This is a genomic window from Acetobacter okinawensis JCM 25146, assembly GCF_000613865.1.
GTDB classification, from domain to species: domain Bacteria; phylum Pseudomonadota; class Alphaproteobacteria; order Acetobacterales; family Acetobacteraceae; genus Acetobacter; species Acetobacter okinawensis.
Map to the genome: position 1 here is coordinate 228,636 of NZ_BAJU01000001.1, position 57,184 is coordinate 285,819.

General features: G+C 53.8%; 49 protein-coding genes, 1 tRNA gene and 6 pseudogenes (2 of these 56 only partly in view). 19 read left to right on the plus strand and 37 right to left on the minus strand.

Annotation, left to right across the window (positions count from 1 at the left end; translation table 11 throughout):
• The 4 genes from dnaN to mutM form a co-directional block, all read right to left on the minus strand.
• Positions 1-935, minus strand: the 5' portion of a protein-coding gene (dnaN, locus tag JCM25146_RS01160; RefSeq protein WP_025825255.1) for a DNA polymerase III subunit beta. 190 nt of this gene lie to the left of the window's left edge; the window shows 935 of its 1,125 coding nt (coding positions 1-935); its start codon is at positions 933-935; its stop codon lies off the left edge, out of view.
• 118 nt (positions 936-1,053) lie between these two features.
• A complete protein-coding gene (gene dnaA / locus JCM25146_RS01165) occupies positions 1,054-2,490 on the minus strand; it encodes a chromosomal replication initiator protein DnaA (RefSeq protein ID WP_025825257.1) in 1,437 nt (478 codons plus the stop codon).
• A gap of 342 nt (positions 2,491-2,832) precedes the next feature.
• Positions 2,833-3,102: a 30S ribosomal protein S20 gene (rpsT, locus tag JCM25146_RS01170; protein ID WP_025825259.1), complete on the minus strand. Its 270-nt coding sequence runs from the start codon at positions 3,100-3,102 to the stop codon at positions 2,833-2,835.
• A 107-nt stretch (positions 3,103-3,209) separates the two neighbouring features.
• Complete coding sequence (gene mutM / locus JCM25146_RS01175) at positions 3,210-4,079, minus strand: bifunctional DNA-formamidopyrimidine glycosylase/DNA-(apurinic or apyrimidinic site) lyase (protein ID WP_025825261.1); 870 nt, start codon at positions 4,077-4,079, stop codon at positions 3,210-3,212.
• 29 nt (positions 4,080-4,108) lie between these two features.
• On the opposite strand from mutM, the gene JCM25146_RS01180 reads away from it, so the two are divergent.
• The 5 genes from JCM25146_RS01180 to JCM25146_RS01200 are packed head-to-tail and all read left to right on the plus strand — an operon-like array spanning position 4,109 to position 9,760.
• Positions 4,109-4,891 (plus strand): class I SAM-dependent methyltransferase, encoded by a 783-nt coding sequence (locus JCM25146_RS01180; protein WP_025825263.1) that lies wholly within the window; start codon positions 4,109-4,111, stop codon positions 4,889-4,891.
• Positions 4,892-4,897: 6 nt separating this feature from the next.
• Entirely contained in the window at positions 4,898-6,124 is a 1,227-nt protein-coding gene (gene coaBC / locus JCM25146_RS01185; RefSeq protein ID WP_025825265.1) for a bifunctional phosphopantothenoylcysteine decarboxylase/phosphopantothenate--cysteine ligase CoaBC, read from the plus strand.
• A gap of 40 nt (positions 6,125-6,164) precedes the next feature.
• Complete coding sequence (gene dut / locus JCM25146_RS01190; protein WP_025825267.1) at positions 6,165-6,644, plus strand: dUTP diphosphatase; 480 nt, start codon at positions 6,165-6,167, stop codon at positions 6,642-6,644.
• A complete protein-coding gene (locus JCM25146_RS01195) occupies positions 6,641-8,386 on the plus strand; it encodes an ABC transporter permease subunit (protein ID WP_025825269.1) in 1,746 nt (581 codons plus the stop codon). The genes dut and JCM25146_RS01195 overlap by 4 nt, the downstream gene beginning before the upstream one ends.
• Positions 8,387-8,401: 15 nt before the next feature.
• Positions 8,402-9,760 carry an ABC transporter ATP-binding protein gene (locus tag JCM25146_RS01200; protein ID WP_025825271.1) on the plus strand — a complete coding sequence of 453 codons (1,359 nt, stop codon included), beginning with the start codon at positions 8,402-8,404 and terminating at the stop codon, positions 9,758-9,760.
• Here JCM25146_RS01200 and msrA read toward each other — a convergent pair whose 3' ends face one another.
• The 5 genes and pseudogenes from msrA to JCM25146_RS01225 all read right to left on the minus strand — a co-directional run bounded on the left by msrA (position 9,761) and on the right by JCM25146_RS01225 (position 16,102).
• Positions 9,761-10,300 carry a peptide-methionine (S)-S-oxide reductase MsrA gene (gene msrA, locus JCM25146_RS01205; protein ID WP_025825273.1) on the minus strand — a complete coding sequence of 180 codons (540 nt, stop codon included), beginning with the start codon at positions 10,298-10,300 and terminating at the stop codon, positions 9,761-9,763.
• 56 nt (positions 10,301-10,356) lie between these two features.
• A complete protein-coding gene (locus JCM25146_RS01210; RefSeq protein WP_025825275.1) occupies positions 10,357-13,053 on the minus strand; it encodes a valine--tRNA ligase in 2,697 nt (898 codons plus the stop codon).
• 135 nt (positions 13,054-13,188) lie between these two features.
• Positions 13,189-13,809, minus strand: coding sequence for a DUF2497 domain-containing protein (locus JCM25146_RS01215; protein ID WP_025825278.1), 621 nt, complete (start codon positions 13,807-13,809; stop codon positions 13,189-13,191).
• Between the two features lie 30 nt (positions 13,810-13,839).
• A pseudogene (locus tag JCM25146_RS16325) lies at positions 13,840-15,278 on the minus strand (TolC family outer membrane protein).
• A 119-nt stretch (positions 15,279-15,397) separates the two neighbouring features.
• Complete coding sequence (locus JCM25146_RS01225; RefSeq protein WP_025825279.1) at positions 15,398-16,102, minus strand: protein-L-isoaspartate O-methyltransferase family protein; 705 nt, start codon at positions 16,100-16,102, stop codon at positions 15,398-15,400.
• Positions 16,103-16,250: 148 nt separating this feature from the next.
• On the opposite strand from JCM25146_RS01225, the gene JCM25146_RS01230 reads away from it, so the two are divergent.
• Positions 16,251-16,324: transfer RNA gene (locus JCM25146_RS01230), tRNA-Cys, on the plus strand.
• A gap of 203 nt (positions 16,325-16,527) precedes the next feature.
• Here JCM25146_RS01230 and JCM25146_RS24735 read toward each other — a convergent pair.
• Positions 16,528-16,779, minus strand: coding sequence for a transposase (locus JCM25146_RS24735; protein WP_081774693.1), 252 nt, complete (start codon positions 16,777-16,779; stop codon positions 16,528-16,530).
• A gap of 275 nt (positions 16,780-17,054) precedes the next feature.
• Here JCM25146_RS24735 and JCM25146_RS22330 point away from each other — a divergent pair, with 275 nt between their 5' ends.
• Positions 17,055-17,378 carry a hypothetical protein gene (locus JCM25146_RS22330; RefSeq protein WP_025825281.1) on the plus strand — a complete coding sequence of 108 codons (324 nt, stop codon included), beginning with the start codon at positions 17,055-17,057 and terminating at the stop codon, positions 17,376-17,378.
• Positions 17,379-17,822: 444 nt separating this feature from the next.
• On the opposite strand, the gene JCM25146_RS01240 is transcribed toward JCM25146_RS22330, so the two are convergent.
• Positions 17,823-18,317 carry a peptide deformylase gene (locus JCM25146_RS01240; protein WP_025825284.1) on the minus strand — a complete coding sequence of 165 codons (495 nt, stop codon included), beginning with the start codon at positions 18,315-18,317 and terminating at the stop codon, positions 17,823-17,825.
• A 267-nt stretch (positions 18,318-18,584) separates the two neighbouring features.
• Between JCM25146_RS01240 and JCM25146_RS01245 the strand changes: the two genes are divergently transcribed.
• On the plus strand, positions 18,585-19,919 hold the full coding sequence (locus tag JCM25146_RS01245) for an Nramp family divalent metal transporter (protein ID WP_025825286.1): 1,335 nt from the start codon (positions 18,585-18,587) through the stop codon (positions 19,917-19,919).
• 37 nt (positions 19,920-19,956) lie between these two features.
• Here the strand turns inward: JCM25146_RS01245 and JCM25146_RS01250 are convergent, their stop codons facing one another.
• From JCM25146_RS01250 to JCM25146_RS16335, 4 genes and pseudogenes are all read right to left on the minus strand, one after another.
• Positions 19,957-20,820, minus strand: coding sequence for a transporter (locus tag JCM25146_RS01250; protein ID WP_035371735.1), 864 nt, complete (start codon positions 20,818-20,820; stop codon positions 19,957-19,959).
• Between the two features lie 275 nt (positions 20,821-21,095).
• Positions 21,096-22,216 (minus strand): annotated as a pseudogene (locus JCM25146_RS16330) (acetoin dehydrogenase dihydrolipoyllysine-residue acetyltransferase subunit).
• Between the two features lie 3 nt (positions 22,217-22,219).
• Positions 22,220-23,251 (minus strand): alpha-ketoacid dehydrogenase subunit beta, encoded by a 1,032-nt coding sequence (locus JCM25146_RS01260; protein ID WP_025825290.1) that lies wholly within the window; start codon positions 23,249-23,251, stop codon positions 22,220-22,222.
• Between the two features lie 26 nt (positions 23,252-23,277).
• Positions 23,278-24,242, minus strand: a pseudogene (locus tag JCM25146_RS16335) (thiamine pyrophosphate-dependent dehydrogenase E1 component subunit alpha).
• 239 nt (positions 24,243-24,481) lie between these two features.
• Here JCM25146_RS16335 and JCM25146_RS01270 point away from each other — a divergent pair.
• On the plus strand, positions 24,482-25,414 hold the full coding sequence (locus JCM25146_RS01270) for a helix-turn-helix domain-containing protein (protein ID WP_025825292.1): 933 nt from the start codon (positions 24,482-24,484) through the stop codon (positions 25,412-25,414).
• Between the two features lie 23 nt (positions 25,415-25,437).
• Here the strand turns inward: JCM25146_RS01270 and JCM25146_RS01275 are convergent, their stop codons facing one another.
• The 3 genes from JCM25146_RS01275 to JCM25146_RS16340 form a co-directional block, all read right to left on the minus strand.
• On the minus strand, positions 25,438-26,643 hold the full coding sequence (locus tag JCM25146_RS01275) for an acetate/propionate family kinase (protein ID WP_025825294.1): 1,206 nt from the start codon (positions 26,641-26,643) through the stop codon (positions 25,438-25,440).
• A gap of 27 nt (positions 26,644-26,670) precedes the next feature.
• Positions 26,671-27,645 (minus strand): bifunctional enoyl-CoA hydratase/phosphate acetyltransferase, encoded by a 975-nt coding sequence (locus JCM25146_RS01280; protein ID WP_025825296.1) that lies wholly within the window; start codon positions 27,643-27,645, stop codon positions 26,671-26,673.
• A gap of 71 nt (positions 27,646-27,716) precedes the next feature.
• Entirely contained in the window at positions 27,717-28,859 is a 1,143-nt protein-coding gene (locus JCM25146_RS16340; RefSeq protein ID WP_025825298.1) for a hypothetical protein, read from the minus strand.
• Positions 28,860-29,754: 895 nt separating this feature from the next.
• Between JCM25146_RS16340 and JCM25146_RS01295 the strand changes: the two genes are divergently transcribed.
• The 3 genes and pseudogenes from JCM25146_RS01295 to JCM25146_RS16345 all read left to right on the plus strand — a co-directional run bounded on the left by JCM25146_RS01295 (position 29,755) and on the right by JCM25146_RS16345 (position 31,633).
• Positions 29,755-30,054, plus strand: a complete 300-nt coding sequence (locus JCM25146_RS01295; protein ID WP_025825303.1) for a hypothetical protein — start codon at positions 29,755-29,757, stop codon at positions 30,052-30,054.
• Positions 30,051-30,257, plus strand: a pseudogene (locus tag JCM25146_RS24740) (PepSY domain-containing protein); the annotation flags it as partial. The gene JCM25146_RS01295 and the pseudogene JCM25146_RS24740, both read left to right, overlap by 4 nt.
• A 74-nt stretch (positions 30,258-30,331) precedes the next feature.
• A complete protein-coding gene (locus JCM25146_RS16345; RefSeq protein WP_148298921.1) occupies positions 30,332-31,633 on the plus strand; it encodes a PepSY-associated TM helix domain-containing protein in 1,302 nt (433 codons plus the stop codon).
• A gap of 59 nt (positions 31,634-31,692) precedes the next feature.
• Here JCM25146_RS16345 and JCM25146_RS01305 read toward each other — a convergent pair whose 3' ends face one another.
• The 7 genes from JCM25146_RS01305 to JCM25146_RS01335 form a co-directional block, all read right to left on the minus strand.
• A complete protein-coding gene (locus JCM25146_RS01305; RefSeq protein WP_025825305.1) occupies positions 31,693-32,802 on the minus strand; it encodes an S-(hydroxymethyl)glutathione dehydrogenase/class III alcohol dehydrogenase in 1,110 nt (369 codons plus the stop codon).
• 17 nt (positions 32,803-32,819) lie between these two features.
• A complete protein-coding gene (locus tag JCM25146_RS01310) occupies positions 32,820-33,095 on the minus strand; it encodes a metal-sensing transcriptional repressor (RefSeq protein ID WP_025825307.1) in 276 nt (91 codons plus the stop codon).
• Between the two features lie 96 nt (positions 33,096-33,191).
• Positions 33,192-33,479, minus strand: a complete 288-nt coding sequence (locus JCM25146_RS01315) for a hypothetical protein (protein ID WP_025825309.1) — start codon at positions 33,477-33,479, stop codon at positions 33,192-33,194.
• On the minus strand, positions 33,472-34,920 hold the full coding sequence (locus JCM25146_RS20410; RefSeq protein WP_025825311.1) for a PepSY-associated TM helix domain-containing protein: 1,449 nt from the start codon (positions 34,918-34,920) through the stop codon (positions 33,472-33,474). The genes JCM25146_RS01315 and JCM25146_RS20410 overlap by 8 nt, the downstream gene beginning before the upstream one ends.
• Positions 34,917-35,177 carry a hypothetical protein gene (locus tag JCM25146_RS01325; protein WP_025825313.1) on the minus strand — a complete coding sequence of 87 codons (261 nt, stop codon included), beginning with the start codon at positions 35,175-35,177 and terminating at the stop codon, positions 34,917-34,919. The genes JCM25146_RS20410 and JCM25146_RS01325 overlap by 4 nt, the downstream gene beginning before the upstream one ends.
• A gap of 219 nt (positions 35,178-35,396) precedes the next feature.
• Complete coding sequence (locus JCM25146_RS01330; protein WP_025825315.1) at positions 35,397-35,966, minus strand: NADPH-dependent FMN reductase; 570 nt, start codon at positions 35,964-35,966, stop codon at positions 35,397-35,399.
• A gap of 54 nt (positions 35,967-36,020) precedes the next feature.
• On the minus strand, positions 36,021-36,890 hold the full coding sequence (locus JCM25146_RS01335; protein WP_025825317.1) for a pirin family protein: 870 nt from the start codon (positions 36,888-36,890) through the stop codon (positions 36,021-36,023).
• Between the two features lie 127 nt (positions 36,891-37,017).
• On the opposite strand from JCM25146_RS01335, the gene JCM25146_RS01340 reads away from it, so the two are divergent.
• Positions 37,018-37,947, plus strand: a complete 930-nt coding sequence (locus tag JCM25146_RS01340) for a LysR substrate-binding domain-containing protein (protein WP_025825319.1) — start codon at positions 37,018-37,020, stop codon at positions 37,945-37,947.
• A 55-nt stretch (positions 37,948-38,002) separates the two neighbouring features.
• Here JCM25146_RS01340 and JCM25146_RS01345 read toward each other — a convergent pair whose 3' ends face one another.
• Positions 38,003-38,236, minus strand: a complete 234-nt coding sequence (locus JCM25146_RS01345) for a hypothetical protein (RefSeq protein WP_025825321.1) — start codon at positions 38,234-38,236, stop codon at positions 38,003-38,005.
• 579 nt (positions 38,237-38,815) lie between these two features.
• On the opposite strand from JCM25146_RS01345, the pseudogene JCM25146_RS16355 reads away from it, so the two are divergent.
• The 4 genes and pseudogenes from JCM25146_RS16355 to JCM25146_RS01380 all read left to right on the plus strand — a co-directional run bounded on the left by JCM25146_RS16355 (position 38,816) and on the right by JCM25146_RS01380 (position 44,011).
• Positions 38,816-40,038, plus strand: a pseudogene (locus tag JCM25146_RS16355) (cation:proton antiporter).
• Between the two features lie 205 nt (positions 40,039-40,243).
• Entirely contained in the window at positions 40,244-41,437 is a 1,194-nt protein-coding gene (locus JCM25146_RS01370; RefSeq protein ID WP_025825323.1) for an arabinose transporter, read from the plus strand.
• A 23-nt stretch (positions 41,438-41,460) separates the two neighbouring features.
• A complete protein-coding gene (locus JCM25146_RS01375) occupies positions 41,461-42,819 on the plus strand; it encodes an amidohydrolase family protein (RefSeq protein WP_025825326.1) in 1,359 nt (452 codons plus the stop codon).
• Positions 42,820-42,859: 40 nt separating this feature from the next.
• Positions 42,860-44,011 carry an L-dopachrome tautomerase-related protein gene (locus JCM25146_RS01380; RefSeq protein WP_025825328.1) on the plus strand — a complete coding sequence of 384 codons (1,152 nt, stop codon included), beginning with the start codon at positions 42,860-42,862 and terminating at the stop codon, positions 44,009-44,011.
• Positions 44,012-44,042: 31 nt separating this feature from the next.
• Here the strand turns inward: JCM25146_RS01380 and fdhD are convergent, their stop codons facing one another.
• Both fdhD and mobA read right to left on the minus strand, forming a co-directional pair.
• Positions 44,043-44,870, minus strand: coding sequence for a formate dehydrogenase accessory sulfurtransferase FdhD (gene fdhD, locus JCM25146_RS01385; RefSeq protein WP_025825330.1), 828 nt, complete (start codon positions 44,868-44,870; stop codon positions 44,043-44,045).
• Positions 44,860-45,495, minus strand: a complete 636-nt coding sequence (mobA, locus tag JCM25146_RS01390; protein WP_025825332.1) for a molybdenum cofactor guanylyltransferase — start codon at positions 45,493-45,495, stop codon at positions 44,860-44,862. The genes fdhD and mobA overlap by 11 nt, the downstream gene beginning before the upstream one ends.
• 96 nt (positions 45,496-45,591) lie before the next feature.
• Between mobA and mobB the strand changes: the two genes are divergently transcribed.
• Positions 45,592-46,122, plus strand: coding sequence for a molybdopterin-guanine dinucleotide biosynthesis protein B (gene mobB, locus JCM25146_RS01395; protein ID WP_025825334.1), 531 nt, complete (start codon positions 45,592-45,594; stop codon positions 46,120-46,122).
• 16 nt (positions 46,123-46,138) lie between these two features.
• Here the strand turns inward: mobB and JCM25146_RS23135 are convergent, their stop codons facing one another.
• The 8 genes and pseudogenes from JCM25146_RS23135 to JCM25146_RS01430 form a co-directional block, all read right to left on the minus strand.
• A complete protein-coding gene (locus JCM25146_RS23135; protein WP_242400831.1) occupies positions 46,139-46,807 on the minus strand; it encodes a molybdopterin-binding protein in 669 nt (222 codons plus the stop codon).
• Positions 46,801-47,400 (minus strand): MoeA family protein, encoded by a 600-nt coding sequence (locus JCM25146_RS23140; RefSeq protein WP_242400824.1) that lies wholly within the window; start codon positions 47,398-47,400, stop codon positions 46,801-46,803. Before JCM25146_RS23140 ends, JCM25146_RS23135 begins: the two co-directional genes overlap by 7 nt.
• A 20-nt stretch (positions 47,401-47,420) precedes the next feature.
• Positions 47,421-47,654 (minus strand): formate dehydrogenase accessory protein FdhE domain-containing protein, encoded by a 234-nt coding sequence (locus JCM25146_RS25215; protein ID WP_242400825.1) that lies wholly within the window; start codon positions 47,652-47,654, stop codon positions 47,421-47,423.
• On the minus strand, positions 47,644-48,336 hold the full coding sequence (gene fdhE / locus JCM25146_RS16365; protein ID WP_242400826.1) for a formate dehydrogenase accessory protein FdhE: 693 nt from the start codon (positions 48,334-48,336) through the stop codon (positions 47,644-47,646). The genes JCM25146_RS25215 and fdhE overlap by 11 nt, the downstream gene beginning before the upstream one ends.
• Complete coding sequence (locus JCM25146_RS01410; RefSeq protein WP_025825336.1) at positions 48,336-48,989, minus strand: formate dehydrogenase subunit gamma; 654 nt, start codon at positions 48,987-48,989, stop codon at positions 48,336-48,338. Before JCM25146_RS01410 ends, fdhE begins: the two co-directional genes overlap by 1 nt.
• Complete coding sequence (gene fdxH / locus JCM25146_RS01415) at positions 48,989-49,924, minus strand: formate dehydrogenase subunit beta (RefSeq protein ID WP_025825338.1); 936 nt, start codon at positions 49,922-49,924, stop codon at positions 48,989-48,991. Before fdxH ends, JCM25146_RS01410 begins: the two co-directional genes overlap by 1 nt.
• A gap of 9 nt (positions 49,925-49,933) precedes the next feature.
• A pseudogene (gene fdnG, locus JCM25146_RS16370) lies at positions 49,934-52,986 on the minus strand (formate dehydrogenase-N subunit alpha).
• A gap of 415 nt (positions 52,987-53,401) precedes the next feature.
• A complete protein-coding gene (locus JCM25146_RS01430) occupies positions 53,402-54,994 on the minus strand; it encodes a bifunctional aspartate transaminase/aspartate 4-decarboxylase (RefSeq protein ID WP_025825340.1) in 1,593 nt (530 codons plus the stop codon).
• Positions 54,995-55,529: 535 nt separating this feature from the next.
• Here JCM25146_RS01430 and JCM25146_RS01435 point away from each other — a divergent pair.
• A complete protein-coding gene (locus tag JCM25146_RS01435) occupies positions 55,530-56,498 on the plus strand; it encodes a hypothetical protein (protein ID WP_051543854.1) in 969 nt (322 codons plus the stop codon).
• 67 nt (positions 56,499-56,565) lie between these two features.
• On the opposite strand, the gene JCM25146_RS01440 is transcribed toward JCM25146_RS01435, so the two are convergent.
• Positions 56,566-57,184: the final stretch of a globin-coupled sensor protein gene (locus tag JCM25146_RS01440; protein ID WP_081774698.1), read on the minus strand. The gene runs 881 nt beyond the window's last position; only the last 619 of its 1,500 coding nucleotides appear in the window; its start codon lies off the right edge, out of view — the gene reads right to left on this strand; its stop codon occupies positions 56,566-56,568.

Here is a 57,184-nt window from a genome sequence, read left to right on the forward strand (position 1 = left end):
AGCTCTTCCTTGGCTGTTCCCTGCTCTGCACTGCTGGCGGAGAGGGTGAGCAAGCCGGGTTCCAGCATCAGTTTGACCGGGCGTGAGCGTTCCTGACTAATGGCTGCCACACGTGCTACAGCATCGGAAAAATCTTTTTTGCCTACGCGTAGAATGCGGGTGTTGTTGCGGGGAATAACGCGTTCATATTCAGGGAACGTGCCATCAATCAGTTTGGATGTCAGGGTGATCGGGCCAACCGTGAACTGAATCCGCGTTTCGGAAAGAGCAACGGAAATTTCTTCTGGCGCTTCGTCTATCAGCTTGCGCAGTTCTGCCACCGTTTTGCGCGGAATGATAACGCCTGGCATACCAGCTGCACCTGTCGGCATTTCTGCCTCTACCCGCGCCAGACGATGACCATCGGTTGCCACTGCGCGCAGGAGCGGTTTGCCGTCGATGTCTGCAGCATGCAGGTAAATACCGTTCAGGTAGTACCGGGTTTCTTCCGTGGAAATGGCAAAGCGTGTCCGGTCGATCAGTGAGCGCAGGATGGTGCCATTCAGGTGGAAACGATGCGGGAAGTCCCCTGCTCCCATGGACGGAAAGTCATCCACACTCAGCACGTTCAGATGTGTTGCATAACGGCCTGCGCGCAGGTGGAGTTGGCCATCACTGTCTGTCTGGTCGAGTTCCACTTCAACGCCATCGGGCAGCTTGCGTACGATTTCGTACAATACAGAAGCCGGTGCAGTGGTTGCCCCGTCCCGCGTGATGGTGGCGGGAACGGTCTCAACGACCTCGATTTCCATGTCCGTGGCCTTCAGGCAAAGCTGCCCGTTTGAGGCCTGCATGAGCACGTTGGCGAGAATGGGAATGGTATTGCGTTTTTCCGCCACGCTCTGGATGTGAGCCAACGCCTTGAGCAGCGTTGCGCGCTCTGCCGAAAATTTCATTGATCCCTCTTTCCTGCACAGCAAGTTCCATACTCCTGAGTGGAGCAGGAACCCGGCTTGTCCGTTGTAAAACTAACAGGCCGCGTTGATCCGTCAATCCTTTTGGATAGCTGGCTTTTTAGCTCTCCAGCATGCGTCGCATCAGTTCCACATCTTCGGCAAAAGCTGCGTCACGCTCCATCAGTTCCGTTACGCGGTTAACTGCATGCATGACTGTTGTGTGGTCACGGTTGCCAAACTTGCGACCAATCTCGGGCAGGGAGCGGCTGGTGAGCTGCTTGGCCAGATACATGGCGACCTGTCGGGGGCGAGCAACATTGCGGGCGCGGCGGGCCGAGGACATGTCGGTCAGGCGGATATTCCAGTGCTCCGCGACTTTTTTCTGGATTTCCTCAATGGTGACGCGCCGGTCATGGGCCTTGAGAATGTCGTGCAGCACATCCTGCGTGGCTTCCAGCGTGACCGGGCGGCCAAAAAGGTTGGCATGGGCAATCAGTCGGTTCAGAGCGCCTTCAAGCTCACGCACGTTGGATGTGATCTTGTGCGCCAGAAACTCCAGAACCTTTGCGGGCACCACAACCCCGGAGGCAGCGGCCTTGGCTTCCAGAATGGAAATGCGCAACTCAAAAGTCGTGGCGTGAATATCGGCCACCATACCACATCCCAGACGGGTGCGGAGCCTGTCTTCCAAACCAGAAAGGTCAGATGGAGATTTGTCGGCCGAGACCACGATCTGACGGCCCGCATCCACCAGAGCGTTAAACGTGTGGAAGAATTCTTCCTGCGTATTGTCCTTGCCGATCAGGAACTGCAGGTCGTCAATCATCAGAACATCGACCGAGCGGAGCTGTTCCTTGAACTCGATGGTGGACTGGGAGCGGATGGCAGCAATAAAGCGGTACATGAATTTTTCGGCAGACATATAGGCTACCGAGACGTTGCCACTCCTCACCAGTTCCGCGCCTATGGCATGCATGAGGTGCGTTTTGCCCAAGCCAACGCCACCATAAAGGAAAAGCGGGTTAAAGCCGACGCTGGAGGGTTTTTCCGCCACACGGCGAGCGCAGGCATAGGCAAATTCATTTGGTTTGCCGACCACGAATGTATCAAACGTAAACCGGCTGTCCAGCGCGGTAACAAGGTCACTGCGCACTTCGGCAACGGGTTTGGTGGCCGGGTTCTGCTCTTCTGGCGCAGAGGGGCTGCCTACTGGTGACGCTGCAACTTCGGCTAGCTGGAGTGGGGCCGGGTCACCCGGTCTTGCAACCTGTAATTCAACACGCCGGAGTGCAGGCACCTCATTGTGCCACAGCTCATTCAGGCGGTCTCCGTACTGGCTGCGAACCCAGTCGCGCAGGAAGCGTGTTGGCAGGAGGAGCGTAATTTCGTCCCCGTCAATCGGGCCGAGGGCAATCTGGGTCAGCCATGTGCGGTATTCAACCTCACCGACCTCTCCCTTCAGGCGGCCGCAGATACGCAGCCACGATTCCGCAAGCCCTTTGTTGTCTTCCAGTCGGGAAAAGGCGCTTTCGTCATCGTCCACTCCGATTGTCATTTTTGCTCCCGAGCGGTCATATAAAGGCGCATGTCGTGCGCAAAAAACTCAACGGGACCAAATGCTTTTGGCTGTGTGTCCCGGTTCTGATCTGTTCTGATGCGTGCCTTGCCTCAGCGCGACCGTAAAGACTCTTGCGGGCCAAGCCTGCTCAAGGGGCACTCTAACCAGAATAAAGCAGTGTCATGCCCGCGGGCAACGAAAAAGCTTTTCCCTGATCGGATGGCACGGTTGCGGTGGCATATGCTCCGCACAAAAAGCAAAGCCGAATCATCGCCATGATGATTCGGCTTTGCTGCAAACAATCATGCTGGCAACTGCGGGAGTTGCCTGACTGTTTGATTATGCGGTTGCCAGTGCCTTGATGCGGGCAGACAGGCGGGAAATCTTACGCGCAATCGTGTTGTGGTGTGCAACGCCCTTGCTGGCTGCGCGCTGGATTTCCGGCTGTGCAACGCGCAGAGCTTCACGAGCGGCTGCCTGATCCCCGGATTCAATTGCGGTTTCCACTTTCTTGATGAAAGTACGCATGCGGGATTTGCGGGCCGTGTTACGGGCAGTCCGCTTTGCGGTCTGCCGGATGCGCTTACGCGCCGAAGCGATATTCGCCATGAGTTTCTATTCTGTCCAGCACTAAGAAAAAAGTAAGGTGCCAACGCGCCGTATGGCCCGTCAGCACAAAGAGTAAGCGGTGCTGTAATGCACGCATGCACTTTCAGTCAAGCGCGTTCCGTCCCTGACGCCCCTATTTTACCCGTTTTCTGATGTTGCGGGCAGAAAAAAGTGGTGCGTCCGGCCTGTGTCATATGCTGCACGCCCGGACATGCGGGAGCCCCCGGACACTTGGGGCAAGGCTGGTTTTTTTTGCCGTAAACCTGCCATGCATGCTGGAAGTAGCCCAGCCCACCCTCTGGGCGGACATAATCTTTTAGGCTTGATCCTCCTGCGGCAATGGCGTCCTGCAATACGGAGCGGATGGCGCGCACCAGAGCGTTGGCTTTGCGGGGAGTTAGTGCACAGGCAGGCATGGTGGGAGCAATGGCTGCGCGGAACAGCGCTTCGCACACATAAATATTGCCAAGTCCGGCGACCACATGCTGGTCCAGCAAAAATGGCTTGATGGGAGTGCGGCGGCCTTTGCTGGCGTCTATCAGTGTCTGTGCGCTAAAGCCGTTGCCCAGAGGTTCGGGGCCCATGTCGGCAAATGCGCGGTAGCTGTTTTCCTCTAATGTGGGAACAAGGTCCAGCATGCCAAAACGGCGCGGATCTATGTAACCACATCGTTTGCCGTCATCCGTCACGAACACCACGTGTTCATGACGTTGTGGGGGGGTGGGAGAATCGAGGACCACCCGCCCGGACATGCCCAGATGGAGAACAATCGACTGACCACAGGACAGGCGGATAAGAATATATTTACCACGCCGATAAAAGCCCAGAATTCTGGATCCTGTCACCTGCGTGGAAAAATCGGCAGGAATCTGCCATCGCAGGTCGTGCCGATGGATGATTGTCTGCACAATGGTGCGATCTTGCAGGGCTATCTGCATACCGCGCATCACGGTTTCTACTTCGGGGAGTTCCGGCATGGCTATAAAGCAGGGTATAGAGGAAACCCATGACCGACAACTCTTTTGCGCCCTCCCCCGCTCCTTCTGACGTAACAGTGGAAGAAACGGATTTTGGCTTCCGTTCCGTCAGGAAGGAAGAAAAGAAAAACCTCGTCCGCGGTGTGTTCGACAGCGTGGCAGGACAGTACGATGTGATGAATGACATCATGTCACTCGGGATCCATCGAATATGGAAGCGCATATTCGTCACGGAACTTGGTCCTCAGCCCGGTTTGACCCTGCTCGACCTTGCCGGGGGTACGGGGGACATTTCATTCGGCTGGCTCAAGGCTGGTGGTGGCCCCGTTGTCATGACCGATATCAACCGCAGCATGCTTTCTGTCGGCCGTGACCGCGCGCTTAACCGGGGTCTAGTGTCTGACCTGTCCTTCTGTGTGGTCGATGCCGAGGCCATTCCCGTGCGCGATATGTCCGTGGACCGTGTCTCCATCGCCTTTGGCCTGCGTAACTGCACGGACAAGCTGGCGGTTATTCGGGAGGCACGGCGTGTGCTCAAACCCGGTGGGCGGTTTTTGTGCCTTGAATTCTCCCGCGTGCAGGTTGCAGCCCTTGCACCAATCTATGATGCATGGTCCTTCAAGGTTCTGCCTGCCATGGGCGGGATCGTGGCCAAAGATCGGGAGAGCTATCAGTATCTGGCCGAGAGCATTCGTATGTTCCCCGATCAGGAGACGCTGGCGGACATGTTCCGTGAGGCAGGTCTCTCCCACGTCCGCTACCAGTCCCTTTCGGGGGGGATTGCTGCTATCCACTCTGGCTGGCGTATCTGATCTGGTATGTCTGTTGCCTCCCCTCCCCGCTCGGTAATTCTGATTGTTGGTGGCAGCATAGCTGCCTGCAAAATGCCCGAACTGGTACGCCTTCTTCTGGCTGAAGGCATACAGGTCCGGTGTGTTGTGACCGAGGGAGGGAGGCAGTTTGTTACACCGATGACCTTGCAGGCGTTGAGCGGGCAGCCAGTCTATACAGACCTGTTCTCCCTGACCGCAGAGCAGGAAATGGGGCATATTGCGCTTTCCCGCTGGGCGGATCTGGTGCTGGTCTGCCCAGCCTCGGCCAACCTGCTGGCGCGTATGGCCTCCGGTCTGGCGGATGATCTGGCGGGAGCGCTACTGCTTGCGACGGATGCGCCAGTCATGGCCGTGCCAGCCATGAACGTAAGAATGTGGGAGCACCCGGCAACACAGGCTAATGTCTCCTTGCTTGGCGAGCGGGGCGTGCAGGTTATTCCCCCTGCGTGTGGCCCCATGGCCTGTGGTGAGTTTGGTCCGGGGCGCATGCCAGAGCCTGTAACAATCAGGGATGCCGTGCTGGCGTTTTATCGTCAGCAGCAAGCCTCGGCGGGTCCTCTGGCTGGATGTCGCGCTATGGTTACGGCGGGTCCCACGCATGAGCCGATTGACCCTGTACGTTACCTTGCAAACCGCTCCTCCGGTCAGCAGGGTTTTGCTATTGCCGCAGCACTGGCTGACATGGGCGCTGATGTAACGCTTGTCAGCGGCCCGGTTAACCTCCTCCCCCCCGCTGGGGTAACCTATCTGGCATGCGAGACCGCGCGGGAGATGCATGCACTTGTCATGGGGAGTGGGCCGTTTGATGTGGCTGTTTGTACAGCAGCCGTGGCGGACTGGCGACCCGAGCACGAAGCTGCACAAAAAATGAAAAAAACAGGCCTACAGGATGTGCCGCCAGCCATAAAGCTGGTGCCCAACCCGGATATTCTGGCTGAACTTTCGGCCTTAGGCCCTGCCAGACCAAAGCTGGTAGTCGGTTTTGCTGCAGAAACTGAAAATGTGGTTGCTCACGCCATAGCCAAAAGGCAGCGCAAGCAGTGTGACTGGATCGTGGCGAACGATGTCAGCCCTGCCACGGGTATTATGGGCGGGCAGGATAATCAGATTGTACTGATAACGCCCGACAGTGTTGAGCCATGGCCAAAAATGAACAAAACCGAGGTGGCAAAACAGCTCGTCGCGCGTATAACGGTCTGGTTTTCTGAATAGCGTTAATACAGAACCTGTGTGAAATATTAAGGAGCCGTGCATGTCCGCCAATGAAAAACAGACCGACACTGTGGGCATCAAGGTTCGGCGACTTTCTCATGGACAGGACCTGCCTCTGCCAGAGTATGCAACCCGTGGATCTGCGGGCATGGATCTGCTGGCCGCTTTGGCGGCCCCACTGCGACTGGAACCCGGGCAACGGGGGCTGGTGCCAACGGGACTGAGCATTGCCCTGCCCCCTGGTTACGAGTTGCAGGTGCGCCCTCGCTCTGGTCTGGCCCTTAAGCACGGCATTGTTCTGCCCAATGCGCCCGGTACCATTGATGAGGATTACCGTGGTGAAATTGGCGTAATAATCATGAACGCCGGGCAGGAAGCCTTTGTCGTAGAGCCGGGAATGCGTATTGCGCAGGCTGTAATTGCTCCCGTTGTCCGCGCCACATGGATTGAATGTGATGATCTGGATGCAACCGAGCGCGGTACGGGAGGGTTTGGCAGTACGGGAACGGGAGCGTCATGAACGACTCAAGGCAGGGCTTCTCGTTCTCACCAGAATTATGTTCCTCACTCCCTTCTTCATGCCGGAAGCGGGATGGGGGCTGGCTGGCCGGGCTGGTCGTTTTTTCTACCATTCTGCTGTGTGTCGTTTCCTTTCAGCCTGTGGTTCCTGTTTTGTCGGGTGTGGACGTCACGCAACCGCCTGATGTGATGCGCCTGCCTGAATACGCGGTGCAGAGCATGGGCCGTATGGTGGTAGGTCTGGTTTGCTCCCTTCTGTCGGCCTTACTGTGTGTGGCGCTCATATTCAGGAGCCGGTGGGCGGCAACATGCCTGCGGCCTTTGCTTGCGGTTGGGCAGTCTTTTCCTGTGCTGGCCATTCCCCTGCTGGTGCTCCCCTTTGTACATACCTTGATGCCTGCGCATGCTATTGGCGCGGATGCTGTGGTTGTTATGACAATATGGTGCAGCCAGTTTTGGGGTATGGTGCAGGTGCTGTGCCAGAGATTTTATGGTGTTCCCAGTGATCTGGAGGATGTGGTCTGTTGTTTTGGCCTGACATCATGGCAGAAATTCTGGCAGCTGGAAGTGCCCTTTGCCATTCCTGCTCTGGTGCGCAGGACCATGCTTTCCATGGGGGGCAGCTGGTTTGCTGCACTTTATGCAGAAAGTGTGGTGCTGGATGGCCATAACTGGTTTTTTGCCGGGTTGGGCTCTTATGTGCGGCAGGCTGCTGTAGCACAGAGTATTGGCGCACTGCTTGCAGCCTTGGCGTGCATGCTGGTTGTTCTTGTGCTTTTTGACCAGTTTCTGTTCCGCCCACTCTCTGTGTGGGCTGTACGCTTCCAGCCCGGAAAAGTGGGGGATATCCCGCTTGTCGAACCTTGGTTTCTCAAGCTGTTGCGGCGTACGCATGTCTTCCGTCTTTGTGTTCTGTTTTGTGTGAGGGCATGGCACAGACTGAGCCGCTTGCCGCTTGGTGCACGCTATGTGCAGGAACAAAAGCTGGATGAGGGGTACGCACAGTATGGCTGGATTGCTTCTGGCGTCAGTCTGGCCGTGGTGGCACTTGCCGTGGTGCTGGCGTGGCCACACCTGCATTTAGGGTATGAATTATCTGCTGTCAGTACGGTTGTTCTGTATGGCGGCATGACCGGTCTGCGTGTGTTTTTTATGGTCGGTCTTGCCTCGCTGATATGGATACCGGTGGGGGTCTGGCTGGGTCTGCGATCCTCTCACGCTGGAGGTGCGCGAAGGCTTGTGCAGTATTGCACCATCTTCCCTGCCAATCTGTTTTTTCCACTGGGTGCTGCGGGGCTGGCAGCCTGTCCGTTTGTTCCAGCGTACTGGCAGTCAGGCTTGATCGTGCTGGGTGCGCAGTGGTCTATTGCGCTGGGGGTTCTGGCTGGAGCGGGTGCTTACCCGTCAGACCTGCTGGAAGCGGCACGTAATCTGAACGTCCGAGGTGGCCTGTGGTGGCGTAAGGTTCTGCTGCCCGGTATTCTGCCGTATTATCTGGCGGGGCTTGTTGCCGCAACCAGCAGCGCCTGGAATGCGGTTATTGCCGCAGAATGGCTTGTATGGGGCCAGAAAACCCTGAGTGTGCCCGGTCTTGGTAGCTTTATGGCGGATGCTTCGGCCCACGGCAATGTGCGCGCTGTGGCACTGGGGGCTGTGACCATGTGCCTGTTTATGATGTTTTTGAACGCTTTTTTATGGCGTCCTCTGTCTGACTATGTTTCTCGCCGTCTAAAACTGAATTGAACGGATAAACCTGAAATGGTGTTTCCTCCCCAACCGGGGCGCAATGCGTCACAGCAGACAGTTCTGGCAGAATTGCGCCATGTCCGGCAGTTTTATCATAAAGACAGCACGGCTGATGTGCAGGTGCTTGATGATGTGAACCTGAGCATTCATGCGGGTGAGATCGTGGGCCTGCTGGGGCGCTCCGGCTCTGGTAAATCGACCCTTTTGCGGATTATTGCAGGGTTGTTGCCCCCCACATCGGGGGATGTCTTGTGGAAAGGGGAACCGCTCAGAGGACCAACGCCGGATGTGGCAGTTGTTTTCCAGTCTTTCGCCTTGTTTCCTTGGATGACGGTTGAAGAAAACGTTGCCCTTGGTCTGGACGCTCAGGGGGTGCCCGCGGCAGAGCGCGATGCACTGGTGGAAAGTGCCATAGAGTTGATTGGGCTCGGAGGGTACGAAAATGCGTGGCCCAAGGAGCTGTCAGGCGGTATGCAGCAGCGTGTGGGGCTGGCGCGGGCGCTGGTGGTTAATCCGGCCTTGCTGTTGATGGACGAACCGTTTTCTGCCCTTGATGTGCTGACTGCGGAAAACCTGAGAACTGATCTGGTGGAACTGTGGGCGGACAATAAACTGCCCGTGCAGAGCATGCTGATTGTGACACACAACATCGAAGAAGCGGTGTTGATGTGTGATCGTATTGTTATTGCCTCATCCAACCCCGGGCGGATAGCACATGTGCTCCCTGTTCCCTTCCCTCACCCACGTAATCGCGAGGACGCGGCTTTCCGTCAGTTGGTGGACCATATCTATGCGTTAATGACGCAACGTGCCCCCATTGTCTCCGAAGCGGATATGATGAGTCGCTCTACAGTTGCGGCCACATCCGTAGCCCCTGCCTTTAGGGCACTGGTTCCTGTCTCCATCACTATGATGATCGGGATGATGGAAGCACTGGCGGCACCGCCCTTGAACGGTCGGGCAGATTTGCCGGTTTTGGCTGAAAAACTTCAGCTTGAACTAGACGACCTGTTTCCATTAGGGGAATCTCTGGAATTGCTGGCTCTGGCGGAACTGGAGGATGGAGACATCCTGCTGACCAACGAAGGTGTGCATTTTGTATTAAGTGATCTGGAGGAGCGCAAAGCCATTATGGGGCATGCGCTCAGGCACCATGTGCCTTTGGTCAAAATGATCTGCGCCTTGCTGGATGAGCGTCCGACCCATAACGTCAAGGCCGAGCGCTTTCGGGATGAGCTGGAAGCCTGCATGTCCCCCGATTATGCACGGCAGACGTTACAGACCATTATCGGTTGGACCCGCTTTGCCGAGTTGTTTGATTATGATGAAGAGAGCGACCGCTTTTTTCTGCCAGATGACAGCCGCGAATAATCAGGGAGCCGGGTGCAGCAGGTTACCCAGCGCCTTGCGGGCTTTGGCAAGTTTGGGTGTTATAACTGCCTGACAATACCCAGCGTGGGGATGTTTGGCATAATAATTGTGATGTTCTGCTTCTGCTGGCCAGAATGTATCCAGCGCGCAAAGCTGCGTAACAAGTGGGGCTCCCCACAGGTTGCTATCGGTAATGCGCTGAATAACCTCCTTGGCAATCTCGTATTGCTGGGCAGAGGTATAGAAAATGACTGATCGATATTGGCTTCCAACATCGTTCCCCTGCCTGTTAAGGGTTGTCGGGTCATGCAGGGCAAAGAAGCATTGCAGGATCTGCTGGTAATTCAGAATCGCTGGGTCCCATTCCAGTTTGACAACCTCGGCATGGCCGGTCAGCCCTGAGCACACCTGTTTATAGGTCGGGTGCAAAACTGCGCCACCTGCATAGCCGGGAATAACAGAGGTTATGCCCCGCATCTGGCGATACACAGCTTCTAGGCACCAGAAACACCCCCCACCAAGTATTGCTGTTTCTGTCATGTGGGATGTTCCTTTGCGGCTAGTTGGCTCCGCCTTTTCAGGCGGAGCCGGGTTGTTCAGGCAATGCGGGACAGTGCAGCTTTCAGCCGTGCACATTCACCCTGCTGGTTTTCCAGACGTTCACGCATTTCCTGCACGATTTCAGGCTTGGCGCGGCTGACAAAGTTTTCATTCCCGAGTTTTTTTTCTGTCTTGCTGACTTCATCTTCGGCCTTGGAGAGTTCCTTTTTCAGGCGCTCACGCTCGACTGCCAGATCAATCAGCCCCTCTAGCGGAATAACCACGGTGGCTTCGTCCACCACGGCCTGTGCCGAACCCTTGGGAATATCGCCCGCAAGCGCGCTGGTCTGTGTAACGCGGGCCATCCGGCAGATTGCTTCCTGCCAACGACCAATGCGTTCCAATGTTATTGCTGCAGCATCCTTGAGCAGCACAGGTGCTGTCTGGGATGGGGGCACATTCATTTCGGCCCGTACCGTGCGGATTTCCGTAATCAGGCGGATAATCTGTTCGCACTCAGCTACGGCTTCTTCCGCCCCTGTGGGGGAGACGGGGAGCGGCCACTGTGCGGCTATCAGGCTGCCTTCTTCGCCAAAACCAAACTCATGCCAGAGCGTGTCGGTGACAAAAGGTGCGACAGGCTGAAGCAGGCGCAGGATAATCCCCAGAACATGCCCGGCAACGGCCCGAACTTCCGCCGCTTCCTGATCGTTCTGGGAATTGAAGACGGGCTTGGCAAATTCCAAGAACCAGTCGCAGAAGCGGTTCCAAACAAAACGGTAGCAGGTCAGTGCGTACTCATCAAAACGGTAGGCATCCAGCGCGCGGGTTGCATCGGCAATGGCTGTAGCGGCTTCAGCCAAAATCCAGCGCCCCAGTGGAGACTGAACCTGCTCAGGGTTAAAGCCTACGGGTGCGCGTACGCCATTCATTTCGCAAAATCGTGCGGCATTCCAGAGTTTGGTAATGAAGGAACGGTAGTCCTCCACCCGTTTGCGGCCGAGTTTAACGTCCCGTCCGATCCCGGTCAGCGCGCAAATGGTAAAGCGCATGGCATCCGCGCCGTATTCCTCGATCAGTTCGAGTGGATCAATGCCATTCCCTTTGCTTTTGGACATTTTCTGCCCGTGCTCGTCGCGCACCAGACCATGGATGAAAATGTTACGGAACGGGACATCCTGCATGAAGTGCTGGCCCATCATCATCATTCTGGCAACCCAGAAGAAAATGATGTCAAAGCCTGTTACCAGCACATCGGTCGGGTAGTAGCGGTCCAGCTCGGGTGTTTTGTCGGGCCAGCCAAGTGTGGAGAACGGCCACAGGGCAGAGGAGAACCATGTGTCCAGTACATCCTCGTCCTGAGTAAGAGGTTCGGCCTTGCCGTAATGGGCCAGCGCCTGTTTTTGCGCATCTTCCCCATCATGCGCGACAAAGACGTGCCCATCCGGGCCGTACCACGCGGGAATACGGTGCCCCCACCAGAGCTGACGGGAAATGCACCAGGGCTGGATGTCACGCATCCAGGCAAAAAAGGTGTTTTCCCACTGCTTGGGTATAAAGCTGGCCCGACCGGATGTAATGGCCTCAATAGCTGGCCCGGCAAGCTTGCCCGCGTCACAGTACCACTGCGTGGTCAGGCGCGGTTCAATAACAGCCCCGCCCCGCTCTGCATGGGGGACCTGATGGCGGTGGGGTTCAATTTTTTCCAGCCAGCCGGTTTCTTCCAGCTTGGCGACAATGGCCTTGCGTGCTTCCTCGCGCGTAGTGCCTGCAAGGGACCGCACAAACGCGGGGTCAGCCAGCCCTTCGTGCGCGTTGAGGTCACCCTCTATCTCGTCCAGCACAATCCGGGCCTGTTCGTCCAGAATGCTGAGCATGGGGAGCTGATGGCGGCGCCCGACCTCAAAGTCGTTAAAGTCATGGGCGGGGGTGATTTTGACCGCACCCGTCCCTTTTTCCGGGTCGGAGTGTTCGTCCGCCACAATGGGAATCAATCGGCCAGTCAGGGGAAGGCGAACAAATTTGCCAATCAGGTCCCTGTAGCGTTCGTCCTCGGGGTGAACTGCTACGGCCGTGTCGCCCAGCATGGTTTCGGGGCGGGTTGTGGCCACAGTAATGCTGGCATCGCCTGCACCGTCCACCGGGTAGCGGATATACCAAAGATTACCAGCCACATCTTTGCTTTCCACCTCCAGGTCGGAAATGGCTGAGCGAAAAGACGGGTCCCAGTTGACCAGTCGCCTGTCACGGTAAATCAGACCGTCTTTGTAGAGAGAGACAAAGACCTCTTTGACAGCGCGGGACAGGCCTTCGTCCATGGTAAAGCGTTCACGCGGCCAATCCAGCGATGCGCCAAGACGGCGCAACTGGCGGGTAATGCCGCCGCCGGATTCTTCTTTCCATTGCCACACACGTTCGATAAAGGCATCGCGCCCCATGTCCTGACGTGTTGTTGTGCCTTCTGCCGCAAGGGTGCGTTCCACAACCATCTGCGTGGCAATGCCTGCGTGGTCCGTACCGGGCTGCCACAGCGTGTCAAACCCCTGCATACGCTTCCAGCGGATAAGGGTGTCCTGCAATGTCATGGTCAGCGCGTGGCCCATGTGCAGCGTGCCGGTAACATTGGGTGGTGGGATCATGATGGTAAAAGGTTTTTTGTCGCTTGCAGGCTGCGCGGAAAAAGCCTTTTTGCTTTCCCATAAGGCGTACAGCCGGTTTTCTGTTTGTGCAGGCTCAAAAGTCTTGTTCAGCATATTTATCCAACCACGCCACGTAAAAAAGGCGGAAGGCATCTAGCCCCCGCCTTTGCAGAGCAATTAACAGACCACAGGGGCCTTTCCACCCATCTGCCCGTATTTGGGCAATAGACGGTGGAAAGGAAGAAAATCTTACAGGCCGCGCTGTGTCAGGCGTTCCACTTCCTTGCGGACGGCAGCCTGAACAATGCCTGCCAGATGGGCATCAAGCCATTTTTTGAGGAAAACGCGCACTTCCTGGCGCACGATGTCTTCAACCGTCAGAGACCCTTCATGCGTGACAGCCACTTTTCTCTCCTCATGTTCTCTAAGATATTTTTCCTGCAGGTTTTTCTGCAAAACAGCAAATGAATTGGCGGTGTCGGAAACCGTTTCGTCATTCAGGGGGATGGGCAATGGACCAGACATGGTATGTTCAGCCTTTTTGTTGAGTTCGATCTGCCTAAGATCCGTTACAGATAATACTTCATCATCATGGCCCACGGCCTGCGGTTGCACAAGATTGGCTTTGCGACCTGCTTTGCCAGCCCCCTTGCTGGAAGTGGGAACCTCTTTTTTTTCTGGTGGCGCAGAGTCCATCATGGATGGGGAGAGGATGAGCACGTCATCATCATCGTCCTGATCATCATCTGGCTTTGGTGTTTGCCCGACTGTGGCTGCAAGGTGCTCATCAGGCAGTGTTTTGCGAACGGAAGACGGGGTATTCGCTGCTGATTTACCCGTCTTTCCAGATGAGTCCTGAGGCGACACCATACAAACATCCCTGCCACTTCTGGCTTAACATTATCGACCCGGTTGGTTGAGCGCGTAATCGTTCAACCCCCATAACCGATCCTTTACCGCGTTATAGTATGCTTTGTCATCATAAAGGGGAACATTCAGCTTCAGATCAGAAGCGGTCAGGCGTCCAATGGCTGCTGCTACATTGTAAGAGGCAATGACCATGCTGCTCAGGCTTTGCACAAGAGCCACCTGTGCCTGCAAGAGTGTCTGCTGTTGTTGCAGCACGGCAAGCGTGGTGCTTGTGCCAACCATGGCCTGCCGCTCCACCCCGTCCAGCGCAACGGTGCCTGCCTTGATGGCGATCCGGTCGCTGGCGATGGACGCCTGATAGGTAACCAGTTTCTGCCAGTTGGAGACGGCATCCTGCGCAGCGGCCCGGCGCTGGATATCTACCTCGCGGTGGGCTTCCTGCGCCAGTTGCCGCGCCTGCCTGACCGCAGCATATTCCGATCCGCCTGATAAATGGGAACATTAAAATTAAGAGCTGCGTATTTGCTATCGTTTATCTGGTTGTTTAAGGCCTGATTGACCTGATGCTGGTAGCCCAGAACTGCCGATACCTTGGGCATGATGGAAGACATGGCAACCCCGACCGAATCCTTGTGGGATGCCTCGGTAAAAAGTGCGTGAATAACATCAGGGTTGTTCCGGACCGCCATGGCGGCGGCGGTCTGCTCGTTTTTAACCGGGAGGACCAGAGGCTGTGGCGGTACCAGATTGGGTGGTGCGGCCATGCCCACGACCTGCATGTAGGTCGCCTGAGCCGTTTGCAGCGTGCCTTCGGATTGCTGACGTGTTGCCTGAGCCGAGGCATAGGCCGCTTCAGCCTGAGCAACATCGGTGCGTGTGATTTCCCCGACCCGGAAGCGTTCATTTGTAGCGCGTAGCTGCTGCTGTAGAACCTGTTCGTTGTTCACGTTCAGCTGCAGCAGCTGCTCGTCCTCAATAACGCCCACATAGGCGCTAACGACTTGTTTAAAGACCTGCTGCTCAACTGAGATAAGATGCGCACGTGCCGCCATGACCTGATTAACGGCCTCGTGCGTGGCAGCCGTGGTTTTGCCGCCACTATAAAGGGGCTGGTCCAGAGCTACACCTGCGGAATACCCGGGCGTATTGTAACGTCGCAGGTTCTCATGCGTGCGGGGGTGACCCACCCCTTCGTAATCGTTGATCCCGTTGTAATACGAAAGTCCGACCTGCCCTGTTATTGTCGGATGCCATCCTGCCAGCGCGGTTGGTACCTGCTCATCCGTGGCGCGGAGTGTGGCCCGGGCAGCTTGTAAGGTCGGGTTTGTAAGGTAGGCGGCAGACAGGGCTTCTTGCAGTGTGTGCGGGATAAAGGAGGGGGAGCCGCTGCCATCGTATTTTTGCGCCCATGCTGTGCTCCCGCACAGAATGACGGCCAAACTCAGGCCGGTTTCGCAAATACGCCGCATGAGGCTGCTCCTGCTTGCCAGTGACCGCAATATGGTTGCGGCCACGTTCAATGCCACGATGTGAGTTTAAATTCCAATTTATAGTTTGTGCGCCGTAAAAAACAGGAACCTCCCATGTTTTAAAAGGAGAAGGCCCGCTCGGGTGCCATGCCGGGGAGCAAGGGGGCTTGTGCTTCGAATAGAAACGTCATTCGGAATGGTTTTGAATACCCCGGCTCCCGGATGGCGCTAAAAGCTTCCGGTAGGGCTGCGTTGGACTGTAGTAGCCCCACAATACGTCCTTGAGGAGCAAGCTGACGGTCGCAGAAGTCAGGCAGAGTAGCTATGCAGCCATCAAAATAGATCAGGTCATAAGGAGCAGATGCGGCCGCGCCTTCGCTCAGGGGGGCTTGTTGCCAGACAACATCGGGGGCGTAGCTGTTACAGAACGACTGCCCGATTTGTATGAGGGCGGTATCCGATTCGAGCGCTGTTACACGGAGGCCAAGGTAGGCAAAAAGAGCGGCCGTGTAGCCCGTTGCCGCTCCCACAACCAGAACATGCTGCCCGGCGGACGGCACTGCGGCCTGTACCAGACGTGCTGCAAGCAACGGCTGAGGCAACACGCGACCCTGAGATAATGGCAGGCTTGTGTCTGCATAGGCGGCATTGCGCAACTCCGTGCGCACGCAGAGTTCACGCGGGAGGGTGCGCATGCCGTCCAGAATACGCGAATCGGTAATTTCAGAGGGGCGTAGCTGGTCATCCACCATCAGATGACGTGCTTCAGCATACAGGGCTGCATCCATTGACTGTTTTCCTTGATGCGTGGCGGTGGCTGTCATGTTGCGTACTCTCCTGATTACCCCCTGCCCGGGCAATGCGTGCTCTTCTTGGGTCAGGCATGTCTGACATACTGTTTTAAAATTGGCACAACACAACGTCTTGACCGATCAGGCAGAAAAGGACATAAGACAACCACATTACACCGCTGGTCCGGTGGCAGAATGGTGATGTAGCGGACTGCAAATCCGCGTATGTGGGTTCGATTCCCGCCCGGACCTCCACTCCCTCTTGAAAATAAATGACGCCTGTTGACATTTCCCGCGGAAAACTACGCTTTGTCACTCTGTGTCTTATGACATGGAATGATGCCGGGAGACGGGGAATGACAGGTATTCTGGGGGTATATTTGGGGGTAGCATCTTCAATCCGGTTTTGAGGTAGAAGATGACGCTTGCTGCGATATAGATTGCGGACATGTTTTCGATCAGATGACGCTTCTTATACAGATTCCAGTCGTAAGCTGGCTTTGATTTCCTGTTCTTCTTTGGAGGCATATAGGCGGGATGTTTCGATCTGCGAGAGACTGTCTGATTTTATTGCTGCCGTATCCCCGAACACCAATGACTGCCTCTGTCTCATCCGGTAGGGCCGCCAGCAGCACGTCAGCGCCTTTGAAATCACTGATCTGTCCAACAGTCAGATGAAGGCGGACAGGGCGTCCCTGTCCATTACATATGGCATGAAACTTTCAGTTCAGGTCGCCTTTTGTCCGTCCGATATGGCGGAAAAGCCCCTTTTTAAGCAGGGAGGCCGCTGCTGCGGTTATGATCAGTGTCCTGATTATAAATTAATACTCTATGCTTTTAAGTGTATAGATCAAGGCTGCTCTGATCGCTGCTATCACTTCCGTCAGAAGTCTTGTTACCGCTAACACTCATAATTGAGATAATATTACCATCAGCGTCTTTTTCGATAATGACTGGTGTGCCATCAGCACTAGACGAGCTGTAAGTGACATTAGAAGAGCTAGAGCTAGAGCTAGAGCTAGAGCTAGAGCTAGAGCTAGAGCTAGAGCTAGAGCTAGAGCTAGAGCTAGAGCTAGAGCTAGATTCTGTTGAGTCACTTGCAGCTGTCAAGCTATCAAGAATACTACTGTACAAGCTATTTATTGAAGATGAGGATGTCATTATAAAAATCCCTGCTACAGACCTAATGCGGTTGAGCATATCCGGATTATTTATTCTTCAGGATAATAACTTTTTGCAAATTAGATATGATATTTTTGCATATATAGCTGACGGCATTCGATCATGGGGAAAGCTTAGGACCTGTTAGGTCTTGATCCAGCCTGCTGCAACAGCGATATGGGGGCTGCAAGGAATGACGTTGCTGTTTTTTTGTATTCGCTTGCTTACAAAAAGAATGCTTCAAGCAAATAATATATGACTGGCTCAAGACTGTGTGTCTGGTGGTGGTCATGCGCCACCTCGATTTGCCAATCGTGGAAATAAAGACAATAAATTCAAAGGAGCCAAAAGAAACGGGGTGCCTCTGTAAGCCGTTGTTTGTAATATTATTTTGGGTGCCCGCCCGGCTTCTCACTCCCCTGAAATTTTATAATAATCTTTCCCTCGCAAAGCCGCGGTCTGCTATTTTACGCCTTATGAACAGGGTATGGCACCGCAGAGACTGGTCAGATTAGCATGATGAGTGCCTGCATCGTACCGATGTAAGGAGGGGCATACCGATATAACTCCCAGCCTTGAAGGCGGAGGGTATTTAGCCCCTCCTTTTTTCATAACGGGCTATAAGGCGGGTGCGTTTAAGGCTGGATAGTTTTTGCAGCCAGAAAATCCCATTTAACTGGTCAATCTCATGCTGGAGACAGATTGCATGCAGGCCACTGACCTCTTCAATATGCATGTTTCCGTGAAGGTCTGCGTACTGGATTTTTATGGCGGTCGGGCGCAGGACGGGGGCGGATATGCCCGGCATGGAAATGCTGCCTTCGTCGTTTTGCGCGCAGGTTTGTGAGTGCCAGATAATTTCGGGGTTGATGTATATGCGTGGGGTAATGGATTGCGGGAGATCCAGAACAGTCACGCGCAGGCCAATGCCGATATGTGGAGCCGTTATTCCTAGCCCCGCAACAGCGCGTAGTGTGTCCAGCAGATCGGTGGACAAGGTGTGCAAAGCATTGTCAAACGCACTCACCGGAACGGCAACTTGTCGCAAACGCTGGTCTGGAAAAAAAACAATGGGGCGTACGGTCATGGGTGACCTTCTGATGGGTTTTGTTGGGTAGAACTTGCCTGATAAGGGTCTGCTTTACCGTGCGCATTACATAAATCCAATAAAATGCACAGAACGTGCTGCTTGATTTATGCGTCTCAATAAAGCGTTAGGGGCTTGCCCAAAGACAGTTGTGTTGCCATATTCGAACAATGAGGACCAATAAAGTACTTTTTTTGGCGCTGGATATTGCATGGCCCAAGCATACTGCGGTGCAGGCTCGCAATCGAAGCGGCCTGAGTGCACAAAATGATGGGACCACCTGCCTTTCATCCCGAGCAAGCGAGCAGCCGACACTCCTTGCCCGAAGCGTTTGCCAGTATCCGGGTGCCACAGGATGATACCCATTGGATGCGGCGTTTTTTAAGTTATGTCGGCCCAGGGTATATGGTGTCTGTCGGGTATATGGACCCGGGTAACTGGGCTACCGACTTACAGGGCGGCGCGCGCTTTGGTTACACGTTGCTGTCAGTTATTCTGTTGTCCAATTTTATGGCAATCCTGTTGCAGGCTCTTTCTGCACGTCTGGGTATTGCTACCGGCCTGGATCTTGCGCAGGCCTGCCGGCAGCGCTTTCATCCTGTTCTGAATATTCTGCTGTGGTTTGCGTGTGAGCTGGCCATTATTGCCTGTGACCTTGCTGAGGTCATTGGTACCGCTGTTGCATTGCAACTGCTGTTTCATATTCCCCTGCTGGCAGGTACACTGATTGCCAGTCTTGATGCCTTGCTAGTTCTGTTCCTTATGAATCGTGGCTTCCGGTATCTGGAGGCGTTTATTATCGGGCTTTTGAGTATTATTGCACTTTGTTTTGCTGTGCAGCTCATTGCGGCAGCTCCCCCTTTGGGAGCGGTCTTTGCCGGATTAAAACCGTCTGTGGAAATACTGACCAATTCACAGATGCTCTATATTGCCATTGGCATTATAGGAGCCACGGTTATGCCCCATAACCTGTACCTTCACTCTTCCATCGTACAGAGCCGTGCGTATGAGAGAACGGAGCGCGGTCGTAAGGATGCTATACGTTGGGCAACATGGGACAGCACAATAGCTTTGATGCTTGCCCTGTTTATTAACGCTGCCATCCTTATTGTGGCGGCTGCTGCTTTCCATACAACCGGGCATCAGGATGTGGCCGAAATTCAGGATGCCTACCATCTACTCTCTCCCCTTCTGGGGCTGGGCATGGCGTCTACACTGTTTGGGCTGGCTCTGCTTGCTGCGGGTACCAATTCAACCATTACGGGTACGCTGGCCGGACAGATTGTGATGGAAGGGTTTTTACATCTCAGGCTGCCACATTGGGCACGGCGGCTGTTGACCCGCGGACTGGCTATTGTGCCAGTGGTGATCGGGACAATGCTGTATGGCAGTTCCAGCGTTGGTCAGTTGCTGATGGCCAGCCAGGTAGTGCTGTCCATGCAACTGCCATTTGCGGTTATTCCTCTGGTTCTATTCGTGTCTGACCGTAAACTTATGGGGGGCTTTGTTATTTCCAGACCACTGGCTGTATTTTCATGGCTTGTGGCTGGGATAATTCTGGTCCTGAATTTTAAGTTGCTCTACGACACACTGGTGTTTTGAAATACACGGTCCCTGCTCTCTTTTTCTGGGGGCGGGATTATGGCCATAGGTAAAGAAACTTGACGTAGTAGGCGTTAGTTTCTGGCGTGTTTCTGCCCTCAATGGAATGAGCATAACGGGCCGTAAAGCTGACTGTTCGACTGATGTTGAACATGACGCCAAGGCCTGGTGCAATTTCTCGGCTACTGGAGTTTGCAACATCATAATGTGCGCTCTGGTCATATGTGCCGCCCACATTTTGCCAGTCGAAGGCAAAAAAAGGTTCAACCAGTTTTGTCGCTTTCCAGCTAAATCTCAGGTTGCTGTAAAAGACCACACCGGGTGAGTAACTATGTTCGTTGGTCTTGTGTTTTGTGGACCCAACTACTGTGCCCAGGTCACCGTCAAAACTAAAATGTTTCCACTCATAATCAAAAATGATGCTGGATATATTGGCCCAGTAACCGGATGCCAGACTGTCGCGCGTGCCAGAAGGCGTTTGCATGAATGTTTGAAAACCAAGCGTGCTGTGCGCATTGGGTTTAAACCAAGCTGCTGGCCCAACGATTGTGCCACCAAGACCACCGTAACTGGTTCCCCCAGCCAGCGTATAGCTTTCTGATTGTATGACTTCAAAAGCAAAGCCAACGTGTGGGAGCGCATCAAAAGTGCGGAAATGTACATATTTGGTCAAACCGGACCACGTATGGCTGCCACCATGAGCGGGTACGCGCTGGCCACTGCTGGTGTAGGTATTGCCAGAAGCATTGCCATTGCCATACTGAACCAGCACGTTAAAGGGTTTGTAGTCCACCGGCAGGTCGTATTCATGCGGACCAATAATGCCCAACGTAATGTCCGCTGCCTGCAGTGGAGATGGTGTTGCTAACAACAGGCCCCCGCCATACAGGCTCAGGGTCATTATGAACTGTTGCGGTTTTTTGCCAAACAGCATCAAATATCTCCATCATCGGCTTTTGCATCTTTAATGTGAAAATAAATGAATATGTCATAGTCATAATTCGCATAAACTCACGGGGGTGTGTTCTCAATGCTCAAAAACTGTTCCACTTATGATACGGAATGTTTGTGGTTTGGTAACTTTTTAACGTGTGAACTGTGCTGGGTAGCCCAATAAAAAAACCTTGCAGCACAACCGAGTGCTACAAGGTTTTTCAGAATCACGTAATAATTTGATCAGTCTATAAATGCGGTAATGGCTGCGTTAACGTCTGCCGCTTTTTCCAGTTGGGGCATATGCCCGGCCTGAGGAAGCAGGATGACCTTGATTGTCGTAGGCAGGTCTTTTGCACTGTTGGGAGACAGGATTTCGTCATCAGCTCCCCAGATGATCTGCGCAGGGCCATCAAAATTAACCAGAGCAGGTCTCAGGTCATCTGCTTGCTGGCCATTTGGGAAGCAGGCATTGGCAATATTTTGCAAGCCTGAACGGCCCCATCCAGACGTTTGAAGCGAATGATATCTTCAATCATTTTGCGAGAAATAAGAGTTTTGTCATGGACCAGATAGTTCAGGACTGGCTCAAGGGTCTTGCGACGGTCTGCCGTAATAAACCCATCAATAAACGCCATGTTGATATCCCGGCCAAGCCCAGCCGGAGCAATGAGAGATAAAGAAGCCACTTTCTGCGGGAAAGCCTTAGCCAGTTCAAGTGCTATGGCCCCTCCGAGCGAGTGGCCAACAACATGTGCTTTTGAGATATCCAGCTTATCCAGCAATGCAGCAGTTGTTGCGGCAAATGTTGCTGGTTTGCCATCTCCTACATTTTTGGACGACCCTCCGTGCCCCGGCAGATCAAACGCGATTGTGCGGCGGGTTGCGGAGAGAGTGGTCTGGTTGAGCATCCAGTTGCTCAGATCTCCGCCAAAACCATGTATGAACAGCAAAGGTGTATCTGTCCCCTTCCCTGCCTCCTGCACACGAAGCGTCAGATCCCCCACATTGACCATAAAGGGATCAGCGTGCTCGGCCTGTGTGGCCGTGGTGCTGTCGGATGAAAAATCAGCCTGAAATTTAGCGATAAATGCGTCAATTTCCGCATCACTGACCGCAGGTTCTGCCAGAATACCCAGTAGTGCTCCTACCGGGAGTGTTTCGCCTTCTTCGGCAATCTGGCGGCGTAATGTGCCTGCTGCCGGGCTTTCGTAGCCATTGGTGATTTTGGTGGTTTCTATGTCTGCAATTTCCTGCCCTGCATCTACGTGCGCACCAGGGGCAATGTTCCAGCCTGCAATTTTGCCTTCAGTCATGGCCAGGCCAAACTTGGGCATGGTTATGGGCGTGATAAGGTCTGTCATTGCTCAGGCATCCTGCTTGGTTTTTTTGTAGGCCATGACGGAACGAACTGCTGATTCAATGCGGGCAGCATCGGGCAGGTACAGTTTTTCCAGTACGGTTGCGAAGGGGACCGGTGTGTGTGGCGGCCCAACCCGGCGAATGGGAGCTTTTAGGGCGTCAAACGCTTCCTCGGCGACCAGTGCGGCCACATCCGTTGCCATGTTGCACCGTGGGCTGGATTCATCAACAATCACCAGCCGTCCGGTGTCTTCCACGCATTCCAGTATGGTGGCGGTGTCCAGCGGGGATGTGGTGCGTGGGTCAATAACCGTGCAGCTTATGCCGTCTTTTTCCAGTCTGTCAGCCGCTTCGTTGGCAAAATTGACCATGCGGCCGAATGCCACAATGGTCACATCATCACCTTCACGCGTAAGGTTGGCCTCACCGAAGGGGATGGAGTATGGCTCATCTGGCACGTCCTCCTCATCGTCGTACATCACCTTGTTTTCAAGGAAGATAACGGGATCATCATCCCTTATGGCCTCGATCAGCAGCCCTTTGGCCTCGTAGGGGGAGGACGGAACAACAACCTTCAATCCCGGAATATGGGTAAAAAGCGGGTACAGGGCCTGACTGTGCTGTGCCGCTGCGTTAAAACCCGCACCATACATAGCCCGGATGACCAGTGGTGTACGGGCCTTGCCCCCAAACATGTAGCGGAATTTGGCAGCCTGATTCATGATCTGGTCAAGACAGGAGCCAACAAAATCGACGAACATCAGTTCTGCAACCGGGCGCAGGCCAGTGGCGGCAGCCCCCACGGCAGCCCCAATGTAGGATGCCTCGGAAATGGGGGTGTCAAACACACGCTCAGCACCGAATTCGGTGTACAATCCCTTGGTAACACCCAGAACGCCGCCCCATGCATCGACTATGCCCGCAGTTCCCCCCTGCCCGCCTGCAATATCTTCCCCAATAAGGACAACGCGTGGGTCGCGCTGCATTTCCTGCCGCAGGGCTTCGTTAATAGCCTGACGGAAGCTTTTTTTTGACATGGTGACTCTCCATTGTGCGGGCGGGCTTAGTAAGAGACGTAAACGTCTGCTTCCAAATCTGCTGGTTCGGGTAATGGGGCGCTTTTGGCGGCCTTTACGGCTGCTTCGATTTCGTCCTTTATGCTAGTGTCAATTTCATCCAGCGCGGAGGGCTCAAGCAGGCTTACTTCTGTTACGCGCTGCCGGAAGTTTTTAAGGCAGTCATGCTCAGCCCTTTCTCTGGCGACTTCGCCACTGATCCGGTAGGTCATGGCGTCCCCCTCAAAATGGCCGTACCAGCGTGCCAGATTGACATGCAGCATAACCGGTCCATTACCAGCGCGGGCATGGGCTATGGCTTGGCCTGCGGCCTCGTAAACCGCAAAAAAATCTGTGCCGTCGCAGTCAAAATAAGGCATGCCAAAGCCTGCTGCGCGTGCTTTTTGCGTGCCAGCGCAGGCGTAGGAAGCGCCTGTTGCCTCCCCGTACCCATTGTCTTCACAGACAAAGACCGCGGGAAGCTGCCAGACCATGGCCAGATTCAGGCTTTCCAGCGTTGTTCCTTCGTTTGAAGCGCCATCACCATAAAACGCGACAGCAACCCCGCCATCCTTGAGCACCTTGTGAGAGAGAGCCGCACCGCAGATCAGAGGGGGGCCTCCTCCACAATGCCATTGGCGCCCAGCATGCCGAGGGAAAGGTCGGCAATGTGCATGGAGCCGCCCTTACCGTGGCAGACCCCACTCTTGCGGCCATAGATTTCGGCCATCATGCCATCTACGCCAACGCCCTTGGCTATGCAGTGGCCATGGCCACGGTGCGTACTGGCTATGGTGTCTGTCTCGCTCAGGTGCGCGCAGACACCAACGGCGGATGCCTCCTCACCACAATACAGGTGAACAAACCCCGGAATTTCTCCGGTAGCGAATTCAACATGAAGACGTTCCTCAAAATCGCGGATTGTGCGCATGGAACGGTAGGAACGCAGAAGAATGTCGTGTGCGATCTGCATATCTGCCCCCGGGCTGTTGTGCCGTATGGCGTGGAAAATAAATACGGAGTTCTCCGTCCCATTCCGCACACAAAAAGAGCGGTGCGAAGTGGGTATGCGCTGAGTTATGGGGTGATATGCGGGTGGGGATAAGCCGACACAAAAAACCTCTCACGCGTATTTGAGGATGCCAGAGGAAAAGTGTCGCATATCCGAAACGTAATACATGCCAGATTAGTTTTACGGATTGGTGAGCTCCAATGAACTCAATTGCTTTGTCTTCTGGTGTGTGGTCCAGCCTGTCTCCCGTTATCAGAACGTCATGGCGGCGCTGTGCGGATGATTACGGCATTGCGACGGACAGTATGTTGAGCAAGGATATCCTGTGTTCTGCAGAGCTGCGTCAGGCCCGTGAACGCATGGGCGTCACCATGAAAATAGCTGACCCCGAGTTGGACCGGCTGCACGGCATTGTCTCCACGCTAGATTATAATGTGCTGCTCGCGGACCCTGCTGGTATTGTGGTGGCAAGGCGTGGTGCTCCACCGTTTGAAAAAGGATGCCGTCGCTGGCATCTGTGGCCGGGTGCAAACTGGGCGGAAACTATGGCAGGAACCAATGGCATAGGCACCTGTCTGGTGGAGGGGCAGCCGGTTACGGTGCATCGTGATGAGCACTGGTGTACGGAGCTGCGCTACCTGACCTGCTCTGCCGTCCCGTTTTATGGCCCCAACGGCTGCGTTGCAGGTGCGCTGGATGCCAGTTCCATCCGCTCCGATCCCTCGGGACGGGCCGCGTTGATGATGGAAGCCGTGCTGATCGACGCCGCCCGCAGGCTGGAGCGGCGGAGTTTTCTGGAGGCTTTTCGCAACAAGACGGTTTTGCTGCTGGGGGAAGGACAAGGCATCTCCCTTCCCATGATTGCGCTGGATGACACGCGCATTGTGGTGGGCGCTACCTATGCTGCACGCACCATGCTGGGCATAGATAATACCGATGTGGCAAGTGTATGCTTTGACCTTGGAGCGAGAGCCACTGGTGTACCGGATTTTCAGGAAGCGGAACGCGCGGTTATAGAGGGGGCACTGGCTATGGCACAGGGAAAAATCGCGCCTGCCGCGCGCCTGCTGGGTGTTAGCCGATCGACCTTATACCGAAAACTGAAAGCTCTTGACCCTGCATCTTCCGCCTGAGCGGTGTGGATGAGGAGGCAGGATTACAGTTGATCCTGCACAAAGGGCAGAACATTCTGGCAGATCACCAGTTCCTCGTGCGTTGGTTCCACACGCACCCGGATGCTGCTGTCGGGGTGGGTGATAATGCTGGCATGCTGCATATTGGCCTGAACGTCCAGTTTAAGCCCCAGCCATCCAAGTGACTTGCAGACCTCCTGACGGAGTTGCGCATCATGCTCGCCTATTCCTGCGGTAAAAACCAGACCATCCAGCCCCCCCATAATGGCGGCAAGAGCGCCAATTTCCTCAACAATACGATATGAGGACAGTGCCAGTGCCTGCTCAATAGGAGCTCGCGCGCCCGGGTTTTTCTCATGTTGCAAGCGTTCGCGTAGCACGCGCATGTCCGAGGATACGCCAGAGACACCAAGCAGGCCGGATTGATGATAGAGCGTGTTAACAAGGGTGTCCCAGTCCGCTTTTTCCTCGCGGAGCATGTAAAGCAGTACGCCCGGGTCGATCATGCCGCATCGGCTGCCCATCATCAGCCCATCCAGTGCGGAAAAACCCATTGTGGTTTCGACGCTCTTCCCCTCTTTGATCGCGCACAGACTGGCCCCGCTCCCCAGATGGGCTAAAATGGTCCGTCCGTTTGCCAGATGCGGGTCGATCTGTTTGAGCCTTTGGGTAAGGTAGTCGTAGGACAGGCCATGGAACCCATACCGAATGACACCTTTTTGTGCGTAATGGCGTGGAAGAGGCAGAAGGCGGGTAATGTCAGGCATGGTGCGGTGGAAGGCTGTGTCAAAACACGCGACCTGTGGCAACCACGGTTGGTAGTTCGCAATGGCATGAACGGGTGCCAGTGTTTGTGGCTGATGGAGTGGGGCAAAGGGAGTGAGTGCTTCAAGTTCTGCCAGAATTGCCGGGGTAATTCGTGTGGGAGCCAGAAAGCTGGCACCTCCATGGACAATTCTATGGCCTATGCCGATAATATTATGGCGTCCCTGCTCATGTTCTGTTAGCCAGTTTAGCAAATATTGCAGGGAGTTTGTGCTTTTTTGTGATTGTGTTGTTTGGTCAATCAGTTGATCATTCTGGTCATGAGCAAAAAAATGGAATATCTCGGCATCATACTCGATCCGGCCCTTGATCATTTTTTGTATGACTGTTTTTTCTGTTATTTGGAAAACAGTAAACTTCAGGCTTGATGAGCCTGCATTAAATACAATTACAACATTGGACATGGGTATATTCCCGCGTAGTATGGCCGCTTAAAATGCGCCTTTCTGCTCAGCCAGATGTCTGGCGTATAAAGCCCCGATCGCGGCGGATGCCAGGCGGGCTTGCACGCTGTCTGCCCGGCTTGTCAGTACTATGGGTACCTTTGCTCCCAGCGCTATGCCAGCTGAGTCCGCCTGCGCCATGAAGATCAGATTTTTGGCAAGCATATTGCCCGCTTCCAGGTCGGGTGCGACCAGAATCTGTGCCTGTCCTGCGACCAGTGAGTTCAAACCTTTTATTCTGGCGGCTTCTGGGTTTATGGCGTTATCCATGCCCAGCGGTCCGTCCAGTATTCCCCCTGTAATCTGGCCCCGTTCGGCCATTTTACACAAACTTGCGGCATCCAGCGTACTGGGAATTTTAGGGTTGATCACTTCCACGGCAGAAAGAATGGCAACTCTGGGCTGCCCAAGACCGAGGCCGATGTGCAGGTCTATGGCGTTTTGCACAATGTCCTGTTTTGTCGCGAGGTCGGGGAAAATGTTAATTGCTGCATCTGTAACAAACAGCAGGTTTGTGTAATCAGGCACAGCAAGTAAAAAAACATGGCTGATCCTGCGCGTTGTGCACAAACCACCGCTCGGCGATACAACTGCGTGCATCAGTGTATCTGTATGCAAGCACCCCTTCATAATGCCCTGCACATGGTGGGATCTTGCAAGCTCGACGGCCTTTTGAGAAGCAGTTTCGGGCGTGGGGGCCGGGATAATCTGACAGGTTTGTAGATCAATCTGGCTGTTTTGTGCCACTGCGCGTATGCGGGCTTCATCCCCGATGAGCACAGGCTGGATCAGCCCTTCCTTGGCGGCGTCAAGTGCCCCAACCAGTGCGTGTGCCTCACATGGCCAGACAACGGCAAAAGGCACGGGAGCGTGTATCCGGGCGCGGTGAATGAGGTCCGTAAACATCTGATGTGACGTGGGCTTACCTGCGGTGTGTGCGCACGGATGCTGGGTTTGTATCATAGCGTTGTATGCGTCATATTGCCTGTTCCCATGTGCGAAGGTTGGCACACGTGCCGCACTATGCTCTAGGCTTAATGAATAGGCGAACTGGGTATTTTGGCAGAAACAAGATTGGGTGATTGGTTCTGGGCTGTGGTCACACGTGGTGGCAGGGGTGTGCTGTCCACAACAATAACGGCCATGCCCGCCAGAGTAGACGGTGTTCTGTCTGTGCGTAGCAGAGCCTGAAAACGCCTGTCTGTTGCCGCTTTTCGTTCATATTCAACGTCCAGCAGGCCGTTCTTATCAATGAAAATATTCAGTGATGCGGGAATGCGAATGCACCCGGCTGATGCCATATGGCCGAGCTGGCGTTCCAGAAAAACGGGATCGGTTGCATGCATTTCCAGGCGTATGGGGCCTTGTTCGTGGCTAGGGAGCCATCCTTTTTCTGCCACCTGCCACCCAAAATCCCATACACGCATGCCCTTGGTGCCATTACCCATAATGCCGTTTTCGTTTTTGGTACCCTGCGCACGGTAGCCCAGTCGGTCGGCCGTGTTGGTAAAAATGCCTAACGGCGTAATGTAATGGTGTTTGCGGCCAATTGTGCCTGTGGATATGCGGGTGCATCCAATAATTTCCCACTCTGGTGTATCTGGGCGTGCGACCATAATGCAGGCCCGCTGCACAGCGGGGTTACGGTCTGCAATCACAACGGTTTGTGGGGATTGAATGGCATAGCCAGACTGGCTGGTCTGCTGGCGCGCCAGCGTTAACCATGTCTCTTTCTGGGCATCGGTCGGCGTAAAGGCGACTGGCACATTTTTTTGGAAAAGCAGTCTGAGCCGGTTGATTTCTGCTTGTATCTGCGTGTCATCCAGCGCCACGGCAGGAGCAGGAGCAGGAGCAGGAGCAGGAGCAGGAGCAGGAGCAGGAGCAGGAGCAGGAGCAGGAGCAGGAGCAGGAGCAGGCTGGCTTAGTTTTGCGGCAACAGAAGCGCTCTGCACTGTTTTGGACTGTGCCGGATGTGTTGGTGTGGCAGAAACCGGGGGCTTTTTTGTGCCGGATGAGCGGAGGGGGGCGCCAACGTCTCCATTCGGGAAAAAGACATGGGGGGATGAGTCCCCAACGGCCTTGGAGAGTTCTTCGGCAAAGTCCGCGCTGGCGGAATATGGTGCTGCCTGAAGAGTTTGAGCGGCAAAAAGGCAGCCAAACATAATCGGTAAGATCAAGTGTCTCGCCGCGCACACCGGGGATTGTTCTCCTGTCTTTTAAGTGTTTTGGACTATGGCACTTCTTGCTAGCTAGCGGAATATCCAAGATGGCGGGTTTGCTCTCAACAGGGTGCATGCAAGGGCTGCATAATTGGTGGCACCTTGTTTTCTTTTTCCGATATTTGCGAGTTGGTAGGACGTTATAACTGGCCATTTTTGCCAGTTATAAGGAATGGAGGCTGCCCTGCTTCCTGTTGTAAGGGGCCGTTGGTCTGGGTGTGATGATGAACTCAATGTTACATTGATCTGTAGCTTGTGGCGCAAACGCCACACCATTATGTAGCGGGCAGTGTTGGGCTTAGATAGTTATTAACACTAATTATCATTTGCATGTATTGGCTTGTGTCATATTTCGTGTTTGAATGTCCTGTGTAACACTTAACCGCTTTGGATGATCCTGTTATGTTCTTGCGGTGCAATGTGGGCAAAACGTCTTCACACGGTAGGTCAATGCTTTCTTCTGTAAACATATGTGACTCTTCCGTGGCATGCTCTACCATGTCCAGTAATTTGCCGGGCGGCTGGGAGTATGGGGCCGGTCGCAGCGTTCTCATACAACTGGAGCGTCAATGCTAACGTTGTCTGGGCTGCTGTTATTGGGCGGTGGTGGCTGCACTTCGGCATCGGGTGTGCTGTTCTATCTGTCTTCCCGGAATCAGCGTGTGTTTGCGCAGCGCTCTGGCAACAGGCATTGCCTCTTTGGTGCAATGGCTATGGGAGTGCTGGCAGCCAGCCTGCTGTGGACTATCACAAGTGCTACAACGGCGTGTTTTATGGTTGTGCTGCTTCTGATGGTGGTTTGTAGCGTTTTTCCCCTGTTCATGGCCATATTGCGGCCGGATAGAAAGTAACCATGCCCGCTTTCAGGCTGACTAATGACCAGTGGCTTGCCAAGCTTGCGGCGGCCATTGTGCCCGGTGCCCTTCTCTCTCTTGGTTGTATGGCTGTGCTGGGGCTGTTCTGCCATGCCAGCGGGGATGCCCGGAGTGTCCCCTCACAATTTTTAATGTGGTTTGCAATTGTGGGCTGGCTCGCTCTTGTGGGGAGTTGCTTTCTGTTCCGTTCCGGGCGGAAGGCCTGGGTTATGCTTGGCGGCAGTGCTCTGGTGGTCTGGGGGCTGTTTGCAATATTGGCCAGAGTTATAGCGGTATGAAAATTCGACCAGATATTGTGCAGGTATACAGGGACATACACAGCTGGGTTGGCATTCTTTGTGGTCTGTTCCTTTTTGTGGCGTTCTATGCTGGCTCCATAACCATGTTTGAGAAGCCATTGCAGAATTGGCTTACACCCGCCTCCTCTTTGCCTCCGCCTGTGAAGATTGAAAATACGCCAGAACTTTTGCAAAAAGCTCTGGCGGAATATCCTGAGGCTGGGCGGCATTATATTCTTGTCGTCAATCCTGACCGTGCCCAGCCTGCCAGACTGATGTGGCCACAGGACCGACACACCGTGGACATGGGCCACAGGATTTTGTGCTTGCAGCCCTCTCCCCTGATGGGCAGTTGGTTACGGCTGCGCGCAGACCGTCGGAAATTCCGTTTTTTATAGACCTGCTCCATGAGCAGGTGGGTTTGCCATTGCCACATACCATGGCCCGGTATTTTATGGGGTGTGTGGCTCTTGCCTATTTTCTGGCTCTGGTTTCTGGCATTATAGCTTTTCTGCCAGCGTTGAAGAAAATGCTTTTTGCTGTCCGTCTGAATACCGGTGCACGCAAGGTATGGCTTGATTTGCATAATCTGCTGGGTTTTTTCTCCCTCCCCTTCCATTGTGTTATTGCTTTGACAGCCGCTGTTTTTGCGTTTCATGAGCCTGTGTTCATCGTGCAGGGAAAGCTGTTTCAGTCCATGCAAAGTGTGGGACAGGGCCCAGCACACGGACATAAATCGCCAGAAAACAGCAAAACACGGAATGAGATGGCATTGGTAGGCAAAGAGATGCCACTTTCCCCTTCACTTCTGCTGGCCACGTTGCAGCAACAAGCACCGGGCTTTGTGGCAGACACGCTGGAATACACGGCACAACGCGGAAAAGGCAAAGGCGGGCTCACGCTCGGCGTTGCCGGGCATGATGCACGTTACCCCATGCGAGGAGCAACAAATGGCTTTGTGATGGTAGACCCGGCAAGTGGCAAAATCCTATCGGCTGATTATCTACCGGGGCATCAATCCGGGGGGCTTGCGGTTTTAACCGCATTTTTTGCCCTTCATTTTGGTAGTTACGGTGGCTTGCCTGTGCGGTGGGGGTATTACTGCCTTGGGGTCGGAGGGGCATTTTTATTCTATACCGGCAATAGGCTATGGATATTGGCGCGCCTACGTCGTGAACACAGTGCAACCACATTATCCCGGCAGACGCGTGGCACATGGGTTTTGTCCTGCCTGATGACCGGCTGTATTACGGGGTGTATGACGGGCATTGCCCTGTTGTTTCTCTGCGCGCCTTTTTTGCCTTTGGGTGGGACTTATGGTCAGGCAAGTGTGTTATATTATGCAGCTTTTGTGCTGTGTATGGCACTGGCGTTCAGCCTTGGAGAACGCTTGAGGGAGCCTATGCTCTTTTGTCTCGCGGGGCTGGTTAACGTTGCTGTGGCCCCAGTGCTGCTTGTGTCTGCACTGTTCACGGGCAGCGTGACACTGACTGGCCTGTGTATCGCTGCCATAACTCTGCTGCTCGGTGCTTTTCTTTTATACTCAGTCAAACGATCCGGATGCAGGATTGCCGTTTGATGGAGGTACTGCTTCCCCCTCCGTTTTATGGGAGGAGGAAGCAGTATAAAATGTGTTCCTCAGTAAATAATAACAGAGCGGATGGATTTGCCTTCGTGCATCAGATCAAAGGCGTGGTTGATATCTTCCAGCCCCATGGTGTGGGTCACAAAGGGTTTGAGGTCGATCTCGCCTTTCATGGCATCTTCTACCATGCCGGGTAGCTGGCTACGGCCTTTTACGCCGCCAAATGCGGTTCCTTTCCACGTGCGCCCAGTGACAAGCTGGAAAGGACGGGTAGAAATTTCCTGCCCGGCTCCGGCAACCCCAATTACAACAGATTGTCCCCAGCCGCGGTGTGCACATTCAAGGGCTGCACGCATGACATTCACATTGCCAATACATTCGAATGTGTGATCAACCCCCCATCGGGTGATGTCCAGAATGACCTGCTGGATGGGTTTGTCATAATCCTTGGGATTCAGGCAGTCTGTTGCCCCCATGGATATGGCGAGCTCAAATTTGGCCGGATTGGTATCTATGGCAAAAATTCTACCTGCCTTTGCTTGTCGCGCACCCTGAATAACGGCCAGACCAATGCCACCAAGGCCAAATACGGCGACACTGTCTCCTGTCTGCACTTTGGCAGTATTATGCACCGCCCCGATACCGGTTGTAACGCCACAGCCCAGAAGGCACACATGCTCATGATCTGCATGAGGATTTATTTTAGCCAAAGAGACTTCGGCAACCACTGTGTATTCGCTAAAGGTGGAGCATCCCATGTAATGGTAGAGCGGCTGCCCATTGTAGGAAAAACGGCTTGTACCGTCGGGCATAACGCCCTTACCCTGTGTTTCGCGCACGGCAATGCACAGGTTGGTTTTGCCTGAAGTACAGAACTCGCATTTGCCGCATTCTGCTGTGTAAAGTGGAATAACATGGTCTCCTGGAGCGACAGATGTCACGCCTTCCCCAACTTCAACCACAACACCGGCCCCTTCATGGCCGAGCACGCAGGGGAAAAGCCCTTCAGGGTCACTGCCAGAAAGGGTGAACGCATCTGTGTGGCAAACGCCGGTATGAGTAATGTGAACCAGAACCTCTCCCTTTTTTGGGGGGGCTACGTCAATTTCCACAATCTGCAGGGGCTCACCGGGAGCAAAGGCAACAGCGGCACGGGACTTCATGGTCGTTCCTTCTCGGATTATTTCAGGTAGGTGCGTACAAGAGAGAGAATGGTGTCAATACTCTTCTGCTGACTAGCATCAAGACTGGAGGCCGCACCAAATTCTTCTTGCAGATACATACCCATGACTTCGGACATAAGTCCGTTGACGGCCCCACGTATTGCTGCAAGCTGCTGAAGAACTGGAGCACATTCGCTCCCTGCCTCCAGCGCTTTTTCCAGCGCATCGCATTGTCCGCGTATGCGCCGTAAGCGGGTGAGCGCTTTTTTTTTGTCTTCGGGTGTGTGGGGCATTCTGTACGCGATCCTTGTTACTATGGGGGAGTATAGTATCTAAACCGTTTTATGGCTAGCACTTCAGGTGGGTAACGCCCGGTGCGCTCGGTATTGTTATTTTTTGGATGGGCGCAGGCTTACCACAAAGGACAGCACGATGCTGTTCAGGGATACGAGCATGATGCACAGAGCAATTGCTGGCACTACGGACCAACTCAGGCTGCTTTGAAGGGCAAAAGCAAATGCCGCCACTGCTGCCAGACGCAGCAGTATGACCTGTTTTTTTGCACCGGGCTGAGGAGGCCAGCCATATTTGTTGCGAATAAAGACCAGACTGCATGCCCACAAAACACAGGCGGCAAGGATTGCTGCTTCGGTCACGTAAAAAGCAGTGTCAGTCATGGTGGTTTCTGGTGGCTGGGAGGCTCTGACTGCCAATGCAGAGTAGACCGGTTAAGGCGCATAGACTGTTTATGCTCACATGGAGTGCTGTGCCCAATGTTGCCAAAGGCACCACCAAGGCATCCATGACCGGAACACCCAGACCTATAATGCCCATTGCCCAGCAGAGTATTTTCCAGCTTTTATATGGAGGGTATGCAATGGCTAAAAGGCCGCAGCATGCCCAGATACAAAAAAAACCTTCCACTTCCAGGCTGGCCCGGGCGGGCCATAAGTCAGGAATAATTCTGTTGCAGAGCAGAAAACCCATGCAGGCGCAGAGTGGGCCGCCAAGCAGGGCAACATTCAGACGTTGCGCAAGGTGGAGTGTTGATGTGGTGTACTTTTTCTGCCGTGCCGTGTAATAGATCAGGCCGCTGGCGATCATGATGCTGGAGGTCAGACCGCCACAAAACCAGAGCCAGCGCAACGTGCTCCCCATGCTACGCGCAATGTGTAGGCCGTTCAGAATAAAAAACGCATCTTCCAGTTTTGTTGCCGGGGCAGCTTTGTTTGTAAACTCTCCAGTCTGGCTATTAAACACGACAGAGAGATCGTTTGCATTCAGGCTGTTGTGCTGGATGGCGGAAAATGTGGTCTCGTTACCATCAAACATCACATAAGATGGAGCATAGTTCAGATGGCTGCGTGCCTGTTGCAGCATTGCATTTAATGGGGCTCGTGGTGCCCATGGCGGTATTGGCTGCGCAACGCTGCTTTGTTGTGTACTAGTTGAAGCATGGCTGAAATGGATGAGTGGCAGGGCATTTTCCGCAGTTAAAACCAGACCGGACCATGTGATCAGAATATGGAATGGAAGCATGGCACTGCCTGTCAGCACATGCAGGTCCAGCAGGCAGCGGGGTAAGGCCGCTTGCAGTCTGAGCGTAAAATAGTCCGGGATCAAACGTTTGAGGTGCAGCAGAACGCCAGATAGAACCAGAACGGCAAACGCAAAGGCAATGCAGGCCACTACGCGTGCGCCCCACGGGTCAGGCAGGCGAAGCGTGTAGTGGAATGTGAAGAAAAACGCTCCACCTTCAGTCTGTCTGGGGTGGAGTACCTCCCCCGTGCGCGGATCAAGAACAAGCCCTACAAAATTATGTCCATCGTAATGCAGAATACGGAGCGTTGGGTCGCGTGTGTCTGGTAGCAGCAGGAACGATGGAGATGCCCCCACGTGCTCACTCTCAAGCAGGATGTGCTGTGCGTGCTCCATGGCACTGGAGGTAAGCTGGGCGTCTGCTGGAACAATGGCGGTTTCTGGCTGCATCCAGCGGGTGAGCTCGGTATCAAACAGAGCAAGGGTGCCGGTTAGGAAAATGGCAAAGGCAAACCAGCCTGTAACAAGACCGGCCCAGCGATGGAGCCAGGAAAGCCTGGCGCGGCGGGCTGGGGTCATGGTTGTATAACCAGCAGAAAACCACCGCATAATACCAGTGCTGCGCCGACCATAAGTGCTGTGCGGGGTGTGTTAACCCAGAATGCCCAGACCATGGCGGGTGCAGCCAGAGCGCTTGCTATGGCCCGATACCCCTGCGTGGCGGCATCTGTAAGTGCGGGATAAAAATTAACAATGGCAGAGCCCCACACGACAAGTGCTAACCAGCAAAGTAGCGCGGCAACAAGGCGATGGGCATACTCTGGCGCGGGGGTCACGCACAATTCCAGATTGTGTCTGCTGGGTTATCTCTCCTGCCCCGTGTAACGCATGTATCTGGTTTAGAACAGATTATGCACGAATGGGCAGATAAAGGGATGGCGGACACGGTTGCTCGCTTGTTTGTTTTGAATAATCGGCCTGCCCATCCTTGTAATGCGAATAACTCTCACCCTCAAGATTGTGTGGCATGATTGGCTTGCATGCCACACAAAAAATTATTTTTTCAGCGTTTGGGCCAACTCTGCCAGCGCACTGATCTGGCGGGTTAAAAAGTCCCGGGTTGAGGTGTCTGTCAAAGCAAGTGTCTGAGGGTCCACTTTGCTGGCAACGAGCCCGATCATGGCTTCGGGTTTGTTAAGGACAAACGCATCCAGAAAAACCAGACTTTGGCGCAGGTGATACTGAGCCCGCGCCCCGCCGATCTGCCCCGGAGAGGCCGTTTGAATGGCAACCGGTTTTTTGGCAAAAGGCTGTGGCGTTACGCGAGAGAGCCAGTCAATGGCGTTTTTGAGCACACCGGGTACGGAGTAATTATATTCGGGTGTTACGATAATAATGCCGTCGGCTGCCTTGATCTGCTCCGCCATTTCCAGAACCGCAGGAGGAAAGCCCTCGTCCTGCGTGTCCTGACTGTAGTGGGGAAAATCTGCGATGCTCCCCAGTGCGGAAACGGACACGCCTTCAGGTGCCAGTTGTGGCAGGCTTTGGGCAATGGCTGCATTAAAAGATGCTCGGCGCAAGCTGCCCAAAAGTGTTACAAAATGCAGCTGTGTAGAAGTTGTCATGACGTTATGCCTTATTGTCTAACGCATTTTTGCTTATTGAGGAGCCTGTACGTATCAGGCCGGGATGCCGCCAAATAATCCGTTGCTGAAATCCTCCATCGCCTGCCGGATCTGTGCGCGGGTGTTCATCACAAAGGGGCCGTATCCTTCAATTGGTTCGTTCAGCGGGGCTCCGGTCAGGACCAGAAAACTACTTTGGACCTGCGCCTGCACAGTCACTTCCGTCCCCTCGTGGTTCAGTAGAACGAGTTGCGCGCTGCCAAGTTCCTGCGAATCATTCACATTCAGCCGCCCTTCAAGCGAGACAATGGCGGCATTATGCCCTTCTGGCAGGCTAAGGGTGGCCTGTGCGCCCTGCTCAAGTTGCACATCCCATACATTGAGGGGGGAAAACACATGAGCAGGTCCAGTGGTCTGGCCGTACTGACCGGCAATAACCCGTAAAGTCCCCGCGTCATGCGGTAGCGGTAGTGTTGGAATATCCGCAGCCAGCAGGGTCTGGTAGGCGGGTGGTGCCAGTTTGTCTTTGGCTGGCAGGTTGACCCAGAGCTGGACCATTCTGAACGCACCACCGGTAGCGGCGTAATGGGGGGAGTGGAATTCCTGATGCAGAATGCCGCTTCCGGCCGTCATCCACTGGACATCTCCGGGGCCGATGATGCCACCACCACCTGATGAATCTCGGTGTTCGACCTCTCCATCATAAACAATTGTCACGGTCTCAAACCCCCTGTGCGGGTGCTCTCCTACCCCCCGGCGCTCTTCTGTTGGTTGGAAGTGATGCGGGCCAGCATAGTCCAGCAACAAAAACGGGCTGAGATGCTGCCCCAGAGTGGTGTAGGAAAAAAGAGAGCGGACCGGAAAACCATTTCCCACCCAGTGCCCGCGTTCATTGCCATATCGGCCCAGAATTTTTTTATGCATTGGTTTCCTCCTGATATTTTTGAAGCCTGAACCTCAGCGCGTTCTTTTTTGCTTATCTGGAACATAAAAGTCGGGCAGTGTTCTAAAAAGACCCGTAGATCAAACATTGCGTTGCACGGATAAGACGATGAGAGACCTGAATGATTTTGATTATTTTGTGCAGGTCGTGGACTTCGGCGGTTTTTCGTCCGCTGCGCGTGCCTTGGGCGTACAGAAATCCCTGCTGAGCCGACGTGTTGCCGCACTTGAAACGCGGCTGAACACCAGATTGCTACAACGTTCATCACGTCATTTTTCAGTAACCGAGGCTGGGCATCGATTTTATGGGCATTGCAAAGCCATGCTGGTCGAGGCGGATATGGCGGAGCAGTCCATTGCCCGTTTGCTGGCTGAACCCTGTGGTGTGGTACGCATGAGTTGCCCTGTGGCTTTGCTCAACTTCCAGTTTGGGGCCATTTTGTCGCGTTTTTTGGTGCGCTATCCCTCGGTTACTCTGGAGTTGAATAGTACCAATCAGCGGGTGGATATTTTACAGGGGCGCCTCGACCTTGCCGTGCGGGTGCGTTTTCCACCGATTGAGCCCTCCGATCTTGTCATGCGTGTTCTTGATACCAGTACGCAGTGCCTCGTGGCTGCACCGGCATTGCTACAAAAACGCCTGAGCATACCGGCTGATCTGGCGGCTTTACCCAGTATGGACTTCCACACCAATCCTGCCGAGCATGCATGGATTTTGGAAAATAATGAGGGGCAGACCGCCACGGTTTTTCATGAACCCAGGCTGGTTACGGACGATATGGTTGTGTTGCGGGAGGCCGCTCTGGCAGGCGTTGGCGTAGTACAATTGCCAACAATTATGGTGTGGAAAGATGTCGAGGCTGGACGGCTGGTTCAGGCACTCCCCCAGTGGACACCGCGGGCAGGTCTTGTGCATGCCGTGTTCCCTTCCCGCAAAGGGTTGATGCCCGCAGTCAGGAGTTTACTGGACTTTATGGCGGAGGAATGCAGTGAGCAAAGGCGGATGGCAGCATCCACCTTTCTGGCGCAGAACTCCTGATGGTATTGTGGAGCAACTCAATCCGGCTTTTGCCTGGTTAAAGGTGGGGAAAGTCTTATTTGTTGCGATAGTAAATTCCCGTATTATCGCACTGATAAATGGTCTGGTCAGATGTGAAAAAACTGGTTGAAGGCTGTGTTCCAGTAATAACGCAATGGTGTTCTTGTACAAACTGGTCCCATTGGCTTTGCCGGTAGTTGTGAAGAACTTTTGACCCGCCCCACATTATTCCACCGACAATAAAAAATGCGGAAGCCCACAAGATCACTTCTTTTGTAGTTTTGCTCATGCTTCATATTCCATTTGAATAAAACGGGCTTTAGGTTTCTGGTTTTGACCTTCGCCCTTCTGCAACAGAGCGATAAACATTCTCTAATTACTTTTTTCGGTCGTGGCAAATAGCGTATTATCAACGCAAGGCAGGTAATGAAATTTCAATTTATTATATTTATTTATAATGCCCATCCTACGCAGCGTGTGGATTGTTGGCTTTTTCTCGCACAGAAATCTTGGCCTGTGCGCTGCTAAGTGCGTGATTTGCCTGTAGGTATTGGGCGTTTGGATTATTTTCCAGCCGTTTTGAAGTATGACATATTCGATAAATCACACTTTTATGATCCTGATAATAGTCCGTGGCCTAGTTCTTGCGTTATGTTCACATCATGCGCCCATAATGCGTGAATTCTGCTCGAAGCCTGAATAATCCACAGGAGCATTCATACGGTGCAGAGCGGGCAGCTTTTTGCTGGCGGACATGCTCCATCCCAGCCATGTATGGTATGAATAAAGAGCACGCAGGCATGCAAAACTTGCATATCGCGGGGTTAATCCGTTACAAGGGATAAAATTCCACAAAAAAGGATGCAATATGGCCAATTTGACAGCACTTTTGATCGACGCCGCGATTTTTGTTTTGTGCCCATGGATTTTGTGGCGGCTCCTGCATAAAGCGCTGCCAATAGCTGTGTTGCCCATTCTTGTCGGCATAGGCCTTGCCGTGTGGCATGTTCCTGTGCAGCAAATGGGTATTCCCTCTGTTTATGGGAACAATATAGGCTGGGTTGCCGTGTTGGTTCTGGCTTTTACCGCAGGTCTGGAAATGTGGCAGCACCCTGGGGGGGAACCTTCGGGGCAGGATTTTGTGCAGCCGACAATTGGTCGTCTGTTCGGGGGGGCTGCGGTTGCGCTGGGTATTCCATTTCTGGTGGGGTCGTTTCTGGCCTATACCGTGTTTTTGCATCTGCACGGGTGGCAGGCACCTGCTGCGTCCCCTTGGGTCGCAGCAGCGTCCATTGGTCTGTGCATTGCCGTGAGCGCGTTGCCGGTGCTGATCGGTGTTGTGCGTGAGCTTGATACGAGCCAAAAGCCACTGGGTCAGCTTGCCCTCAAGCTGGCTGTTGTGGACGATGCTGCATTGTGGATCGGGTTGGCGGCTCTTCAGTTTGCTGCTCGTGGGTCTGCCGCGCTGCACGGTTGGACTGGGCTGGAAGTTCTTGCAATTGTTCTGCTGCTAGGATTGGCAGCTGCTGGCTATTGGGCCAGTCGGCATTTCCGGCATCCGCCTTTGGTGGTGATCTGGCTTGCCGTCCCGATTTATCTGGCCGCAGGGTCATGGGCCAGCATGCAGCTTGGTTTGCATGAGCTGATTGGTGCGTATTTTGCTGGCGCGATTATGCCCCCCAGCTGGGTGCGGCGCCTGCCGGTGGAATCTGTGGGAACATTTGCCCTGATCTGGTTTGCTCCCATGTTTTTTGGCCATAGCGGGTTACATATCAATGGGGATGCGTTGACATGGCCTTCAGTCGTGGCGTCTTTGTCGCTGGTTGTTATTTCCATGGTGACCAAGATTGCCGCAGTTTATCTCTACCCTCCGGCTGCGGGGCTCAAACCGCGGCAGGCTCTGGGTGTGGGGGCCCTGCTCCAGTGTAAAGGCTGATGGAAATTGTTGCCGCGACCATTCTGCATGGTCAGGGCATGCTGTCAGACTTCGGGTTTGCTTCACTGATGGTTCTGGCTGTTATTTCCACCACTCTGACTGGGCCACTGTTCAGGCTGTTTTCTCCGCGCAGTGCCAGCACAACCCATGCCTGAGCGGCGTTCCGGCAGTCTAACGGCTTTGTTTGGCAAGTCAGGTTGGGTAATTGGGAGCTTTGTTGCCTCAGCGTGGTTTTTTGCCTGTTTTCACAGCATGGTCATGTTTATGGGGCTTGGCAAACAGGCTGACTTGCCCAAGACCTGAACAGGGTCTGGTTCTGTTGTAACCTGCCCTCATGTTTTACAAGGAGCTGGAGCACCAATGACCAGCACGCCCACGGCAGGGCGGGACAAAGCCGTGTACCTGCTACTCTGGCTCGCGGTAGCCCTGTTTCTGTCTTACCTTGCAGTTGCCATGTCCATGCCAACGACTTCGGTCTTTGTGGCGACCTCATTGCATATGGGTAATGCTCTTGCTGGGCTGGCGGTTGGTATTGCATTTTTTTCCACCATTTTGACACGAGGCTTCGCTGGCCGCTTTGCCGACCATCAGGGGGGCAAGCGCTGCATGGTTTATGGACTTGTGCTTTATGTTCTGAGTGGTGTTCTGGCTATGGCTGTCACGGGCATGCCTACGCCATGGTCAGGGTTTGGCATGCTTGTGTTGGCCCGCCTGACTCTGGGGTTAGGTGAAAGTCTGACTGTTGTGGGGCTGCTGGCATGGGGGATCGGCCTTATGGGGCACCAGCGGTCGGGGCGTGTGCTCTCTGTTGTCGGCATGGGTATGTATGGTTCGTTGGCGGCGGGTAGTCCTCTGGGACTGCTCCTGTACAATCTGGGTGGTTACGGGCTTATGGCACTTGCCTGCACGGGGGCTCCATTAGTGGGGCTTGCCATGGCCTCTCCCGTTGAGGCGGTGCCGCCCCATGGTGGTGAGCGGCAGCCTGTAGGGCGGGTTATCCATAAAATTTCTGATCTGGGGCTGGTGGTCTTTTTTCAGGGTATTGGATTTGCGGCTATTGGTGCGTTCATGCCGCTTATGTTCCTGCACAGGCACTGGTCCCATGCGGCCATGGGGCTAACATTTTTTGGCATCGCGTTTGTGCTGGTGAGAGTTTTGTGCAGCCACTTGCCAGACAGATTGGGTGGTGCACGCGTTGCGTGCGCTTCCATGGTGGTGGAAACAATCGGGCAATTGCTACTGTGGCAGGCTACCGGTCCCGGCATTGCGCTGGCAGGTGCATTTTTGACAGGTTGTGGATGTTCCATGATCTTCCCCGCCATGGGGGTAGAGGTGGTCAGGCGTGTAACCCCGCAGATGCGGGGCACCGCCATGGGCGGTTTTGCCGCTTTTCAGGACCTTGCATATGGCGCAACTGGCCCCTTGACCGGTCTGCTGGCGGAATGGGCGGGCGATGGTAGCGTGTTTATGGTGGGCTGTGCCGCAGGTTTGGGCGGATTTTTTTTAGCCAGCAGGCTGGCATGGCGTGAGCGTGCCGCCGCACTGACCAACTGAGCAAACAACAGATGGAGACCAGGATGAAACCCGTAATTCTTGCAACCACTCTTCTTCTGGGTTTGCCAGCTCTGGTGGAAGCGCAGACGGTTCCAGTGGCTTTGACCCATGTCCGGATTATAGACGGTACGGGGGCGGCACCCATAGAGGATGGCACAGTCGTCATGCAGGATGGTGTTATTGTAACTGCCGGGAGAGATGTTCCTCTCCCCCCGCATGCAAGGATCATCGACCGTTCGGGAATGACGGTACTGCCCGGCCTTGTGTCCGACCACAGTCATGTTGGGCAGTTGGAGGGGGTGCGCACGGGCCCGCAGTTTTATACAGCAGACAAGATTACTTCTGAACTGGCGCAATACAGGCGTTACGGTGTGACAACCGTTACGGCCCTTGGCAATAATGCTCCCAAGGTGTTTGATCCTATGCGCAAGGATGCGCATTTGGGTTTACTCCCTGCGGATCTGTTTGGTGTGGATCAGGGGATTGGGGTGCCCAAGGGGGCTCCGCCAGTTAACGTTGCGCCGGATCAGCTTTTCCGCCCCCATACGCCAGAGCAGGCACGCCGGAATGTCGATGTAATGGCAGACGAAGGCACAGATCTGGTTAAAATCTGGGTGGATGATTTTGACCGCTCGCTACCAGTTAAAATGGACCCGGCCATTATAGATGCTGTTGTGGATGAGGCGCATAAAAAACACTTGCGTGTTGCCGCCCATATTCATGACCTGGATGACGCGCAGCGTGTGGTCGCAAGTGGGGTCGATATTCTGGCTCACGGTGTGCGTGACAAACCCGTTCCCCCGTCTTTTGTGCAAACACTGAAGGAAAAGGGAATATGGTATATTCCCACGTTACAGCTCGATGAAGCTACGACCGCATGGGCAGATCAGCCCGCGTGGGTGCGCGCACCCTATGTTGTAGCGGGCCTGTCTGCCCCGTTACGCCAGCAGATCAACACGCCTGCTTGGCGGAAGGAGAATGCTACAGGGGCCAAGGCGGAGTTTGCCCGTAAATCACTGGCTATGAATCTGCAGAATTTGAAAACCCTTTGGGATGCAGGTGTGAATATAGGGTTTGGCACCGACAGCGGCGCGACCCCTCTGCGGGTGCCCGGTGTTGCAGAACACCGAGAACTGGCACTGATGGTCAGCGCGGGCCTGCCGCCCCTGCAAGCCCTGCATGTGGCGACACAACAGGCTGCGCTCCTACTGAACCTGCACGACCGGGGCGTTATTGCCGCGGGTAAGAGAGCTGACCTGTTAGTGGTTGCAGGGAACCCGGCAAAGACGATTGCTGATGCCGACAGGGTGGTGGAAACATGGGAGAACGGTAATGCCGTAGCCGGCCCTGTGGCCCCAACAAGCACTCCACCATCTCCCTGAGATGTAATCTGGATAATGCGTAAGGGAACTGGAGGATAGTATGCATAAGTTTGGACTATTTTTGCTGGCGGCGGGTTGCATGGCAGCTCTACAGGCTTCTGCTTCACCGATAACCAGCAACCATGACCCCGCTTTTGGTGCTGTTGGTCAGGTCCAGATCATTGCAAGCATACCCGATCCGGATCCATCTGGTATTGCTGTGGTCAATGGCCGGTTATTTCTCACTTTTCCCAAGCACGATGGTGATCATGCCGGCCCGGTTCTGGCTGAATGGAAGGCGGGGCGTCTGATCCCCTTCCCTTCGGCGGCGTTTTCGGCTTCATCGCGCGGCGCTCCACAGACAAGGCTAATTTCTCCACATGGTATGATCACCGATACATCTGGGAATTTATGGGTGATCGATGATGGCAAGATCAAAGGCCAGCCCATTCCTGCTGGAGGTGCCAAGGTTGTGGGGATTAACCCTGCAACCGGGCAGGTCATAGCCAATGTGCCTCTTGAGCGTGCATTGCTGCCACAGAGCCATATGAATGACCTGCGCGTTGATCTGACACATGGCGCAAAAGGTACCGCCTATATTACGGATAGCTCGTTTGATGGTCATCCGGCTCTGGTGGTAATGGACCTTGCCACAGGCAGGCAGCGCCGGGTGCTGGAAAATACTGTTTCGGTTTTGCCGGACACGGGTTATCAGACCGTGCTGGATGGCCGCGTGCTGCATTATGACCCGGCACACCCTACATTTCCTGCTGGGGGAGCGGATGGGATTACCCTGTCAGCTGATTCCACACGAGTGTATTATGCGCCATTGGCTAGCCGCAGACTGTATAGTCTGCCAACTGACAAGCTGGCGGATTTTAACACCAGTTCTAGTAGTTTAGCCGCATCTGTTGTTGATGAGGGTGAAAAAGGTGCGGCTGACGGGTTGGCGACCGACCCGTGGAACCGGATTTATACGACGGCAGCCGATCATGATGCGGTGTTCAGGCGCAACCCCGACGGCACGTTCGACCTGATTGCCGCAGACCCCCGGTTTGTCTGGCCTGATGGTATTTTTGCGGATCGGCAGGCTGTGTACGTTGTTCTGGGGCAGTGGAGCCGCCTGCCCCGCCTACACAATGGGCAGGATATGCGCAGACCTCCTTATTTGGTCGCAAAAATGCCGATAACTCCACCAGACACGCAACATTGAACCGGGAGGCATGCTTGCGCGCGCGCTTTGGTCACGAGAGCGGCAGAAAGCACATGTTGTCTGGCTTGGCTGGGGACACAAGGGTCAGTCCCGCCTGTTGCGCGGTTCTGAGTGCCAGTGCCGTAGGCGCGGAAAGTGAGATCAAGGCACGCATGCCAGCAGCAATAGCTTTTGTGGCCATTTCGTAGGAGCAGCGACTGGTTAGCAGACAAAAACCCTCTGCAAAACTCAGTTCATTGTTTAAGCCATGGCCAATCAGCTTATCCAGAGCATTGTGCCTGCCCACATCCTCTCGAATAGACGTGATGTGACCGTTGGTGCTGCACCATGCGGCAGCATGGAGCATACCAATCCCGCGATTTAAGACCTGATGGTCGCGCAGAGTGGTCAGGGCGGAGCGTATGGCGGATAATTCCGGTGTGTATGGCTGAACTGTGTTGGACGTGCGCTGGAGCACACCAGCCATATCCGAACCACAGATTCCGCATCCGGTACGCCCAGCTATCGGGCGGCGACTGCGGGCCAGAACCGTACGGAGTGCATCTGCACTGATACGGATGTCGGCTTTTAATCCCCCATCAACCGGTGTTATGGAAATCTGTCGGATATCAGAAAGATTTTTTACCAGACCTTCCGTTACAGAAAAACCGTTTACAAAATCTGCAATATTGTGCGGCGTGACCATCATAACGGCATATTCAATGCCATTATAGGTTAATGCCAAAGGTACTTCTTCAGCCAGATTCAAAGTTTCTGCCGTTACAGTGGCTGCTGTGTTGGAAGATGCGGGCCAGACTGCACGTTCTATATGGTATTGGGTAGCTATGGGGCGCTCTACGCTATCCGCACTACAGGCCATGGTGGTCTCTCATCCGGGTGTGCCAGATGGCTTGTACCGCTTGCAGGTCTTCTGGCGTATTGATGTTTAAAAATGGATCAAAGGAGCTGAGGGGCAAAAAATCAACCGGTCGGGAGCCCAACGCTTGCGTCAAAGTGCAGACACGCGTGTTCTGTTTTCTGTTCTGCTCCGTTATGCTTGTCAATTGCACAGCCAACAGTGCATGCGCTTTGTGCACAGGCCATGCCGCAACCAAAGAGTGATGCTGCGTGGCATAGCTTGCGTAGGATGGTGCGGGTAGCAATGCGTTGACCAGAGTGTCCGGTATGCATGGCGTATCCACCGGCACGCTCACCAATACATCAAACCCGGCCTCTTCTGCCCATGCCAGACCACTCAGCACTCCAGCTAGCGGACCAACATTCTGCATTGTGTCTGCAAGCACCGGGCAGTCCCATGCATCAAACCTCTGTGCATCGCCATTTGCACTTATGGCAATGGCAGCACACTGTTTTTTAAGGCTGGTTATAATCCAGTCCACGCAGGGTCGTTGGGCAATGTTCATAAAGGCCTTATCAGCATGCTGCATGCGCCTCCCCTGTCCGCCTGCCAACACCAGCCCTGCTATTTTTAGTGTGTGCTGCATGGTTAATCGTATCTTTGCCTGTTTGTGCTGGTTATTGTGCGTTAGTCTGATTAAAAATCAATAGTTCTTCAATGCTATGTGGACTGGCCTGTTCTTATGCTCATTCATCGCGAACGACGGATATTTGGGATTATAGGACGCAGCGGGTCAGGAAAAACGCATCTTATCAGTCATCTTATTCCATTTTTTTGTAAAAAAGGACTGCGTGTGTCCACTATCAAACACACTCACCACGGAGTGGATATGGATACACCGGGAAAAGATACATTCCAGCATAGAGAAAAAGGCGCTGTAGAGGTTATGCTGGCTACTCCAGCCCGCTGGTTTTTGCAGCACCAGAGCACTTGCCCACCCACGCTGGGTGAGTTGATACAGGCCATGCAGCCGGTTGATCTGATTCTGGTGGAGGGTTTTCACGAGCATGTTCCTGCCTGCATGGAAGTCTGGCGCCCCGTAACAGGCAAGGAACCACTTTACCCCCATATGTCCGGGATCAAGGCTATTGCAACCGATAGCCCAACCCTACATGAATCGTTGCAAGAAAAAGTGGTTTTTCCCATGACAGATGTTGAATCTATTGCTCATTATATTCAAGAGCATGCTTTTTTGTGGACATCGGCAGACTAACCTGATGATCAAAAATTTATACGGCACTAAACGGCATTGCCGAGCACCAGTCTCCCACATTCACAACATGTCCCGCTGGTATGCGTAGAATGCCAGACGCATATGAAAAACACAGCACGTCTGATGCTCCTTGAGATGGCACAAGAGAAAAAACACCCTCTTTGCCACTTGGGGCATACTGTACGGGTATTAAGCATGTAGCGTCAGGCGGGGATGAAAAAGCAAAACTGCTGCGTCCATACAGAGTTGTAGACGGTGTTCGTTGTGGTTTTATTCCCGATATTGAACGTAAAAATGGTAAAACAAAAATCTGGGTGCATATGGCAGCAGCGCCAGGGTTGCCGGGCAGGCAGAAAACGGGCGTTTCGGCCAGCTGCATGAGCGTAAAGGGTTTGCCCGGTCGTATTTTAACCCGCCGGAACAGGCAGCGAGCTCCCAGTTGCTCCATAACGGGCAAGACATTGTCTGTCTGTCCAACAGAAATGCCACCGGTGGTGATGACTATGTCAGATTGTGCTGTGAGCTCTTTCACCGTGTTCCGCAGTTCTGCCTGACTGTCAGAGCCGACAATGCGATGCTCGACGTGCAGGCCCATGCTTTCCAACATCGCGCAAAGCATGGGTGTGTTGATGTCCGCGCGACAATCTGGCGCATCAGGTGCGAATTCAGCGCCATTAGCTAGCACGCCAATGCGGTAGGGTCTGTAAACAGCCAATTGCCGGACATTCTGGCTGGCAAGTAGGCTATATGCCGCCAGTCAAGCTTTTGTCCGGCATTGAGCAAGAGATGCCCTACCGGAAACTCTTCTCCCGCACGTCGAATGTTTTTGCCGACTATAGCGTCCGTTGTGTTCAGATGAATCATGCCATTACGCATTGTCACGCGTTCACGGGCGATAACGCAGTCAGCACCAAATGGTATGCGTGCACCGGTCAGGATGGTAGCGGCAGTGCCTCGGCGATGTGTGCTCGGCTGATCCCCTGCGACAATATAGTCTTGTGGTGGCAGGCTTATGGAGTGCGCGTCTGTTGTGGGGATATCCGCGCAGCAGAAGGTGTAACCATCCATGGCAGAAATATCAGATTCTGGCCGTGAGGTCGTGGCTGACAGATTTTCTGCCAGAATGCGGCCATTGGCCTGAGAGAGTGGAATGGTATCAATTTTTGGACTGTGTAGCGTGTCCGCTAGAGCAGACAGAATGGTTTGTGCCTCATCATAATCAACCATGGCTGGAGCTGGTGTGGGTTTAATAACAGCCGGGGGCCGGGATGAAGGCACGCTACAGTCCATGGGTCGTCTTATACAGGGAAAGAAAACGGGTTAAGGCCAACGCGTTTGAAGCCTTCTGTTTCTATAGCTGCGTCCAGAGACAAACTCCCCAGATCATCAGCTACGGCTTCCAGTTCAGGGTCATAATCCAAGCGGAATGTTTTAATATACGTTGTACAGTCACCACAGGTTTCAATCTGGATAGCAGATTTGGCGTCATCCAGTGTCCAGTGTTCAATTTGCCCGCTGGAACTACAGTCCACACAAACAGCACGTACGGTGCCAGCGCGCTTCGCATAAACTGCACTGCAAATATCGCAGCCCCTCGCGTGCGCCACCAAGCACTAGGCTTGCGACCGGTGGCGCATTGCAGCATGGGCAGTGAGCAGACTGTGTCGTGGATGGCGGCAGATCCTGCGTTTGCCCAAGGGAGACAGCCTGCGCCCAACAGGTAGAGAGTGCAGCCCATAAAACAACGGAAACGCCTGCATCGACCTGCGAATAATCCAAGTGCAAAAGATGGGTGGCAGTATGAGCCAGTTGCTCTTTGTCTGCCGATAGAGCGGCCAGTTTATCACCTACGCTCGAGGGGAGTATGGGAGCAACCTGCCCGACCAAGGCTGTGTAAGCTGCCTGCCAATATGGTATGTTTAAAAGGCTAGCCTGCAAGTGCGCGTGGTCGCGCTTCTGGTCAAGCAGTGTTCGTACGGTGGCTGCCTCATCAGGACCAAGAGGATTTTGCGCAATGTACTGCTGTTGGGCCTGCACCAGATGGACTAGAAAGCGAAAGTATTCTCCATTTTCTCCTAGTGCATCTGCCTGTGTGCTCAATCGTTGGATGCGGCGCGCATATAGCTTGTCCAGCACGGGAAAAATGACTGGGTCAATCTTGGCAACACCGGGTGTGCGCTTGTCTGGAGCAACAATATCGGACGAATGCAGCATCAGCCGTGCCTTTTGGATGGCAGGGGTTTTGTCGGTGCGACTTCCTCTTCATACCAGCGGTCATGGTGCTGTCTGGCCCATGCACGGGTTACGTATCCACTGATCATGCCGCCAATGGACCCACGGACCCAGATCCCCATGTAAATATGCCCGATAACAAGCAGGATTAACGCCAACCCGGCAACGGAATGTGCCAGAAGGGCCAGCCGGAGCACCGGAATAGGGAAAAGAGCAGCAAAATAGGCGCGCCAGATCATTAAGCCACTAACAAACAGTAGGCTGATGAGAGACATGATTCCCCAGAACAGAATTTTCTGTCCTGCGTTGTACTTACCGATCTGGAGTTTTTGTCCATGTTTGTTCAGTAGTACATCTACAATATGCTTGAACCATGTCAGGTCAGTGCGCACAAAAAGATTATGGTGCACAAAGCGGACAAACATACACATCAACAGCGCAAAGACGGCAATGCCCAGAAAAGGGTGTAGAACCCGTGCAAGCTGAGGCGGGCCAAGCACATAACCCAGCCAGTTCAGGCTCGGAAAAAACCATGACAGCCCCGAAAGCGCTACCAGCGTAAAGCAGGATACCATGCTCCAGTGGAACATACGGTCAATGAGTTTGGTACGTAAGACCAGAGTGCTGTTATCCATTACGCATCCCTCCCGTTTTCGTTCGGGTCATGTTCCGCATTGTCTTGTTTGCTTTTGGGCTCAGGCGGGGGTGTTTCGTCCGTGGTGTTTGCCCCTACTCCCATGTAGTGGACAAAAGCCCCTGCCAGCGTTGCAATAAAGCCCAGCGCGCCAACGGGCTTGAGCCATTCTTTCCATCCCCGCACGACCGGGCTGATTTGGGGGTTATCAGGCAGACGGTGGTACAGGCTGGGTTGGTCGGCATGGGTGAGAACATACATGACGTGTGTACCCCCTACCCCGGCCGGGTCATAAAGCCCCGCCCCCTCATGGCCACGGCTTTGAAGTTCCTGTACCCGTGTTGCGGCAAGGTCCTTCATCTCGGCCTTGGAGCCAAAGGAGATTGCACCTGTCGGGCAGGTTTTTACGCAGGCGGGTTCCTGTCCCACGGCAACTCTGTCCGAGCAGAGCGTGCATTTGTAGGCATGGTTGTCTTTTTGGCTAATACGCGGAATATCAAACGGACAGCCTGCAATGCAGTAGCCACAGCCAATGCACTGTTCGGACTGAAAATCTACAATACCGTTGGCAAACTGCAAGATGGCACCTGGGCTGGGACAAGCCTTAAGGCACCCCGGCTCGGCGCAGTGCATGCAGCCTTCCTTGCGTAAAAGCCACTCCAGCTTGCCGGCCTCATCTTCACGTTCATCAAAACGGATGACGGTCCATGTTTCTGCCGTCAGGTTGGCGGGGTTGTCATAAACACCCACGTTGTGCCCGATCTCATCGCGCAGGTCGTTCCATTCCGAACAGGCAACCTGACATCCCTTGCACCCTGTGCAAAGGGAGACGTCAATCAGCTTGGCCACTTCCTGCTCATGGCTGCGGGCCTGTGGCAATGGTGTCAGGCCATTGGTGGCGGAGCGGCGGATAATGTCTTGTGACTGCATACCCATCAGCGCACCTCAGACCTTTTCAACATTAACAAGAAAAGCTTTGAACTCCGGCGTCTGGGAGTTCGCATCCCCAATGCCGGGGGTCAGTGTGTTGGCCAGATAGCCTTTTCTGGCTGCCCCCTTAAAGCCCCAGTGGCATGGCACGCCAACCTGATCCAGATCCTTGCCCATGACACTCAGCCGTTTGAGCCTTTTGGTTACAACGGCCTTGGCCTCGATATACCCGCGGTGGGAGGAGACACGCACCATATCCCCCGCGTTAATGCCAAGCTTGCCTGCCAGCTTGTCGCCTATTTCCACAAACTGTTCGGGCTGCATGATCGCATTGATTCTGGAGTGCTTGGTCCAGTGCCGGAACAACTCTGTAATGGAATAGGTCGTGGCAACATAAGGGTATTCGGTCGGGTTACCCATTCGGGGTTTTTCATCCGCATAAAAGCGGGCGGCAGGGTTCCGGAGTGCTGTTTTGCCCAGAGCGGAGGACAGAACTGGTGTTTCAGTCGGCTCATAATGCTCGGGGAAAGGCCCATCGACCAGCTTATCGCCACCGGCAAAGAGCAGACCGACGCCTTCGCTGTGCATGATATAAGGGCCGACGCCGCTATTGGGTGGAGATGTAAGCGGGTAATCGGGTACATCCGCCCCACCCCAGCGTTCCCCATCCCAAGCGATAATCTGCCTTTTGGGGTCCCATGGGCGACCCTGCACGTCCAGCGAGGCACGGTTATACAGAATACGGCGGTTTGCGGGCCATGCCCATGCCCAGCCGGGTGTTGTGCCCAGACCTGTATCTGTATTGTCGCGTCTGGCCATTTGGTTGCCAGCCTGTGTCCACGAACCCGCAAAAATCCAGCAGAAGCTGGCAGTGCTGCCATCATCCTTCATGACCGCAAAATCGGGGAGCAGTTCGCCCCTGCGGACCACGACTTTACCCTTGTCATCCGTTATGTCCGCCAGAGCGTAGCCATTAGCTTCCTTGGCGACTTCCTCCGGGGTGGGGTCTTCCGGGGCCCGATAGTTCCACTGCATGTTCAGCACGGGCTCGGGGTATGCGCCGCCTTCCTTGGCGTACAAGGCACGGAGCTTGGTAAAGATGGTGCCAATAATATGTCCGTCATTCCAAGCGTCACCCGGCGGTTTTGCACCTTCAAAATGCCACTGCAACCAGCGGGCCGAGTTGACGATGGAGCCGTTTTCCTCTGCAAAGCAGGAGGCAGGCAAGCGGAAGACTTCTGTTTGAATATCTTCCGGTTTGACGTCGTTATAGGTGCCCTCATTTTGCCAGAAATTGGACGTTTCCGTATCCAGCGGGTCCATGGTGACCAGAAAGCGAAGCTTTGACAGGGATTCGCGTATACGGTTTTTGTCTGGCATGGCAGCAAGGGGGTTAAAGCCCTGCGCAATATAACCGTTGACCTTGCCTTGATGCATCATTTCAAAATACGCCAGCATATCGTAGCTGCGATCCCACTTTGGTAGCCAGTCGTATCCCCAGTTATTGGTGGGGGTTGCGTGTTCCCCCCAAAGGGTTTTCATCAGGCTGACAAAGAATTTGGGTGTATTGTGCCAGTAGTTGACCTGTCCAGGCTCATCCGCGTGGGGCACAACGGCCTGCATGTAGCTCTCCAGCGTTTGCTGGCTGTCCTTTGGGAGGTTCATGTACCCCGGCAGACGCAGCGACAGCAGACCAAGGTCGGTATAACCCTGAATGTTTGAGTGCCCGCGCAGAGCGTTGAGCCCACCGCCTGCCATACCAACATTACCCAAAAGGAGCTGGATCATGGCAGCAGTACGGATGATCTGTGTGCCGTTGGTATGGTGAGTCCAGCCCAGTGCGAACAGAATGGTGGATGTCAGGTCTGGTGCGCTGGTTGCGGCCAGAGTTTCGCAGACATGCAGGAAGTCTTTTTCGGGGGTGCCAGTAAGCTGGGCTACAACCTCTGGCGTGTAGCGCGCCGCATGCTGGCGCAACAGGTTAATAACGCAGCGCGGGTTCTGGAGTGTCGGGTCAACAACAGCATACCCCTGTGCATCACGCTCGTAAGCCCATGATGATTTATCGTAACTCCGCTTTTCTGCATCGTAGCCGCTGAAAAGCCCTTCGTGGAAGCTGAAGTCCTCACGCACGACAAAGGGCGCGTTGGTATAGGATCTGACGTATTCATGCTGGATTTGATCATGCGTGAGAAGGTAATTGATGACCCCCAGCAGAAAAGCGCCATCAGAACCAGCCCGAATGGGGGCATAAAAATCGGCTACGGCACACTGCGGTTAAATCGTGGATCCACGACCATAACCTTGGCACCATTGCGGATTTTGGCTTCCATAACCCATTTAAAACCGACCGGGTGTGCTTCAGCCGGGTTGCCGCCCATAATCAGTACAACGTTAGCGTTTTTAATATCCACCCAGTTATTGGTCATGGCCCCGCGGCCAAGGGTGGGTGCTAGAGCAGAAACCGTTGGCCCGTGGCACAGGCGCGCCTGACAGTCCAGCGCCAGCATACCCATGGAACGAGCGAATTTAAAGTCCAGCAGCCCGGTTTCATTGCTGGCGGCGGAGGACGCCAACATGCCGGTGCTGAGCCAGCGATTAACAGTTTCGCCCTTCTCGTTTTTTTCTATAAAATTCTTGTCGCGGTCGTCCTTGAGCAGACGGGCAATGCGGTCGGTTGCTTCTTCCCAACTGATTCGCGTCCATTCCTTGCTTCCCGGGGCGCGATAGGATGGGTAATGCAGGCGGCCATCGCTGTGAATGAAATCAACCAGCCCTGCGCCTTTTGGGCAAAGCGATCCGCGGCTGACTGGATGATCGGGGTCGCCCTCGATATGAAAAATGCTGGGCTTGGCGTTTTTTGCACCATCGCCCAGAGAATACATGAGCAGCCCGCAGCCCACGGAGCAGTAAGTGCAGTTGTTCCGCGTCTCTTTTGCGCGCAGCAATTTATACTGCCGTGTTTCCTGCGCAAAAGCTTTTGGGGGAGCAAAACCAAGGGCTATGGCGCTGGCTCCTCCAACGCATGTGCCAGCACCTTTTAAAAACTCCCTGCGCCCCAGAGCCATTTGAACCATCCCGGTTTTGTAAAGAAACAGTAATACGGATGTTGTATATATGCTGAGTGGATTTCAAGCATTGATCCGGATCACTTTTAAGCGTGCATGAAGAATACTTTAGAATTTTTTAGCACAATCATGTGGCGATGTTGCAGAAATGCATCCATAAATATTTTGGATCAGTAGATAACCTGTAACTATAAAAATTGTCTATATTTCAATATATATAGACAATTTGATGCGTAAGGCCGAATTATATTTAGTTTAAGATGTGGGGAGGCTTGGGTATGTGGGTGCCATTTAGTTTTTAGCGCACTCACCCCAGCTACATTAAAGCATATTTGGAAAGTATAGTGCGGAGCACATGGTGTGCTCCGCACTATATTTTTTAAAGATGATTGTACTCGTTTTGAGCGTGCAAGTTTTATGCTTCGGACTTGGTGAATTCCTGATAATATTCATCAGCCATTTTGCGCAGTGAGCGGCCAATGGCTGCATACTGATATTCGCTCAAATTGGCCAAGGATGCGCGCGCTGCCGGTTTTTGCACACCAAAGCCTTCGCCCGGCAGCAGAACAATGCCCGTTTCGTCTGCTATGCGGAACAGCATTTCGCCTGTGCTGGCGCGCTTGAGCATCCATTTTGCGAATTTTTTGCCATACAGGTCGCGGGCAACGCTCTCTAGGTCCAGCAGGGTGTAATAATCAACAGCGTTGGCATCTTCCTGGGGTTTAACACCCAGTTCACGGTAAAGCGTTGCTTCGCGGCGGCGAATAACGGCTTTGAGAGAGGCCTTGTAGTTCCCGGTCTCGTCCATCATGGCAAAAAGCGCAAAGAGCACCATCTGGACTTGTTGCGGAGTGGACAGGCCTGCCGTGTGGTTGAGCGCCACCGCACGGCTATCTGCGACCAGACGATCAATGAACTTGAGCGAGCTGGCATCTGTTGTCAGGCTGGAGTAGCGGCGGGCGAGTGCTTTTTGCGCGTTGCCGGGGAGTGCGCGGAGCAGCCCGTCAATAGCGTTGTCCTTGTGAACGCCGATAACCCCCAAGCGCCAGCCTGTTGCTCCGAAATATTTGGAGAAGGAGTAAACCAAAATGGTGTTGGCCGGACACACGGCGTAAAGCGAGCGGAAATCATCAGCAAAAGTGCCGTAAACATCGTCTGTCAGAATCATAAGGTCAGGACGATCGTTTTTGACAATGGAGGCAATCAGCTCCAGAGAAGTGTCATCCATCTTTACCGATGGAGGGTTGCTGGGATTGACGCAGAAGAAAATCTTGACTGCCGGGTCTTTCAGCTTTTCCAGTTCGCCAGCAGGATACTGCCAGTTTTTTTCTGGGTCGGCATGGATGGAAACCACTTCCAGCCCATATTCTTCCAGTTGTGGAATTTCAATGTAAGGCGAAAAAACAGGCAGGCCGATGGCAACCTTGTCCCCTTTTTTAACCAGTCCATTCTGTTTGAGCGTGTTGAAAATATAAGCCATGGCGGCAGTGCCGCCCTCGGTTGCAAAAAAGTCCGTGCTATCCACTGGCAGGGTGCTCCCCACCATCTCGCGCAGCACGTACTGTCCGGCAATCTGCTCGCTCATGCTTAGCATGCGTGGTGGGGTTGGATAATTACACCCCAGAATGCCCTCTACCATCTCATGCAAAAAAGCTGAGGCGGAAAGCCCCATCTGATCGCGAACGTAGCTGAGTGCACGGCCTAAAAAGAAGACACCGTTTTTATCGCGGTTATCGGATAAAAACCGCGCAAATCGTTCCTCTATCCCTTCCACGCGGGCCTGACCACCAACGCCTGCAGTCATGTATGAAAAAGACAACTCTGATTCTGCGACAGCGAACTGACCTAGATGGAAAAACGCAGAACGTGGAAGTGTTGCCAGAAAATTGGGGTTGCCACGTCCTGCATTAAGCATCGCGCGGTCGGTGTGGCTTGAAGCCAGGCGAATAAGTTCGTCTTTGAGTTCAAAGGGGCTGAGGTTTTTGAATTTTGCATAATCAATGGTCATTGTCGTCTCGCTTTGCTCACGGTTCAATAACAGAGGTGGATAAAGCAATCACCAACCTTTCCACGCAACGAAACCGGTCGTGAATCAGGATTTGAGGCATGCAGCAGGGATTGCTGGGACGGTATTGGCGTTGGGGAGAGTGGTACAAGCACGGACGCAGAGCTTGCGATGCTGGGTGATGCGGTTTGTGGTCCAGCATTTAAGCTGAGGGAATGGCGATGATCTGACATTGCGCATGGCCCCGCCCACATAAGAGTAAAATTTTAACAAAATGCATCGCTTCACATGCCGCTAACGCGTCACTTGATGTCAGATTGAAAGTGATTTTGTGCTAGATGCATGTAATGTCAAGAGAAACTTTTCATTCAATAAAATAAACGATCGCGCAATAGTTATGATTTCGTATTGTTACGATATAAATACAAATTATATTTTTGGATATATTTTAATAGTCTCGCTGGAAACTTTTATATCTGGATGCTATATGCCGTCCAAGCTGTGGAAGTGTGCCTACTGATGTGATGAAAAGAAGAAAATGATAAGAACAATAAAGCATCAATCCTCTTTTGCCGCAGTGGCTTTTCTTCTGGCGTTCTGCTCTGGAACAGCTGGTGCTGCTGATGGACAATGGTACACAGGGTCCTTGGTGTCCCCCTCAGGAGCGGAGGCGCATGCCGGGCTCGTGGGTATTGAGCCGTACTATAGTTACACACAACCGATTGGCTATTTTAGCGCGGATGGAAGTAGCCACCCACAGCACCCCCGGCAGCAGACGTTCAGCAATTCTACCATGTGGAAGTATGGCATTACCGAGCATCTGAGCATTCAGGCGCATACGGTTGTCAATTATGGATGGGAAAATGGACAGGGCCACTCCTCAGGTCCAAAATTTGGAGATTTTCCAGTCGATATGGTCTGGAGATTTATTGACCCTAATCCTAAAAAATATATTCCTGCATTCAATCTTTTTGCCGGGGTGTACTTCCCTACTGGCGACTATAATAAATTACAGAACAAGCAGGATAGTAATGGCACGGGAGCCTATGTTTTCCGCATGGCCATTACGGAGCAATCCACGTATGTGGTCAATGGCCACCATGCCTTGCGCTTACGGACATGGGGGTGGTTTCGTCACGCTCTGGCATCCACGCAACTGGAAGATGTTACCAGTTATGGGACAGGTGCTGGTTTCCATGGTCGTGGTCGGCCGGGCATGAGTGGGCAGACAGGTTTTTCCTTGGAATACGGGCTGAATCAGGCATGGGTGCTGGCTTTTGACCTGGCACGGGATTGGGCCAACGGCTCCCGTGTGTGGGGGTATGATGCACATGGCAAGCATGTTGACCGGATTGCCGCCAGTAGTGGGGATTGGCAGATTGCACCTGCAGTCGAATATAGCTGGACTTCTCGTATGGGTATTATTGTTGGTTCGGCCATTTATTATGCGGGACACAATACAGGTGTAAAAGTTTCGCCGCAGTTCGCAGTCAATATGGTCTATTGAGTTTACAAAAATAACAAAACGCCTCCCCGTAGAGGGAAGGCGCTTAAAATTCATGATGGCTGGCGGGTTATACGAGTGTAAACTCGTTCAGCAGTCCTTTAAGTTGCCGTGCCTGCTGCGCCATGCCAGAGCTTGCTGTCGATGTTTCTTCCACCATGGCGGCATTCTGGCGTGTTCCCTGATCAATGGTAGAAACCGCATTGTTAACTTCCTGCAAGGCTGTTGCCTGTTCGGACGCCGCTTGTGCAATAGCTTTCAGGTGGTCACCAATGTCTGCAACGCTGGAAATAATGGTGGTAATGGCATGCCCCGCCTCTTCCATAATGGAAACGCCCGACAGCACCTGACCGCGAGATGTCTCGACCAGCTCCTTGACTTCCTTGGAGGCGTTGCCAGCCCGGTTGGCAAGGTCACGAATTTCCTGCGCCAGCACGCGGAATCCACTTCCTGCTTCGCCCGCGCGGGCAGCTTCCACGCCCGTGTTCAAAGCAAGCAGGTTGGTCTGGATTGCAATGTTGGACATCACATTTGTAATTTTACTGATCGCTTCTGACGAACGTTCAATCTCCGACATCGCTGCGGTCGCACGATTGATCATAACGCCAAACTGCTCAGTAATGTTCTGGCAGTTGAAGACAAACGCGTTTGCTTCACTCACGCGGGCAGCGGTGGAGGTGACCGTTGCG

Excerpts from the sequence above, each read along its gene's own strand:
- dnaA (WP_025825257.1), bottom strand. The coding sequence starts at position 2,490 with ATGACAATCGGAGTGGACGATGACGAAAGCGCCTTTTCCCGACTGGAA.
- rpsT (WP_025825259.1), bottom strand. The coding sequence starts at position 3,102 with ATGGCGAATATCGCTTCGGCGCGTAAGCGCATCCGGCAGACCGCAAAG.
- mutM (WP_025825261.1), bottom strand. The coding sequence starts at position 4,079 with ATGCCGGAACTCCCCGAAGTAGAAACCGTGATGCGCGGTATGCAGATA.
- JCM25146_RS01180 (WP_025825263.1), top strand. The coding sequence starts at position 4,109 with ATGACCGACAACTCTTTTGCGCCCTCCCCCGCTCCTTCTGACGTAACA.
- coaBC (WP_025825265.1), top strand. The coding sequence starts at position 4,898 with ATGTCTGTTGCCTCCCCTCCCCGCTCGGTAATTCTGATTGTTGGTGGC.
- dut (WP_025825267.1), top strand. The coding sequence starts at position 6,165 with ATGTCCGCCAATGAAAAACAGACCGACACTGTGGGCATCAAGGTTCGG.
- JCM25146_RS01195 (WP_025825269.1), top strand. The coding sequence starts at position 6,641 with ATGAACGACTCAAGGCAGGGCTTCTCGTTCTCACCAGAATTATGTTCC.
- JCM25146_RS01200 (WP_025825271.1), top strand. The coding sequence starts at position 8,402 with ATGGTGTTTCCTCCCCAACCGGGGCGCAATGCGTCACAGCAGACAGTT.
- msrA (WP_025825273.1), bottom strand. The coding sequence starts at position 10,300 with ATGACAGAAACAGCAATACTTGGTGGGGGGTGTTTCTGGTGCCTAGAA.
- JCM25146_RS01210 (WP_025825275.1), bottom strand. The coding sequence starts at position 13,053 with ATGCTGAACAAGACTTTTGAGCCTGCACAAACAGAAAACCGGCTGTAC.
- JCM25146_RS01215 (WP_025825278.1), bottom strand. The coding sequence starts at position 13,809 with ATGGTGTCGCCTCAGGACTCATCTGGAAAGACGGGTAAATCAGCAGCG.
- JCM25146_RS01225 (WP_025825279.1), bottom strand. The coding sequence starts at position 16,102 with ATGACAGCCACCGCCACGCATCAAGGAAAACAGTCAATGGATGCAGCC.
- JCM25146_RS01240 (WP_025825284.1), bottom strand. The coding sequence starts at position 18,317 with ATGACCGTACGCCCCATTGTTTTTTTTCCAGACCAGCGTTTGCGACAA.
- JCM25146_RS01245 (WP_025825286.1), top strand. The coding sequence starts at position 18,585 with ATGATGGGACCACCTGCCTTTCATCCCGAGCAAGCGAGCAGCCGACAC.
- JCM25146_RS01250 (WP_035371735.1), bottom strand. The coding sequence starts at position 20,820 with ATGACCCTGAGCCTGTATGGCGGGGGCCTGTTGTTAGCAACACCATCT.
- JCM25146_RS01260 (WP_025825290.1), bottom strand. The coding sequence starts at position 23,251 with ATGTCAAAAAAAAGCTTCCGTCAGGCTATTAACGAAGCCCTGCGGCAG.
- JCM25146_RS01270 (WP_025825292.1), top strand. The coding sequence starts at position 24,482 with ATGAACTCAATTGCTTTGTCTTCTGGTGTGTGGTCCAGCCTGTCTCCC.
- JCM25146_RS01275 (WP_025825294.1), bottom strand. The coding sequence starts at position 26,643 with ATGTCCAATGTTGTAATTGTATTTAATGCAGGCTCATCAAGCCTGAAG.
- JCM25146_RS01280 (WP_025825296.1), bottom strand. The coding sequence starts at position 27,645 with ATGATACAAACCCAGCATCCGTGCGCACACACCGCAGGTAAGCCCACG.
- JCM25146_RS01295 (WP_025825303.1), top strand. The coding sequence starts at position 29,755 with ATGCCCGCTTTCAGGCTGACTAATGACCAGTGGCTTGCCAAGCTTGCG.
- JCM25146_RS01305 (WP_025825305.1), bottom strand. The coding sequence starts at position 32,802 with ATGAAGTCCCGTGCCGCTGTTGCCTTTGCTCCCGGTGAGCCCCTGCAG.
- JCM25146_RS01310 (WP_025825307.1), bottom strand. The coding sequence starts at position 33,095 with ATGCCCCACACACCCGAAGACAAAAAAAAAGCGCTCACCCGCTTACGG.
- JCM25146_RS01315 (WP_025825309.1), bottom strand. The coding sequence starts at position 33,479 with ATGACTGACACTGCTTTTTACGTGACCGAAGCAGCAATCCTTGCCGCC.
- JCM25146_RS20410 (WP_025825311.1), bottom strand. The coding sequence starts at position 34,920 with ATGACCCCAGCCCGCCGCGCCAGGCTTTCCTGGCTCCATCGCTGGGCC.
- JCM25146_RS01330 (WP_025825315.1), bottom strand. The coding sequence starts at position 35,966 with ATGACAACTTCTACACAGCTGCATTTTGTAACACTTTTGGGCAGCTTG.
- JCM25146_RS01335 (WP_025825317.1), bottom strand. The coding sequence starts at position 36,890 with ATGCATAAAAAAATTCTGGGCCGATATGGCAATGAACGCGGGCACTGG.
- JCM25146_RS01340 (WP_025825319.1), top strand. The coding sequence starts at position 37,018 with ATGAGAGACCTGAATGATTTTGATTATTTTGTGCAGGTCGTGGACTTC.
- JCM25146_RS01345 (WP_025825321.1), bottom strand. The coding sequence starts at position 38,236 with ATGAGCAAAACTACAAAAGAAGTGATCTTGTGGGCTTCCGCATTTTTT.
- JCM25146_RS01370 (WP_025825323.1), top strand. The coding sequence starts at position 40,244 with ATGACCAGCACGCCCACGGCAGGGCGGGACAAAGCCGTGTACCTGCTA.
- JCM25146_RS01375 (WP_025825326.1), top strand. The coding sequence starts at position 41,461 with ATGAAACCCGTAATTCTTGCAACCACTCTTCTTCTGGGTTTGCCAGCT.
- JCM25146_RS01380 (WP_025825328.1), top strand. The coding sequence starts at position 42,860 with ATGCATAAGTTTGGACTATTTTTGCTGGCGGCGGGTTGCATGGCAGCT.
- fdhD (WP_025825330.1), bottom strand. The coding sequence starts at position 44,870 with ATGGCCTGTAGTGCGGATAGCGTAGAGCGCCCCATAGCTACCCAATAC.
- mobA (WP_025825332.1), bottom strand. The coding sequence starts at position 45,495 with ATGCAGCACACACTAAAAATAGCAGGGCTGGTGTTGGCAGGCGGACAG.
- mobB (WP_025825334.1), top strand. The coding sequence starts at position 45,592 with ATGCTCATTCATCGCGAACGACGGATATTTGGGATTATAGGACGCAGC.
- fdhE (WP_242400826.1), bottom strand. The coding sequence starts at position 48,336 with ATGCTGCATTCGTCCGATATTGTTGCTCCAGACAAGCGCACACCCGGT.
- JCM25146_RS01410 (WP_025825336.1), bottom strand. The coding sequence starts at position 48,989 with ATGGATAACAGCACTCTGGTCTTACGTACCAAACTCATTGACCGTATG.
- fdxH (WP_025825338.1), bottom strand. The coding sequence starts at position 49,924 with ATGGGTATGCAGTCACAAGACATTATCCGCCGCTCCGCCACCAATGGC.
- JCM25146_RS01430 (WP_025825340.1), bottom strand. The coding sequence starts at position 54,994 with ATGACCATTGATTATGCAAAATTCAAAAACCTCAGCCCCTTTGAACTC.
- JCM25146_RS01435 (WP_051543854.1), top strand. The coding sequence starts at position 55,530 with ATGATAAGAACAATAAAGCATCAATCCTCTTTTGCCGCAGTGGCTTTT.